Below are 53,516 nucleotides of genomic sequence, written 5' to 3'. Positions count from 1 at the left end.
TGCGTATCGGTTTTGCTTTCCCGATGGAAGAGATCAATGCGCTTCCGACCGACTGGATTGACCACTATACCAAGAACCGCCTGATGCTGTTCGACCCTGTGATGCGGTGGGCCTATGCAAATACAGGCTTTATGCGCTGGTCGGACCTGCGCGGCGATGATCCTCATGGGGTTCTGACCATGGCTGCTGCCTTTGGGTTGCGGTTTGGTCTTACGGTGGCTGTCTTTGATGAGAACCTAGAAGGCCACCGGTCTTTTGCAAGTTTCACCCGCCCAGATCGCGAATTTGAGGATCTAGAGGCGCGGCTATTGGTTGCGTTTTTGACCCGGCGCCACCTTGAAATGCTGCCGCCCACGAACCTGACCAATGCAGAGCTGGAAGCCTTGGCGATGGTGAAGGACGGCAAGCGGCTAAAGCAGATTGCCTTTGATCTAGGCGTGACCGAAGGGGCCGTGAAGCAACGGCTTAAGAACGCCAAGGTCAAGCTGGGGGCCCATACCAGCACGCAGGCGGCCACGATGGCGCGGCAATTTAAGCTGATCTAAGGGCCGATCAAACGGCGGCTGCGGCTTGGTATTTCGTTGTACCCAATACCACTCTGAGCTGTACATTCTTTTTGGTATGTGAACTGCGGTTGAGACTTCTACAGCGACTTTGCCTAAAAATGGATTCATCCTAAAGGAGAATCCACCATGGAAAACATTACCTTCAATCTTTCGACCCTGCACCTGCATGGCTCTGCTTTTTACGATTTTTTGCGCCTGCGTAAGCGGTTCTTTGTCGACACGCTGGGCTGGCATATCCCCCATGACGACTTTGTCGAGATGGACCAATACGACAACCCAAAGGCATGGTATTCGCTTGTGCTGCGAGATGGCGAAGTCATCGGCGGCGCACGGGCAATGGCGACGACGGCCACCTGGGGCAGTCATAGCTATATGCTGCGCGACGCCGTGCAGGGTAAGCTGATCGACATCCCGCCAGAGGTGCTGGGCGAAGATATCGTCAGCGCGGATATCTGGGAATGCACCCGTCTGGTGATGTCAGAAACTGTGGAAACGCAGGCAGAGCGGAGCGCCTGCCTGACGATGATCGTGCAGGGTTTGATCAATGTCGCAGCAGATCAGGGCGCGACGCAGCTGATGTCGCTGTCGCCGCTGGCGTTGATGCGGGCGCTGCGGCAGTTGGGCTTTGGGGCGCAGCGGATTGGCGCGCCTTATACCAATGACAACGATGGTCGCCGCTACGCGGTGCTGTCGATGCCGGTCACGCGCAGTGTCGCCGATGTGCCCCGCGCCACCCACCGGGCGCAGCCGCAGCCGCTGCACGCGCCATCTGTTTAACGCAATATGGCCGGGCGCGCTGTGATGCTCGCCCGGCCATACCACTGTTGCCCAAAAGGGCCTTTGTTTAGTCTTTGCCGAACACGCGGGCAAAGATCGTGTCGACGTGCTTGGTGTGATACCCAATGTCGAACTTTTCTTCGATCTGCGCAGGCGACAGGGCCGCGGTGACTTCAGCGTCGGCCAGCAGCTCTGTTTTGAAATCAGCGCCTTTTTCCCAGACCTTCATCGCGTTGCGCTGCACCAGCTTATAGCTGTCCTCGCGGCTGACGCCGGCTTGGGTCAGGGCCAGAAGCACGCGCTGCGACATCACCAGACCGCGGAACTTGTTCATGTTCGCCAGCATGGTTTCAGGATAGATCACCAGCTTTTCGATCAGGCCCGCCAGACGGTTCAGCGCGAAATCTAGGGTGACGGTGGTGTCTGGGCCGATGGTCCGCTCGACAGACGAATGCGAGATATCGCGCTCGTGCCACAGCGTGACGTTTTCCAGCGCAGGGGTGACGGACATGCGGACCAGACGGGCAAGGCCGGTCAGGTTTTCGGTCAGCACCGGGTTACGCTTGTGCGGCATCGCCGACGATCCCTTTTGACCAGGAGAGAAGAACTCCTCGGCCTCCAGCACTTCGGTGCGCTGCATGTGGCGCACTTCGGTGGCGATATTTTCCATCGAGGATGCGATCACACCCAGCGTGGCAAAGAACATCGCGTGACGATCGCGCGGGATGACCTGCGTGCTGATCGGCTCTGGCGTCAGGCCCAGTTGCTTGCAGACGTGCTCTTCGACAGCCGGATCGATGTTGGCAAAGGTGCCGACAGCGCCAGAGATTGCGCCGGTCGCGATTTCAGCGCGGGCGTTGACCAGACGGGCGCGGCCCCGGTCCATTTCGGCATAGAATCGGGCAAAGGTCAGGCCCATCGTGGTTGGTTCGGCGTGGATACCGTGGCTACGACCAATGCGGACGGTGTCCTTATGCTCATAGGCGCGCTTTTTCAGCGCGGCCAGCACGCGGTCCATATCGGCCAGCAGGATGTCGGCGGCGCGCACCAGCTGGACGTTGAACGTGGTGTCCAGCACGTCAGAGGACGTCATGCCTTGGTGCACAAAGCGTGCCTCGTCTGCGCCGATGTGTTCGGACAGGTGCGTCAGGAATGCGATGACGTCGTGCTTGGTGACGGCCTCGATCTCGTCGATGCGGGCCACGTCAAAGGTGACGTCCTTGGCTTTCCACACGGCCTCGGCGTTTTCGCGCGGGATCACGCCCAGATCTGCCATGGCGTCGCAGGCGTGCGCCTCGATCTCGTACCAGATTTTGTATTTTGTGGCCGGGTCCCAGATGGCAACCATCTCGGGACGGGAATAACGCGGGATCATGGGCAGAACCTTTCGGGATTGGCAGCGACGCTGTGGGCGTCATACTGGGACCGGGCCAGAATGAAAAGAAGCGGAGGCTGCCGTGGCGGAAACCAAATGGACACAAGGCAAGTCCCGGGATGATTTTCTGGGCGATTGGGTGCTGACGCGCCGCATTGAGGACCGCCATGCGGGGCAGGCGGGGTTGTTCGAGGGCACGGCGCAATTCGTGGCGGACGGTGACAGCGGCGCAATCTATGACGAATCGGGCCTGCTGCACATTGGCAGCGCCGCCCCGCTAAAGGCAGAGCGGCGCTATCTGTACGACTTCTCGGGCGGCATGATCACGATCCGCTTTGCCGATGGGCGCGACTTCATCCAGTTCAACCCGGCGTCAGTGCATCAGGCCGTGCACGCCTGCGATCCCGACACCTACCGCGCGCACCATGATTTCAGCCGCTGGCCACAGTGGCATGCGGTCTGGACCGTGACCGGCCCGCGCAAAGATTACACGATGTGGACGATGTGGCAGCGCCCGTAGCGGGACTCGTGTAGACTGAGTGGTGAAGGTCATGTTGGAAGCTAATTGGGCGTTTCTTTACCTATGAATGTGTGGGTTATGTCGAGCAGTCAAAATCCTACATTGCTAATTCAGTTTTAAATTGAGGTTTTGGCAGCTCTGAATGTCGACTTCGTAGGCTTTGTGGCCACTCGCTGCCCCTGCGCCATTGGCCGCTTTCGAGATCATCCAACAAACGGTCGTTTTTGGCAGGAAGGCCCGCGCTCTCATTGCACCATTGGAGCAAAAAAGGAAACTATTTGCATTTGAGGTATGCTTAACCCTACGACCAGAAATTTCGATATTATTTTATAGCTATCCACGAATAAAAATATTACGGTTTATAACTATATACCGCCACTACTTCAAAACCCGAAAGTTTTCGTAGGTTATGACGCGGAAGTTGTCTGAGACCTTGTCGCGGAACTTCGTCCATTCCTGCGGGATGGTTTCACGCATGAATGCAAGGATGGCGTCGGCGAACTGCTTTTGACTTGGGTAGTAGCGATTGTGGGTAACGTATTGATGCAAGACGGCCCAAAGCCGCTCAATGGGATTGAGATGAGGGCAGTAAGGCGGCAGCTGGATCAGATGGATACGGCAAGCTGCCCTGGCGAGGAAGGCTCTGACATCGGGCCCTTTGTGGTAGGCCGCGTTGTCCCAGATGACATGAATGATGCGCTTGTCAGGGTTGCGCACTTCGATCTTGGTCAGAAGCTGTGCTGCACTGACGCCATCAACGGTTGTGGGCTCGACAAAGGGTGCATCGAAGGTTTCAAGGTTCACAGCCCCATGAATATTCACACGACCGCGCCCTGCCGTGCTGAGAACCGCTGGATTTGATCCTACTTTCACCCAGCCAAACGCAGGCTTGGTCTGGTATTCCGGATGCACCGCATCGGCGAAGTAGACGGCTTCATCCGCTGGTAACTCACGCATCAGGCGGTCGTATAATGCGATAAAAGCGGCCTGCTTTTCCGCTGATGCCACGCGCGGCAGGGACTTGGGCTTGCGGTATTCAAAGCCCAGTCGGGCCAGAAGTTTGATGCAGCCAGAATGGGAATAGTTCAGACCGCACTCAGCTGCGACATGGGCCCTGATCTCGACCGTCGAGCGACAGAAGCGTGCTTCCAGCCAGGCGCATAAAGCAACCTCCTGTGCCTGTGTCATACGGGACTGACCGCCTTTCCAGCCGTCGAAAGCAAGCGCATCCCAACCATCTTGCAGAAAGGTTTTATGCCAGCCCCGGATGGTATCGTCGTCCAAGTAGAGAAACTTTGCGATCCGAGCACAGCTTTCCCCGTCGTCGAGCAGCAGGATCGCATTTGCCCGGCGGGCAATGCCGTGGTCCTCGCGCTGGCAACGCACGCAAGCCTCAAGCTCGAGGCGGTCTGCTGAGGAAAGAAAGCCGGGGCGGATCATAGGCATAGCTGAATCGTTCCAAACCCAGCCGTCAAGTCACCAAATTCGGCTTCCGCAGGACTCGGAGTATAGATCAATTTAAAAGGAAAAATACTGTGAATTTCAAGTTATTGGCCGTGATTGCTAGCGTTACAGCTCTTCAATCTACGACAGCGTCAGCCCAACTTAACTGTGAGCCACCTTCAATGCTTATCTGCCAGATTGGTAGGTGCTTCTGCGATGTTCCACGGGAGATAGTACTTGAAGGGGTCAATATCAGAATCATCGTGCTTGACGAAGGCTTTGCCAAGCCCGTCGAAATGGACAAAGAGCTTCAAGAGAAACTTGAAATTGCCATTAAAGAAATGCGCTAGTCGTTGCGAGTTTTTCAAATTTAATACCATTTGGTATTGAAGCACCGCCAAGATCATAACTTGTTGGCCCTTCCTAATTGCGACGGTTTTTTGACGCGTTAGGGAGGGATTACCACTTATTTTTGGTTGCTATAGACTGCATTCCAAACCGCAGGGCGCGCTAAGGTCACGGCTTCAATGATATTGGATGATCGCGAGATCAGGCAATAATATAAAGCGCATATGACACGGATTAAGCGGGCGTGGACTACGGAAGTTGAAAAGGGATTTTGGCGATGTTGCGACAGCGGCCATTCTCTCGGAAGCACAAGTCGATCAACTAAGGCTCTTACCTGAGATTCGGGCTCCCCTACAAATCGTCAAAACAGCGGTTTAGCAGACGGCATGAACCCCAAATAGATATAAAGCCAAAGTAACAAATAGCAGTTCTACCCGCCCGTGAGGCGCCAAGCGGCCCGCTTCCCTAGACGCAAAAAGGGCGCCCCGATGGGACGCCCTTCCTTGCCGTAATCCGAGGTGGATTAGCAGCTGTAGTACATCTTGTACTCGATCGGGTGCGGTGTGTGCTCGTAGGCGTAAACCTCTTCCCACTTCAGCGCCATGTAGCCTTCCAGCTGGCCTTTGGTGAACACGTCGCCAGCAAGCAGGAACTCGTGATCCTTCTCCAGCTCGTCCAGAGCCTCGCGCAGCGAGCCGCAGACGGTGGGGATTGCGGCCAGCTCTTCTGGCGGCAGATCGTAAAGGTCTTTGTCGGACGCGGGGCCCGGATCGATCTTGTTCTTGATGCCGTCAAGGCCAGCCATCAGCAGTGCTGCAAAGCACAGGTAGGGGTTGGCTGCTGGATCGGGGAAACGTGCCTCGACGCGCTTTGCCTTGGGCGATTCGGACCAAGGGATACGTACGCAGCCCGAACGGTTACGCGCAGAGAACGCACGCAGAACCGGGGCTTCGAAGCCGGGGATCAGACGCTTGTAGCTGTTCGTAGTTGGGTTGGTGATCGCGTTCAGCGCCTTAGCGTGCTTTAGGATACCGCCGATGAAGTACAGCGCTTCCTGAGACAGGTCAGCATACTTGTCGCCCGCAAACAGCGGCTTGCCGTCTTTCCAGATCGACATGTTGACGTGCATACCGGTGCCGTTGTCGCCGGACATTGGCTTTGGCATAAAGGTTGCCGACTTGCCGTAGGCTTGGGCGACGTTGTGGATGACGTACTTGTACTTCTGGATCTCATCCGCCTGCTTTGTCAGCGTGCCGAAGATCAGGCCAAGTTCGTGCTGGCACGATGCGACTTCGTGGTGGTGCTTGTCGACCTTCATGCCCATGCGCTTCATGGTGGAAAGCATCTCGCCGCGCATGTCTTGTGCGTCGTCGATTGGGTTGACGGGGAAGTAGCCGCCTTTGACGCCCGGACGGTGGCCCGTGTTGCCAACGCCAGTTTCCGAACGGAAATCGGTGTCGGTGTTCCATGCGCCGTCGATAGCATCGACCTGGAAGGACACTTTGTTCATCGAAACGCTGTAGCGCACGTCGTCGAAGACAAAGAATTCAGCTTCTGGGCCGCAATAGAACGTGTCGCCGATGCCCGATGCCTTCAGATAGGACTCAGCCTTTTCTGCAGTGCCGCGCGGGTCACGGTCGTAGGGCTCCATCGTGTCGGGCTCGACCACGGTGCAATGCACGCAGACGGTCTTTTCCGCGTAGAACGGATCGACGTAGCCGCTGGTGGTGTCCAGCACGAGTTTCATGTCGGACTGGTCGATCGACTTCCAGCCAGCAATGGAGGAGCCGTCGAACATGAAGCCTTCTTCGATGAAGTCCTCGTCCACCAGATCAGACACGAGCGTGACGTGCTGAAGTTTACCTTTTGGATCGGTGAAGCGGATGTCGACGTAGTCGGCCTCTTCATCCTTGATCAGTTTTAGAAAATCTTTGGTGCTCATCGAGAGAGGTCCTTTTCAGTCTTGATCGTGTGGAGTGTCGCGGTTCAGCGCTTACAGCGCGTCATCGCCCGTTTCGCCGGTGCGGATCCGGATCGCCTGCTCGACTGGAGAGACGAAAATCTTGCCGTCGCCGATTTTGTCGGTTTTGGCTGCCGCGATGATCGCCGCAATGGCGGCATCGACCTGATCGTCAGCGATGACGATTTCAAGTTTCACCTTTGGCAGAAAGTCGACGACGTATTCAGCGCCGCGGTAAAGTTCGGTGTGGCCCTTCTGGCGGCCGAAACCCTTCACCTCGACAACGGAGAGGCCTTGAATGCCAACCTCCTGCAAGGCTTCTTTCACTTCGTCCAGCTTGAACGGCTTGATGATGGCTTCGATCTTTTTCACAGGTTTCGCCCCCCTTGGTTGCGGTCTTGTCGCGGTCAGACCATCATAGACAGACAGGAACAATTCACGGCGCGCAAGGTGCAAGCGAAGACCGGCACAAATTAGGCGGCGCGCTGCAGAAATGTGCGGTTTGATTGTTTTTTGTGCGATATGAAAACTAAAGGTGCTGAAACTGTGACCGAACTGCTGACCGCTGCCCAAATGCGCGCCGTTGAGCGTAGCGCGATTGAGTCTGGTGCCGTGACTGGACTGGAGCTGATGGAGCGGGCCGGGCAGGGCGTCGTGGACGCGATTTTTGCGCAGTGGCCGGAGTTTGTGGGCAGCGCTGATGTAGAGCGGGGGCCAGCCCCCGCACCCCCGAGGTATTTAAGACCAGAAGAAGGGAGGACCCGGCGCGCGGTGGTGCTGTGTGGTCCGGGCAATAACGGCGGTGACGGGTTTGTCGTCGGGCGGTTGTTGCGGGAGGCCGGGTGGGCGGTAGAGGTTTTTCTGTACGGCGATGCCGAGGCGTTGCCGCCGGATGCGCGGTTGAATTATGAGCGGTGGGCGGAGGTCGGGGTGGTTACGCCGCTTGGCTTGGATGGCTTGGCGTGGTGCGATGGAGCGAGCCTGATCGTGGACGCGCTTTTTGGGACAGGGTTGACCCGTCCGCTGGAAGCGCTCGGCAAAACGTTGCGCGATGCTTGCGATTGTGTGGATGGCGGCTGCGGCTTAGGCCTTGCCGAACATCTGCCGCAATTTCCTGTCGTGGTTAGTCTCGATCTGCCTAGCGGAATTTGCGCCGATAGTGGCCGGATACTTCAATCCGCAGTACGAAGGTGGAACAGCGGAGGACAGGCATTATGCGCTGCAGCTGATCTGACGGTGACATTTCACCGCGGCAAGCTAGGGCATTACCTTGAGGATGGCCCGCAGTACTGTGGGACAGTCGTCTATGTTGATATCGGTTTGCCCGCTGCTGCACCTAGTGGGGCTGTACGGTTGGTCGCCGCGCCTCGGGAGCTGGCGAAATACGGGGGCCACAAATACGATTACGGCCACGCTCTGATTCTCTCCGGCGGGGTTGGCAAGGGCGGCGCGGCGCGGATGGCGGCGCGGGGGGCTTTGCGGATTGGTGCGGGGGCGGTGACTGTTGGGTGTCCGCCAACAGCGCTGATCGAGAATGCGGCGCAGCTGAATGCGGTGATGTTGCGCCGGGTGCCGGGCGCTGATGCGCTGAGCGAGGTGCTGACGGACAAGCGAATCAATGCGCTGTGTTTGGGTCCGGGTCTGGGGACTGGCGCGCGCGAGGCGGATTTGGTGCGTGCGGCTTTGACGGCGGGACGCGGGCTGGTGCTGGATGCAGATGCGCTGACGCTGCTGTCGCAAGATGCGGATTTGTTTGCGTTGCTCCATGACAAATGTGTGCTGACGCCGCATGGCGGCGAATTTGCCCGGCTGTTTCCCGATATTACTGAAAAGCTGGATGCGCCTGCCTTGACCGGCCCGGCCTATTCCAAGGTGGACGCTGCGCGCGCAGCGGCGCAGCGGGCGGGATGCACGGTGCTGTTCAAGGGCCCCGATACGGTGATTGCGGACCCGTCGGGGCGCTGCAGCGTCAACGCGGCGGTTTATGACCGCAGCGCGCCGTGGTTGGCAACGGCGGGGGCTGGTGATGTGCTGGCGGGGTTCATTACCGGGCTGATGGCGCGGGGATTCGCACCGATGCAGGCGGCCGAGTTTGGCGCGTGGCTACATGTCGAATGCGCGCGCGCGTTTGGTCCGGGGCTTATCGCAGAAGACCTGCCAGAGGCACTGCCCGGCGTCTTGCGCGATTTAGAGAAATAAAAAAAGGTCAAAGCCTCCAGGGCTTTGACCTTTGACGTTCATGTATCACATGAAGAGTTTAGACGGCGGCGGATGCCATCTCAATTCCGTCAGCATAGACAATGTGCTGGCGGTCGAATGTCAGGGTGTAGACTGTCATCTCGCAGGCGTCTTGCACGGCAAGGAATTCGCCGTCGACAAGGCGCTGTGCCTCTACCATGGCGGCGGGGCTGCCAAACAGCGCCTCTGCGCGCCAGTCGCGGATGTGGATCTGGGTGCCCGGTGCGACAAGCATGTCGCGGTCAGGGCGGGTGTGGCCAAGGCTGCCGGCCTTGATGCGGATCGGTGCAACACGCAGGGTTTCCGACGTGATCGACCGCAGGACGGCCATGCCGCTGTCGCGGGTGATGATGCGGGTACCTGGCGTCAGGTCCTCGACGCACATCTCTCCGTTCAGTGTCAGAATCGTCGTTTCGGCACATATCCCGGATGTCAGGGTTACGGCTGCTTTTGCGACGGTGTCGCGTGTCATTGTCCCGGTCTGCATGGCGTGTTTCCCGCTCTTGCTAATGTCTGCCTCAATCTCTGGTTTAGAACTAAGGCGTAAAAAGGGCAGAGTCCCGCCTTTTTGAGGATGACGATTTGCACTCGCATCCCTGTGTGACCTTTGATAGACACCGCGCAAAGCCGGGGGTGAATGAAATTCGCCCCTGTTTTAATGCGGGTGTGGCGGAATGGTAGACGCACCAGATTTAGGTTCTGGCGCCGCAAGGCGTGGAGGTTCGAGTCCTCTCACCCGCACCAAGATTTATAGACAGAAGGAAAACCCATGCAGGTCAAAGAGACCCAGAACGACGGCCTCAAGCGCGGATACACCATTACGGTGACGGCAGCTGAACTTGACGACAAAGTGGTCGGCAAGCTGAAAGAAGCGCAACCCGAAGTCGAGATGAAGGGTTTCCGCAAGGGCAAAGTCCCAATGGCCATGATGCGCAAGCAGTTTGGCCCGCGCCTGATGGGCGAAGCGATGCAAGAAGCCATCGACGGTGCATTGAACGAGCACATGACCACCTCTGGCGACCGTCCCGCGGCCCAGCCCGAGATGAAGATGGCCAACGAGGACTGGAAAGAGGGCGACGATGTCGTCGTCAACGTGTCCTACGAAAAGCTGCCCGACGTGCCAGAAACTGACCTGAGCAAGGTCAAGCTGGAGCGTATGGTCGTCAAAGCAGACGATTCGGCTGTTGAAGAAGCGCTGAAGAATCTGGCTGAAAGCCCGCAGGCTGTGGCCTATGAGGCAAAAGACGCAGCAGCAGAGAACAACGATCAAGTTGTGATCGACTTCGTGGGCAAAATCGACGGCGAAGCCTTTGAAGGCGGCGCAGGCGACGATTATCCGCTGGTTCTGGGCTCCAACAGCTTCATCCCCGGTTTCGAGGATCAGCTGGTCGGCACGAAAGCTGGCGAAGAAAAGGCCGTTACGGTCAGCTTCCCTGCTGAGTATCAGGCTGCCCATCTGGCCGGCAAAGAAGCCGTCTTTGATGTGACCGTTAAAGAAGTCCGCGCTGCGAATGCACCGGAAATCGACGACGAGTTGGCTAAGAAGTTCGGCGCAGAAGATCTGGACGCCCTGAAGGGCCAGATCCGTGAGCGTCTGGAAGCCGAATACAACGGTGCGTCCCGTGCAATCGCCAAGCGCAAGCTGCTGGACGAGCTGGACACGCTGGTGTCTTTCGATCTGCCAGAATCGCTGGTCGAAGCTGAAGCAAACCAGATCGCGCACCAGCTGTGGCACGAAGAGAACCCTGACGTTCAGGGCCACGATCACCCGGAAATCAACCCGACAGACGAGCACAAGACGCTCGCGCAGCGCCGGGTAAAGCTGGGCTTGCTGCTGGCTGACATCGGTCAGAACGCAGAAGTGAAGGTCAGCGATCAGGAAATGACGCAGGCGATCATGAACCAGGCACGTCAGTACCCGGGCCAAGAGCGTCAGTTCTTTGAGTTCGTGCAGCAGAACGCCCAGTTCCGCCAGCAGCTGCAGGCGCCGATGTTCGAAGATAAAGTCGTCGACCACATCTTTGAAAAGGCGACTGTCACTGAAAAGACCGTCACCAAAGAAGAGCTGCAGACCGCCGTTGAGGCGCTGGAAAGCGAAGACTAAACCAAGCCCTTCATTCACGAAGGCTTTTTGGAATGGCACCCCGGATCGGGGTGCCATTTTTCGTTTGCCCTTGTTGCCTTGGGGCGGATGCCGCATATCTAAGGGGTAGGCGGCATATTGGCCGCACAATTCGTTTAGATATTAGGGGCGATGATGTCCTTTTGGCGCATTGCAGTGCTTGGCATATTTTTTGCTGTGACACAGATGGTTGGCGCGGCTGTGGCTTGTCCAAATCCCGACATGGCCGCCGCGCGGCAGATCAGCAGTAACGGGGCCGCGCTGCGGCTGGGACAGAATCGCCGCGTCTTTGCCGGTGGCAAGGCCGGGCTGGCGGGATGCGATCACATCGCGTTGCCGCAGGTGCCTGCGGTGATGTTCAATGATGCGCCAAGCTTTAGCGCTGATCTGAGCGGGATGATCGGCCTCGCGATGGAGATTCGCGCCGAGGGTGATTGCCCGACGGGGCTGCTGGTGCGCACCGAGGATGGCCATTGGTATTTTGACGATAGCGGCCGGGGTGCGGGGCAGCCACGGTTGATTCTGCGCCATCCGGGCCGCGGTAAAATCGCGGTTTGGGTTGGCACAGTGGATGGTGCGCAATGTCGGGCGCGGCTGAATTTACAGACCTACGCCGGGTATTGATGGGCCACCCGCAAGGCGGATGGCCCGGTTTTGCTTACAGAATCATGCGGTAGAGCGCGAAGCCTTCGGGCGTATTGCCAGCGGGTTCGAGCGAGACGCTCTCAATCGTTTCAGCGTATGCGGCCGCTTTGGGGCCGGTTTCGAACATCGCCGTCGTGCCTGGCATCGGTTTGAACGACCAATTCGCGTCCGCGTTAGGGCTGATTGTGCCTTGATCGACGATATAACGCACGATGACGTCGCGGTTGGTGTCCGGGCCTTCGAACACGATGGTACTGCCGTCAGCGCCGGGGAAGCTGCCACCACCGCTGGCGCGGTAGTTGTTGGTGGCAACGATGAATTCCGCAGTGGGGTCAATGGGTTCGCCGTTGAACTTCAAGTCGATGATGCGGTTTGCATCCGGTGCGACCACGGCACCTTCACGATCAAACTTGGACGGTTGGCTCAGGTCGATCTGATAGGTGACGCCGTCGATAACGTCGAAGTTGTAGCTGGGGAATTCTGCGTTCAGCAGCGGCGCGTCTTGTGCGCCCTCCGCAATCTGGTTGAACATGCCTGCGCTCCGCTCCAGCCAGTCCTTAACCTGCGCGCCGGTGATCTTCACCGCGCGGACCGTGTTGGGATACAGATACAGGTCAGCGACGTTCTTGATCGCCACATCGCCCTTGGGCACGTCGGTGTAGTATTCCGGCCCTTGGCGCCCGCCGGCCTTGAACGGGGCAGCTGCGGAAAGGATGGGAAGCCCTTCGTTTTCAGTGCCTTGCATCATCTTCTTAATGTACCATGTCTGGGCGTTCGACACGATCTGGACGGACGGATCATCGGCGACCAGCGCAAAGTAGCTGTAAAGCGGCGCATCGGTCTGGCCGACGGCACGGCGGACGTATTCCAGCGTTTCGTCGTGTTGCTGCTGCACGGCGTCCAGCACTTTTTGATCGCTTTCAACCAAGGCGGTAATGCTGCGATCTTCGTTGCGCTGGGAAATCGGGCGCGCCTCTGAGGTATGGCTGACGATTTTCCAATCGCTGCCGTCGCGTTCCAGCATCAGGTCGATCAGGCCCATGTGGCTGCCCCAGAACCCGCCCATGACAGCGGGTTTGCCCATCAACGTACCGGCGGCGACGTCGACACCGTCAAAACCGTCATAGGACGAGGATGGGAAAACAAGGTGGCTATGGCCTGTCATCACCGCATCGATTCCTTCAATGCCAGCAAGCGGGATCGAGGCGTTTTCCATACCGTCCGTGGCGGTCGCCGCGCCGATGCCGGAGTGGGACAGGGCGATGATGATTTGCGCGCCTTGTTCCTTCATCTGCGGCACGTAAGCCTGCGCGGTGGCAACGATATCGCGGGATTGTACTTTGCCATCCAGATGCTGGCGGTCCCAGTTCATGATCTGCGGCGGCACAAAGCCGATCAGGCCGATCTTGATGGCATGCTTTTCGCCAGCGCCGTCAGTCAGTTCGCGGTCGATGATGATGTACGGGGGGATCAGCGTGTCATCGTCCAGCGGGGTCGCGCCCATGGTTTTCACGACGTTGGCGCTGACCACCGGATAATTCGCTCCGGCTAAGGATTTTGTTAGGAAATCGAGGCCATAGTTAAATTCGTGGTTGCCCAAGGTGGATGCGTCAAAGCCCAGCGTGTTCATCGCGGCGATGACCGGGTGCATGTCGCCTTCTTTCATGCCGCGTTCATAGGCGATGTAATCGCCCATCGGGTTACCTTGTAGGAAGTCGCCGTTGTCGAGCAGAAGGGAGTTTGTCGATTCGGCGCGGGTGTTTTCGATGATGGACGCTGTCCGCGCGAGGCCGACCGTGTCGACGGGCTGGTCCGAGTAGTAGTCGTAAGGAAAGACATGGACGTGCAGGTCGGTGGTTTCCATCAGGCGCAGGTGGACTTGGTTTGCTTGCGCGCGCGCAGAGAACGGGTGCAGCGCGATGAAACCGGCGGTCGAGGCCAGAAAGGAACGGCGGGACAGGGTAAAGGACATGAGGGTTCAGACTTTCGCAGGGTTTGAATAGGTCAATCCTGCGCTGTCTTTGGTAACGCTGTCACGACGCAGCGCAGCATTTTGGCGCTTTGGGCAGACATATTTTAACTAAAGGTCAAATCTTACGCGCGGGCGGGGTCCCGCGCGAGGACAGAGGCACCCGCCGTGGGCGTGAGGCGCCAGAACCAGATGGTTGACGAGACCGAGACGAGCGCCAGCATCGCAAAGACCGCTGGAAAGTGGTCGATGTCGATGGCCGCGCCGCCATAGATGCCCTGCATCGCCTCTAGCCCGAATGCGGCGAGGGTGATGCCCATGGAGGCAGAGAGCTGCTGCAGGACTGAATTAAAGCTGGTCGCGCTGCCCATTTGCGGCGGCTCTACGTCGGAATAGGCAATGGCGTTGATGGCTGTGAATTGCAGCGAGCGGCAGATGCCGCCGACAAACAGCGTGGCGATCATCAGCAAATAAGGTGTTTGCGATGTGAAGCCTGCCGGGGCCAGCAACATTAGTGCGGCCAGTGCGGCGTTCACGACCAGCACCCGGCGAAAGCCGAAGCGGCGCAGAATGGGCTGGGCGATGAACTTCATCAGCATCGCACCGATGCCGGTGGCAAAGGTCATCATGCCGGATTGAAACGCGCTAAGGCCGAAGCCGATTTGAAACATCAGCGGCAGCAGGAACGGCAGCGCGCCGCCGCCGACACGGAATAGGGTGCCCCCGATGGTGGCGACGCGGAAGGTGGGGATGCGCAGCAGGCGCAGGTCCACCAGCGGCGCGGGGGTGATGCGGGCGTGGCGCACATAGGCGAGCGTGAGGGCGGCACCTGTCCCGATCAGGGCGACCAGCAGCGGCACGGGCGCTAGGCCAAGGCCCGCGATGGTGATGCCGGACAGGAACATCGCAAGGCCGGGGCCGATCAGCCAGAAGCCGCGGGCGTCGAAGGCGGGAACCGCGACCGGGGGCAGTTTCGGGATAAAACGGGTCACAAGGCTGACGCCAAGGATTGCGATGGGGATGTTGATCCAGAAGATCCAGCGCCAGTCGGCGTAGGTCGTGATGAAACCGCCCAAGGGTGGGCCTAGCACCGGGCCGATGAGCGCCGGCACGGTGAGCCATGCCAACGCGTTGACAAGGCCAGCCTTTGGCACGGCGCGCAGTACGATCAGGCGGCCGACGGGAACCATCATCGAGCCGCCAATGCCTTGGGCAATGCGCGCCAGAATCAGGGTGCCCAGCGTCGGGGCCATCGCACAGGCGACAGAGCCCAGCGCGAAGGTGATAATCGCAAGGCGGAACACGCGGCGCACGCCAAAGCGGTCAGCGGCCCAGCCAGAGGCGGGAATGAACACGGCAAGCGCCAGCAGGTAGGACGTCAGCGCCAGTTTCAGGTGGATCGGGTCGGTGTTCAGGTCGGCAGCAATTTGCGGCAGCGACGTGGACAGCACGGTGGCGTCGATGTTTTCCATCAGTAGCGCGGTCGCGACGATCAGGGGCGTGGTCCTGCTGCGCAAAACGCTGCGCATATTGGTCAAGCGAGGGCTGGTCGTGGAGCTGGGCATCGGGACACTCTTTGGGCTTGGCCTGATGTGGTCCGATTGGGCGGTCTTGGCAAGGGTGCCGGGTCACAAGGGCGTGCCCAACGAAAAAGGCCGCCCCCGAAGGAGCGGCCTTAAACTTTAGCAGGTGAGTAACTTACTCGTCGTCGTCGTTCCCGGCAGAGCCGAGATCGTCGAACAGTTCCTGAATTTCGAATTCAGCTGCTGCTTCTTCCTCAGCGGCGAGTTCCTGAATGGACTTGCCGGCGGCCTGAAGCTCTGCCTCTTCCTTGGAGCGGGCGACGTTCAGAGTGACCGTTGCCGTGACTTCGGGGTGCAGGTTCAGCGTGACGTCGTGCAGGCCCAGATCCTTGATCGGACCCTGCAGAACGACCTGATTGCGGTCGATCTTGAAGTCGTTTTCAGCAGCGGCATCAGCCACGTCACGTGGTGTGACGGAGCCGTACAGCGAGCCAGCGTCGGAAGCAGAACGGATGATGACGAAGGTTGCGCCATCGATCTTGTCTGCTTCAGCCTGAGCGGTCGCACGCGTTTCAGCGTTGCGCGTTTCCAGGGCAGCTTTTTCAGCTTCGAAGCGGGCCAGGTTTGCAGCGTTAACGCGCAGACCTTTGCCTTGTGGCAGCAGGAAGTTACGGGCGTAACCGTCCTTGACGTTCACGACTTCGCCCATTTGGCCAAGCTTGGCCACACGTTCCAGAAGAATGATTTGCATGATGTATGCTCCTTACTTCACGGCGTAGGGCAGCAGGGCCAGGAACCGTGCGCGCTTGATCGCTTGTGCGAGCTTGCGCTGGTTCTTGGAGCCGACGGCTGTGATACGGGCGGGGACGATCTTGCCGCGCTCAGAGATGTAGCGCTGCAGTGTGCGAGTGTCTTTGTAATCGATCGCGGGGGCTTCGTCGCCCTCGAACGGATCGGACTTACGACGACGGAAAAATGGTTTCGTTGCCATGATTTATGGTCCTTTCCTGATCTAAATTAACGGCGCTCGCGACGGGTGTCGCGTTCGTCGCGCTTTTGCATCTGCACGGAAGGCAGTTCGGCGTGTGCGTCGACCTTGATGGTCAGAACGCGCATCACGTCTTCATGCAAGCGCATCAGGCGTTCCATTTCCTGCACGGCGGACGCAGGCGCGTCAGAGCGCAGAAAGGCGTAGTGGCCCTTGCGGTTTTTGTTGATCTTATAGGCCATCGTTTTGACGCCCCAGTATTCACTGTCGACCAGCTTGCCGTCGTTGTCGGCCAGCACAGTGCCAAAGTGTTCGATCAGGGCTTCTGCTTGCGTGTTGGACAAGTCCTGACGCGCAATCATCACATGCTCGTAAAGCGGCATGGCGTTCCTTTACATATTGTTCGACGCATTTCATAGGACGGGACTAAAGACTTCCGCACCCCGACCACGAGAGACTGCGCAGTGAATAACCATTGCGGAAGTGGGCCGCTTATACACAACGCCGTGGATCGCGCAACCCGCCGCTTGCGCGGGGCGATGATTGGCGTCTGCTGCGAACCGGCGGGAATTAAGGATAGAAATTAGAGCAGAAGGCTAAAACTTAGCAAAGCCTTAACGCCGCCATGTTTTCGCCTCGAAGTCGGGGCTTTCTAATAAAACTTGAACCAATAGCAAAGAGAAGGTCCAGCCATGACGGACATGCCAGATACCAGCCGCACCGTTTCAGTCGCGTCGCGCCGCGTGAAACCGGCAGAAATGGTTGTGACAGGCTTTGCACTGCAAGAGGCGTATTGGGGCTACCGCGTCACCCCCGAAGGCGCGCCGCCGCTGCGGCTTGTTATAATGCAGTCCATCGCAATGTTGGGCGGGGCTGCTTTGATTGCTGCGTCTGTTGCGTTGATGTTCGCCAGCCGGTCGACGGATTTCGTGTTCATGATCCCAGCGATCATGTTGATTTTGGCCGCAGGCACCACGTTGATGTGGTTCGCGAGCCGGGGCACCATGATCAACATCGAGGTAGATTCGATGGCGGGTGAGGTGCGTGAAGTTGTGCGCAACCGGACGGGGGGGATGTCTGTCATCTCTCGTTACGGGTTTGATTGCGTGGGCAGCGTCTTTATCCAGCGCCCTACTGCGGGCACTGCAACGCTGATGCTGCGGTATCGCAATACGGCGCGGACCTTGGCCGTTGCGTCGGGTTCGGAATCTGATCTGGCGCGTCTGCGTGACCGGATGGGCCGCGATCTGATCGTCAGCCGCGACGTTGCTTAATCAGCGGACCTAGAACCTTGTGGCGGGCGGCACTTTAACGTCGCCCGACAAAACGGCGAGGCATCGCCGAACAGGACATGTTCATTCTTGCTGGATTGCTCTGCGACGTCTGTGCCGTCATCTGTTGGTTCAAGTTAAACAACCACCGGAGAGACCAGATTATGAAGATCCTGATGACGTCCGCCGCCGCCATGACCCTGCTGGCCGCACCTGCTTTTGCTGCACCCGAGGCTTATACGCTGGACTCCAGCCACAGCCAGATCGTGTTCGACTATAACCACCTTGGTTTCTCGACCGGGATGGGCATGTTTTCGGGCTTTGAGGGCACGATCCAGTTCGATCAAGAAGATCCGGCCAATTCATCTGTTGAAGTCGCGTTCCCTGTGCGCAGCATGATGACCGGCTGGGAAGCCCGCTTCGAGCACTTCATGTCCGCTGACTTCTTTGGCGCGACCGAAGACGAAATGGTGACGTTCAAGTCCACCGCCATCGAAGTGACAGGCGACAACACCGCATTGATCACCGGCGATCTGACGCTGAACGACGTGACCAAGTCGGTCGTTCTGGATGCCAAGCTGAACCAAGCGGCCGATCACCCGATGGAAGGCAAGCCTTGGGCTGGCTTCGACGCGACCACGACGCTGCTGCGCTCTGACTACAACGTCGGCCAGTTTGCACCCTTCGTCAGCGACGAAGTGAACGTCAAAATCTCGATCGAGGCGATGAAGGCTGAATAAGCCAGATTGCTGCCTGCGGCGCGATGCGTTGCGGGCGGCAGCTAACGGCTAAGATAAAGGATGCGAGGGTGGACAAACCGCCCTCGCATTTTTTGTTTTCGAAAGGGGCGATTAGATCGCCTTTTGATTGACGCGCTTTGACAGTTCTGCGGCGCTTTCTTTGCGTTCGCTATAGCGGTCGACAAGGTATTCTTTGTTGTCGCGGGTCAGCCGTGTGAACTTCATCAACTCCTCCATCACATCGACGATCCGGTCGTAGAATGGCGACGGCTTCATGCGGTCCGCATCGTCGAATTCCAAGAATGCCTTTGGGGTGGAGGATTGGTTGGGAATTGTCAGAAGGCGCATCCAGCGGCCAAGGATGCGCAGCTGGTTGACGGTGTTGAAGCTTTGGCTGCCGCCGCTGACCTGCATGACGGCCAGCGTCTTGCCCTGCGTGGGGCGCACCCCGCCAAGGGATAGGGGAATCCAGTCGATCTGGGTTTTCATGATGCCCGTCATCGCGCCGTGGCGTTCGGGGGAACACCAGACCATGCCGTCGGACCAAGTGACCAGATCGCGCAGTTCCTGCACCTTGGGATGGCTGGCGTCCGCATCGTCCGGCAGCGGCAGGCCCGAGGGGGAATAGGTGCGGGTTTCGGCACCCAGCTGGGTCAGGATGCGCGCGGCTTCCTCTGTCACAAGGCGGCTGAATGACCGGTCCCGCAGGGATCCATAGAGCAGCAGAATGCGCGGGGCGTGGGCGCTTTGCGCAGGTGCGGTCAGGCGGTCCGGGGCGGCGGCCTCAAAATGCGCGGCGTCTAGGTTGGGCGTGTCAGTCAAGGCGGTTTCCTTCCGCGTCAATCAGGGGTGTGCCGTCCTCTTTGGTCATCGGGCCGGGGGGCAGGCGGTCGAGCAGGTCCAGCACAGCCTCGCTTGGGCGGCACAGGCGCACGCCTTTGGGCGAGCAGACGATGGGGCGGTTCACCAGAATAGGATGCTGGATCATCGCATCCAGCAGGGCGTCGTCACCGACGGCAGGGTCCAGCAGGCCCAGTTCGGCGGCAGGCGATTTGGATGTGCGCAGAGCGGTGCGCGGTGTCAGTCCCGCAGCCGCAAACAAGGCCAGCAGTTGCGGGCGGGTCCAGCCAGTATCGAGGTAGGGGATCACGGTGGGGGTTTGCCCTGCGGCAGTGATGATCGCCAGCACGTTGCGCGACGTGCCGCAGTCTGGATTGTGATGGATGACGATGGTCATGCGGCACCTTTATCTTTGGGAAACCAGTGTTGTGTTTTGTTAGCGAAGGCGACGAGGGACAGCATCACCGGCACTTCGACCAAGACGCCGACGACGGTGGCCAGCGCGGCGCCAGAGCCGAGGCCGAACAGGCTGATCGCCACGGCGACGGCCAGTTCAAAGAAGTTAGAGGTGCCGATCAGGGCGCAGGGGGCGGCGACGTTGAACGGGATACCCCAAGCGCGCGCCGCGCCATAGGCGATGAAAAAGATGCCGTAGGACTGGATCAGCAGCGGCACCGCAATCATGGCAATGACGAGGGGGCGATCGAAAATCACCTCTCCTTGAAAGGCGAATAGCAGCACGACGGTCACCAGCAGGCCGATGATCGAGAAGGGCTGCACGCGAGACTTGAAGGTGGCGACGGCGGCTTCGCCTCCGTTTGCGATCAAGCGCTGGCGCGTCAGGTATCCGGCCAGCAGGGGGAGCATGACGTAAAGGCCGACGGAGAGCAGCAGGGTGTCCCATGGCACGACAATGTTCGTCGCGCCCAGCAGAAAGGCGACGATGGGGGCAAAGGCGAAAACCATGATCACGTCATTCACGCTGACCTGCACCAGCGTATAGGTGGCGTCGCCGCGCGTCAGGTTCGACCAGACGAACACCATCGCCGTGCAAGGGGCCGCGCCCAGCAGGATGACGCCTGCCAGATAGGCCTGCGCGTCGTCCGGCGGGATCAGCCCGGCAAAGACGTAGTTAAAGAACAACACGCCCAGCGCGGCCATGGTGAAGGGTTTGATCAGCCAGTTGACCACCAGCGTAACGACCAGCCCCTTGGGTTTGTCGCCCACCTGCCGCAGCGCGCCGAAGTCGACGCCGACCATCATCGGATAGACCATCGCCCAGATCAGCACCGCGACGGGCAGGTTCACCGAGGCGATTTCCAGCGCCGCGAGGGCAGCAAAGGCGCTGGGAAAGAGGTTGCCCAGCAAAAGACCGGCCCCAATCGCCAGCGCGACCCAGACGGACAGCCAGCGTTCAAAGGTGCCAAGGCCAGCGGCGGCGGGAAGCGGTGTGTCGGTCATGTCAGGCTTTCTGATGTGCAGGGGGCGGGCATCTGCGCCTAGCAGGCGCAGGCGATTTCGTTGATGACGGGTTGGCACAGGTCGGGACGACCGCCGCAGCAATCCTCCATCAAAAAGGCGAGCAGGCCGCGCATCCCGTCCATGTCGGCGAAATAGCGGATGCTGCGCCCTTCGCGGGTGCTGCGGATCAGGCCCGCGCGGGCCAGGATGGAGAGGTTTGCGGACATCGTGTTTTGGCGCACCTTAAGGGTGTCGCTGATGTCGCCAGCAGACATGCCCGCGTCCCCTGCCTTGATCAAAAGGCGGAAGACGTCGAGGCGGGTGGCTTGGCTGAGCGCTGCGAAGGCGTCGAGGGCGTTTTCTTTATCCATATATCGAGAAGTATTGATATGATGAGTGGCGGTCAAGTTTTATGTGTGCGGCATGTGACGTGATACCCGCCGCAGTCAGACTGCGGCGGGTTTTTAGGGGTGGGCTTATTCGGCCCGGGTGGCGGTCAGGGCGATGTCGACGGTGACATCGAAGGCAAGGTTCGTCTCGTCATTCATGCTGTCGCCGATGGCGTAGGTTTGGCGGTTCAGCGTGGTGCTGCCCTGAATGGTGGCGGTGTTGCCATCCAGCGTCAGGGTGAAGGGCAGGGTGACGGGGGCGGCGGTGTCTTTTAGCGTCAGGGTGCCGTCCGCGACATAGCCGTCCGCCGTTTTGGTGATCGGCGCGGTGAAGGTGGCGGTGGGGAAGGATTCGGCGTTGAAGAAATCCGCGCCCATGGCCTGATCGGTGACAGAGCCGAGGGTTAGCGAGCCGATGGCGATGGTGACTTCGACCTGACCTGCGTCAGTGTCCGCGTCGGGATCAAAGGTGATGGCGGCGGTCCAGTCGGCAAAGCTGCCTTGCACGGGCTTGCCGAATTGCGTGACGGTGATGGCAAGGGAGCCGTCTTGAACCGTCCAGTCAGAGGCGACTTGATCCAATGCGGCGGCCTGCGGGGCGTCTTCGGCCGGGCCGTTCAGGGCGAAGGCGGTGAGGGCACCGATGGCGACGACTGCGGCGGCCAGCAGGGGGGCGGCGATGGGGGTGCGGTGGTACCCGGCGTCAGGCGCAACGGTTTTGCCAAACCACATCCGGCGGATTGTGGCGTCGCGATCGATGATGTGATGTTTCAGCGCGCCAGCGATGTGCAGCAGCAGGGCGCCGATCATCACCTTACCAAAGACCCAGTGCAGGCTGTCGAACAGATGTGCGGTGGCATCGGACTTGGACACGAAGGGTAGGGATTGGCCGAACGGCCACCAGATGGGCGCGAAACCTGTGGTGGCGGCATGGCTGATCCAGCCAGTCAGGGGGGTGATAACAAGGGCGGCGTATAGAAGCCAGTGGATCACCTCTGCCAGCAACGTCTCTGCCCGGCGTTCGGGGTGCAGGGGGCCGGGTTTGGGGTGGCTAAGTGCCCAGATGATACGGGCGAGGGCGACAAAGAAAACGGCGACGCCAAGGGTTTTGTGGATCGTGAAAAGCTGCGCCTTTTGGGCGAGCGCCTCGTTCGTGTCATAGGCCATGTCGGACGCGATGATCCCCAGCGGGATGATGGTCAGGATCAAGGCGGCGGTCAGCCAGTGCAGCACCTTCGTCACTGTACCGTAGGTGGTCGGATGGGTCATGGCGCGTCCTTTTGCGAAGTTGCCCCAACGATAGCCTGCGCTGCATTGCGGCACAATTTGCGATGACGCAGGGGCATTGTGCGGCGGCGCGGTGCAGGCTAGACCCATGCCCGACACGCAGCAAAAGGGGCAAATCCATGCGGGCATTCGTATTTCCAGGGCAAGGCGCACAGGCCATCGGTATGGGGCAGGATCTGGCAAACGCCTATCCAGCGGCGCGCGCCGTGTTTGAAGAAGTCGATGATGCGCTGGGTGAAGCGCTGTCGGCGCTGATCTTTGACGGCAATCTGGAAACGCTGACGCTGACCCGCAACGCGCAGCCTGCGCTGATGGCGGCGTCCATGGCCGCGATGCGCGCGCTAGAGGCGGAAGGCATCGCGATCACGGATGCGGATTTCGTCGCGGGCCATTCGCTGGGGGAATATAGTGCCTTGGCCGCCGCTGGTGCGCTGGGGATCGCGGATTGTGCGCGGCTGCTGCGTGTGCGCGGTGATGCGATGCAGCAGGCCGTGCCGCAGGGCGTCGGCGCGATGGCGGCGATCCTTGGCCTGGATGCGGCGACGGTGGCGCAGATTGCAGAGGATGCGGCGCAGGGCGAAGTTTGCCAATTGGCGAACGAGAATGATCCGGCGCAGAACGTGATCTCTGGCCATGTGGCGGCGGTCGAGCGGGCGGCGGTGCTGGCCAAGGCGGCGGGTGCAAAGCGGGCGTTGATGCTGCCGGTGTCTGCGCCGTTCCACTGCGCCTTGATGCAGCCTGCGGCGGATGTGATGCGCGGCGCGCTGCATGACACGCCGATGCAGGCGCCAGCGGTGCCCTTGGTCGCCAACGTGACCGCGCTGCCCGTGACGGACCCGGATACGATCCGCGCGCAGCTGGTCAGCCAAGTCGCGGGCCGAGTGCGCTGGGCGTCGTCGGTCGAGTGGATGGCGGCGCAGGGCGTCACGTCGTTTATTGAAATTGGGGCCGGTAAGGCCTTGTCGGGCATGATCCGGCGCATTGCAAAAGAGGCGGGCACGGCGAATGTCGGCACTGCCGCAGAGGCCGTGGCTGTCGCCGCCGCCATCAAAGGAGAAGCATAATGTTTGATCTGACAGGTAAGACGGCGCTGGTCACGGGCGCATCTGGCGGCATTGGCGGCGCGATTGCGACGGCGCTGCATAATGCGGGGGCCACGGTTGGTCTGTCCGGCACGCGGGTGGAGCCGCTGGAGGCCTTGGCGGCGCAGCTGGGCGACCGCGTGCATGTGCTGCCCTGCAACCTGAGCGATGCAGAGGCTGTTACCGCCCTGCCCAAGCAGGCGATCGAGGCGATGGGGTCCTTGGATATTCTGGTGAACAACGCGGGCATCACCCGCGATAACCTGTTCATGCGGATGTCGGATGATGAATGGTCCAGTGTGCTTGATGTGAACCTGACCAGCACCATGCGTCTGTGCAAAGGCGCGATCCGGGGCATGATGAAGGCGCGTTGGGGCCGGATCATCAACATCTCTTCTGTGGTTGGCGCGACGGGCAACCCCGGTCAGGCAAACTATGCGGCGTCCAAGGCGGGCATGGTCGGCATGAGCAAGTCGATTGCCTATGAGGTCGCCAGCCGCGGTATCACCGTGAACTGCGTCGCCCCCGGCTTCATCGCCACGGCGATGACGGACAAGCTGAACGACGACCAAAAGGGTGCGATTCTGGGGCAGATCCCAGCGGGCCGCATGGGCGAGGCCGAAGAGATTGCGGCTGCTGTGCTTTATCTTTCCAGCAAGGAAGCGGCCTATGTCACAGGTGCGACCTTGCATGTGAATGGCGGAATGGCCATGCTCTGACGCAAGGCCTTTGCGGGGGGCGGGAAAGCGTTTGCGCGCACCCAAATCTCTGCTATAGGCCACGCAGCATCGGACGGGCCCCTTCGGCGGCCAGTTCAACAACCGGGCATTAACCGATAATTGGTGACGGCCCATCTGGAACGTGAGGAATTGTTCATGAGCGAAGTCGAAGACCGCGTACGCAAAATCGTTGTGGAGCACCTTGGTGTTGAAGAGGACAAAGTTGTCGAGAGCGCGTCGTTCATCGACGACCTGGGCGCAGACAGCCTTGACACCGTCGAGCTGGTCATGGCCTTCGAGGAAGAGTTCGGGATCGAGATCCCTGACGACGCCGCCGAGACGATCCAGACTTTCGGCGATGCCGTGAAGTTCATCAAGGGCGCGCAGTAAGCGTATCCCTTTGCCGCTGACCTGAGGGTCGGGGGCTTTGATTTAAAGCGGCCCTTGCGTAAAGCGGGGGCCGTTTTTTGTTGTGCGGTCGCGTGGTCGCGTGTCGGGGATCGGACCAGCTGTGCTGGTCCGATCCGTTGGGGGGCTTTGCCCGCCGCCGGCTGGTTCTTGAACCAGTGGCGCACCAACCGGCGTCCCCCCAAGGTATTTTCGACCACAAGAAGGGGTGGCGGGACCGGAGCGAAAATGCGGGGTCAGCAAGCTTTGGGCGGATCACGCAGGAATGAGGCTCGCCTCTTGCCCATTTGCGCCCTGTCGCGGTATCAGGGCCGGAATTATGTGTTGAGGGGATCAATGATGCGCCGCGTCGTTATAACAGGACTTGGACTTGTCACGCCGCTGGCGGATGGAGTTGAGGAAAGCTGGTCGCGTATTCTGGACGGTCAGTCCGGGGCCGGGACGATCAAGGGTTTCGATACCGAAGGGCTTGTGACGAACTATGCCTGCGAAGTACCGCTGGGTGATGGGACGAACGGCACCTTTAACGGTGACAAGTATATGGAGCCCAAAGAGCAGCGGAAGGTTGATACCTTTATTCTGTTTGGCATGGCTGCGGCGCAGCAGGCTGTGGAGGACAGCGGCTGGATGCCGACAGAGCGCGAAGATCAAGAGCGCACCGGCGTTTTGATCGGGTCCGGTATCGGCGGTCTGAATTCCATCGCGAATACGGCTGTGATGATGGCAGAGAAGGGCCCGCGCCGCGTGTCGCCGTTCTTTGTCCCCGGCGCGTTGATTAACTTGATTTCGGGTCAGGTCAGCATTCGTTACGGTTTCCGCGGGCCGAACCATTCGGTCGTGACGGCCTGTTCCACCGGATCGCATGCGATTGGCGACGCGAGCCGTCTGATCCAGCATGGCGATGCGGATGTGATGATTGCGGGCGGCGCGGAAGCGGCGATTTGCAAGATTGGTATTGCGGGCTTTAACGCCTGCAAGGCGCTGTCGACGAAATACACCGATGATCCTGCCAAGGCGAGCCGGCCTTGGGACAAGACCCGCGACGGCTTTGTCATGGGCGAAGGTGCGGGCATTGTGGTGCTGGAAGAGTACGAGCACGCCAAGGCGCGCGGTGCAAAGATTTATGCGGAAGTCTTGGGTTACGGCCTGTCTGGCGATGCGCATCACATCACTGCGCCGCCCCCGGATCATGAGGGTGCAGAGCGGGCGATGCGGGCGGCCTGCCGCAATGCAGGCATTGAGCCAAGCCAGATCGACTATGTGAACGCGCATGGCACGTCCACGATGGCCGATACGATTGAGCTGGGTGCGGTCGAGCGTTTGGTTGGACCGGAAGCGGCAGCAAAACTGACGATGTCATCGACCAAGTCGATGACGGGACACTTGCTGGGTGCTGCTGGCGCGATCGAGGCGATCTTTGGCGTTTTGGCGATCCGCGATCAGGTCGCGCCGCCGACGATCAACCTTGAGGATCTGGACTGCGAGACGACCGTTGACCTGTGCGCAAACGGCAAGGTTGAACGTAAGATCGACGTGGTGTTGTCGAACTCCTTCGGCTTTGGCGGCACGAATGCGACGCTGGTGCTGGGGAAAGTCCGCTAATGTGGCGACATATTGCGGCGAACGGCATTACGTTTCTGATCGTGGCCCTGTTCCTTGGGGCCGGCGTGATCGTCTGGGGCACGCAGTCTTATAAGGCTGCGGGGCCTTTGGCGCAGGGCATTTGTTTGCAGGTCGCGCCGGGGTCGAACATGCGGCTGGTCAGCGCGCAGCTGGAAGATCAGGGGGCTGTCAGCTCTGGTGCGATTTTCCGGATGGGGGCTGATTATACGGATCGGTCTGGCAGCCTGAAAGCGGGTAGCTTTTTGGTGCCCGAAGGCGCGTCGATGGCCGAGATTGTTGATCTGGTGACCAGCAGCGGGCAAAGCACTTGCGGCACCGAAGTGGTGTACCGCGTGGGTGTGCGGCGCAATCTGGTGCAGGTGCGCGAGCTGGATCCGGCGACGAGCAACTATGCCGAAGTGGCAGAGTTCGATCCTGCGGTGGACGAAGCCCCGGCAGAGTATGAGGCAGTTAAGCAAGAGGCTGATACGCGCTATCGTCTGGCTGTGGCCGAGGGCGTGACGAGTTGGCAGATTGCCAATGCGCTGCGCGAGATTGATATTCTGGACGGCGAGATTGCCGAGACGCCAGCAGAGGGTAGCCTTGCGCCCGATAGCTATGAGTTCTTGCCCGGCGGTGCCCGGGCGGCGATTATTGCGCGGATGCAGGCGGCGCAGGAGCAGATTTTGGCTGACGCTTGGGCTGCGCGGGCTGACGGGCTGCCGGTGGCGACGCCAGAGGAAGCCTTGATCCTGGCGTCCTTGGTCGAAAAAGAGACCGGCGTGCCGACAGAGCGGCGTCAGGTGGCCAGTGTTTTCGTCAACCGGCTGGAGCGCGGCATGCGGTTGCAGACGGACCCGGCGGTGATTTACGGCGTCACCAAGGGCGAAGGCATTCTGGGGCGCGGATTGCGCCGCAGCGAGTTGGATGCGCCAACGCCTTGGAACACTTATGTGATTCCAGCGCTGCCGCCGACCCCGATTGCGAACCCCGGAAAGGCCAGCATCGAGGCTGCGTTGAACCCCGACACCACGGACTTTGTGTTCTTTGTGGCGGATGGCAGCGGCGGTCACGCCTTTGCTGTGACGCTGGACGAGCACAACCGCAACGTTGCGGCGTGGCGCAAGATCGAGGCGGAGCAGGCAAGCGGCAACTAAGCTAGACTGCGCGCGAAAATTGGGGCTGCACGGTTTCTTAACAGGACCGTGCAGCCCTTTTTTGTGGCTCATGCTTTGTTAGGGTTTTTGCCGCAGGCTGGTGGCGAGCTGGAAGACTGATCCCTTTGCGCCTGCCTCCCATCTGATTGGGGCTTGGGACGGACTCTACTGTCACGGAAGCTTTCGGACAGGTTTTAATCATATGACAAAACCGGATGACGCGGCGCCTTTTGGGCGGGCGGAGGCGCTTGCGCGGGTGCGCGAGCTGGCGGGGTTTTATACCGCGCTAAAGGCGACATTTCTTGAACAACTTGGACTGATCGGGGGGCCGGGCGGGCTGCCGTCCAAGGCGCATGCCGTGAAGCTGGCGGAACTACAGGCGACCCATGTTCACCTTTTGAAAGCCGAGGAACAGTTCATTGAGAAATTCGGGCAAGGCACGGACGACGCGGACATCAACCATGACGAAATCCGCGATGACATTGGGCGCAGGCTTGATCGCATCCGCGCCGCCGGAACAGAGGGCGGCGTTTTTAGCCGGGCTGAGCGACCGGGAACTGCGGGCCCTGCCGCATCTGTTTGAGTTCTGGGCGATGCCGCACCAGCTGCCGCCGCCGGGCGACTGGCGGTCTTGGGTGATCCTTGGCGGGCGGGGTGCAGGCAAGACGCGTGCGGGCGCGGAATGGGTGCGGTCGATGGTTGAGGGGCCGGTGCCGCGCGCCAAGGGGCGGGCGCGGCGTGTGGGGATCATTGGCGAGACCTATGATCAGGCGCGCGAGGTGATGGTGTTCGGGGACAGTGGCATTATGGCCTGCGCGCCCAAGGACCGGCGGCCTGAATGGATCGCGGGGCGCAAGATGCTGCGTTGGCCAAATGGCGCGGTGGCGTTCCTGTATTCGGCGTTTGACCCAGAGGCGCTGCGCGGGCCGCAGTTTGATGCGGTCTGGGCGGACGAGTTGGCGAAGTGGAAGCAGGGGCAGGCGACCTGGGACATGGTGGAGTTTTGCTTGCGTCTGGGGCGTGACCCACGGGCGTGCATCACGACGACCCCCCGCAATGTGTCGGTGCTGCGCGATATGCTGGAGCGAGGGAGCACGGTGCAGACCCATGCGACGACCTTTGCCAATGCGGCGAACCTTGCGCCGGGGTTCCTAGAGGAGGTGCAGCGGCGCTTTGCCGGGACGCGGCAAGGGCGGCAAGAGCTGGACGGGGTGCTGCTGTCGGATGCGCCGGGGGCGCTGTGGTCGAGCGGGGCGCTGGAGGACGCGCTGGTGACGGCGGTGCCCACGCTGGACCGGATCATCGTAGCGGTGGACCCGCCGACGACGGGGCACAAGGGATCGGACGCCTGCGGGATCGTGGTGGCAGGCGCGATCACACAGGGACCGCCGCAGAACTGGAAAGCCTATGTGCTAGAGGACGCAACGGTGCAGGCGGCATCCCCGCTGGAATGGGCGCGGGCGGCGGTGGCGGCCTTGCGGCGGCATAATGCGGACCGGTTGGTGGCCGAGGTCAATCAGGGCGGCGATATGGTCGAGGCGATTGTGCGGCAGGTCGACCCGCTGGTGCCGTATCGCAAGGTGACGGCGACCAAGGGCAAGGTGGCGCGGGCCGAGCCTGTGGCGGCGCTGTATGAACAGGGCCGTGTGGCGCATGTGCGGGGTCTGTCCACGCTCGAGGATCAGATGTGTCTGATGACGACGGGTGGCTTCGCGGGGTCTGGGTCACCTGACCGGGTGGATGCGCTGGTCTGGGCGCTGCACGAGCTGATGATCGGCCCGGCGCAGGGCTGGCACGCGCCGCGTATGCGCAGCCTGTAGGGCGTTGCGCCCCGCCTTTGCCGCGCGGGCGGTGGGGGCGGGGATCGTTCAGATTTGGATGTCAGAACATTTGATATCGAATGACGTGCGGCGGGACCAAGGAGGTGGCGATGTTTGAATTCTTCGGCAAGGGGGCTGGGCGCGCGGAGGCGGTGCCAGAGGTCAAAGCCTCTGCTGCTGGTCCTTTGGTGGCGATTGCCAGCCATGGCCGGGCGGCTTGGGGTGCGCGGGATACGGGCACGCTGACGCGGTCCGGGTTTCTGACGAACCCTGTGGGATTTCGCGCGGTGAAGCTGATTGCAGAGGCAGCAGCTGCGCTGCCGCTGGTCGTGCAGGACCGGGTGCAGCGGTATGACACGCATCCGGTGCAGGATCTGCTGGCGCGGCCTAACGGCGCGCAGGGCACGGCAGAGTTGCTGGAGGCGGTTTACGGGCAGCTTTTGCTGAACGGTAACGCCTATCTGGAAGGTGTGGGCGAGGGTGGTCTGCCGGTCGAGATGCATGTGCTGCGGTCGGACCGGATGCGGGTGATCCCTGGCGCGGATGGCTGGCCTGCCGCCTATGAATACACGGTCGGCGGGCGCAAGGCGCGCTTTGACGTCGCGGGGGATGTCAGCCCCGTGTGCCATATCAAGAGCTTTCATCCGCAAGACGACCACTATGGTTTCAGCCCGATGCAGGGGGCAGCGAATGCGGTCGATGTGCATAACGCGGCAAGCGCTTGGTCCAAGGCGCTGCTGGATAATGCGGCACGGCCGTCTGGCGCGATTATCTATCGCGGCGCGGATGGGCAAAGCCAGTTGAGCCACGATCAGTACACGCGTTTGGTGGATGAGATGGAGAGCCAACATCAAGGCGCGCGCAATGCGGGACGACCGATGTTGCTGGAGGGTGGTTTGGATTGGAAGCCGATGGGCTTTTCGCCCTCCGATATGGAGTTTCAGAAAACCAAAGAGGCCGCCGCGCGCGAGATCGCGATTGCCTTTGGTGTGCCGCCGATGCTGCTGGGCATCCCGGGGGACGCGACCTACGCCAATTACCAAGAGGCGAACCGGGCGTTTTACCGGCTAACGGTGCTGCCGCTTGCGACGCGGGTGACGAGCGCGATTGCAGACTGGCTGTCCGATTTCAGCGGCGAGCGGCTGGATATTCGCCCCGACCTTGACCAGATCGCGGCGCTGTCGGGCGAGCGTGACAGTCAGTGGCGGCGGGTGTCCGAGGCCAGTTTCCTAAGTGACGCGGAAAAGCGGCGGTTGCTGGGGCTGCCGGCGCAGGAGGTGGAGTGATGCGCGAGAAGATCGTCAAACTGACGGTTGCGCCGCGCAGCGATGCGCCCGTGCGGGGGGATGACCCTTGGAACACGCAGATTGGCGCACGGCTGTCGGGGATCGAGCGTTTGCTGCGGCGGCTGGAATGGCAGGTCTGGGGCCTTGCTTGCGGGGCGAGCGGTCTGCTGGTGCTGGAAATCTTGCGCCATCTGGCGCGGGTGTAAGTGTGACAGGAGGGATTGAGGATGACGCTAGAGCATAAGTTTTGCGCCCCGGAGACGGTGTTGCAGGTCACGGATGGGACCGAGATTTCGGGCTATGCGTCGCTGTTTGAACAGCGCGATCAAGGCGGCGACAGTGTGGCCAAGGGGGCCTATGCCGCGTCGCTAGCGGAGCTGAAGGCCAAGGGGCGCAGCGTCAAGATGCTGTGGCAGCATGACCCGGCCCAGCCGATTGGCGTGTGGGACGAGGTGCGCGAGGATGCACGGGGCCTGTGGGTCAAGGGGCGTATCCTGACCGATGTGGCCAAGGGCCGCGAGGCGGCGGCGCTTGTGGCGGCGGGGGCGATTGACGGGCTGTCCATCGGCTATCGCACGCTGCGGGCCACAAAGGACGACAAGGGCGGGCGTCTTTTGTCAGAATTGGAGCTGTGGGAGGTGTCGCTGGTGACCTTCCCCATGCTTCCCGATGCACGGGTTGCGGCCAAGGCCGAGGACCCGGGCGGTGCTGCGCTGCGTGATTTGGCGGCGGTGTTTACCGATGCCGCGGCGGCGCTGCGCCAAGGCTGATCGCAGCCAAACCAACCTCGAGAGGATCATGATGACGACACCCGAGAAAGAGTCTCGGACCGGGGAAGCTCTGTCTTCTCCGGCCGAGGAGCTGCGGACCGCGATCAGCGGTTTTGTGGCTGAATTTAAAGACTTTTCCACCGGCATTTCCGCCACTTTGCAAAAACAGGATGACCGAATGAACAAGCTGGATCGCAAGACGATGATGATGAACCGCCCCGCACTGGCGATGGGCGCTGAGGTCGAGGCACCGCACCAGAAAGCCTTTGCCGCTTATCTGCGCTCTGGCGAGGATGACGGTCTGCGCGGTTTGGCGCTGGAAGGCAAAGGCATGTCGACGGCGGTGTCGGGCGACGGCGGTTATCTAGTCGACCCGCAGACGTCGGACACGATCAAGTCGACGTTGTCCACGACGGCCAGCATCCGCGCGATTGCCAATGTCGTGAATGTGGATGCGACGTCTTATGATGTGCTGGTGGATCACACCGAAATGGGTGCGGGCTGGGCGACCGAGACCGCATCGCAGGACGAGACTGACACCCCCGTCATCGACCGCATCACCATCCCGCTGCACGAGCTGTCGGCGCTGCCCAAGGCAAGCCAGCGTCTGCTGGATGATAGCGCGTTCGATATCGAAGGCTGGCTGGCGCAGCGCATTGCGGACAAGTTTGCCCGTTCTGAAGCGGCTGCTTTTGTGAACGGTGACGGGGTGGATAAGCCCAAGGGCATTCTGTCCTATCCCAGCGTGGATAACGACGTCTGGACCTGGGGCAACATCGGCTATGTGCCGACGGGCGTGAATGGCGAGCTGGGCGAGACCGATGCGATGATCGACCTGGTTTATGCGCTTGGCGCTGAATACCGCGCGGGCGCTGTGTTTGTCATGAACTCTCGTACCGCGGGATCGGTGCGCAAGCTGAAGGACGCGGATGGCCGTTTCCTGTGGTCCGACGGTCTGGCATCGGGGGAGCCTGCGCGTTTGCTGGGCTATCCGGTGCTGATTGCCGAAGACATGCCCGATGCGGGTGATGGCACCACGCCGATTGCCTTTGGTGACTTTGGCGCGGGTTACACTGTCGCCGAACGCCCCGATCTGCGCGTGCTGCGCGATCCGTTCAGCGCCAAGCCGCATGTGCTGTTCTATGCCACCAAGCGCGTTGGCGGTGCCGTCAGTGACTTTGCAGCGATCAAGCTGCTGAAGTTCGCGGTCGCCTGATCGAGGATCTGCGCTGCGGGCCTGGGGAGGCAGCCGCAGCGCAGACGCCGGGTGCGCTGCGCAGGAGGAACACCCCTGCGTTGTCCAGCTGCTTACTTCCGTCAAGCAATGCGGGGTGGCAGCGCACCCGGACCACCGGTCAGACCCAGATGCCACCAAGATTTGCGGAGAATTTCCATGATGTTAGTCGAATTAAGCAGCGCGCCAGCCGCCGCGCTTCCGGTGGCAGGGTTGAAGGACCATCTGCGACTGGGGTCGGGCTTTGCCGATGACGGGTTGCAGGACGAGGTGCTGGAGGCGTTTTTGCGTGCGGCGCTGGCGTCGATCGAGGCGCGCACGGGCAAGGTGCTGCTAGAGCGCGAGTTTCGCTGGAGCGTGACCGCGTGGCGCGAGGTTGATCGCCAGCCACTGCCGCTGGCCCCGGTTAGCGCGATCGGGTCTGTGACGCAGATCGACCGCAATGGCACGGCGGTGCCCGCCTCGCCGCAGCGCTATGCGCTGGAGCCGGATATGCAGCGGCCCGCGCTGATCGCGGTGGGGGCGACGTTGCCAAGCGTGCCGCGCGGTGGCCGTGTCGATGTGACCTTGCTGGCAGGCTACGGGCCAGAGTGGTCGGACCTGCCGCCTGATCTGGCGCAGGCGGTCATGCTGCTGGCGGCGCATTTTTACGAATACCGCAGCGATGGTGCGCTGCATGGCGCAAGCATGCCGTTCACCGTGACAGGGCTGATCGAGCGTTATCGCACGGTGCGCCTGTTCATGGGGGGGCGGACATGACCTTGCCAGTGCTGAACCGCAAGCTGGTGCTAGAGGCTGCACAGCGCACGCCTGATCTGGCGGGGGGCTTTGCCACAAGCTGGCAGCCGCTGGGCACGCTGTGGGCCGAGATCAAGGCGGGCAACGGGGCGGCGCGGGGCGCAAATGCGCTGCAGCTAAGCCGGGTGCCGCTGAAGATCACGGTGCGCGCGGCGCAGGCGGGGTCCGATGCGCGGCCCATCGCCGGGCAACGGTTTCGCGAAGGCAGCCGCGTCTATGCGATTTTGGCGGTGACAGAGTAGGACAGCCGCGCGCGGTATCTGGTCTGCCACGCGGCAGAGGAGGTGGCGCGATGAGCTATGCGATGTCTTTGGCGCTGCAGGCGGCGGTCTTTGCCCGGCTGACAGCGGATGCGGCGCTGGGCGATCTGGTGGGCACGGCGGTCTTTGACGCGCTGCCACCGGGGGATGTGCCCAGCATCTATGTGGCGCTGGGCAGCGAGAAGGTGACCGATGCCTCTGACGGCAGCGGCGCGGGCGCGGTGCATGAATTCACGGTGTCGGTGGTGACGGACCGGGCGGGCTTTGCGTCAGCCAAGAAGGCGGCGGCAGCGGTGAGTGATGCGCTGCTGGGCGCGACGCTGCCGCTGAGCCGGGGTCGCGTCATTGGCTTTCGCTTTCACAAGGCCGCAGCGGCGCGGGTGGGCACAGGCGACACCCGCCGCATCGATCTGATTTTCCGGGCACGCGTGTCGGACGACTGACGCCTAACGTATTCAATCAAGGAGCAATGACATGGCAGCACAAAGTGGCAAGGACCTGTTGGTCAAAGTGGACATGACCGGCGACGGCCTGTTCGAAAGCGCGGCAGGCCTGCGGGCGACGCGGATCAGTTTCAACGCCGAAAGCGTTGATGTCACCAGCCTAGAGAGCGCGGGCGGCTGGCGTGAATTGCTGGCAGGCGCGGGGGTGAAAACAGCGAGCATCTCAGGCTCTGGCATTTTTCGCGATGCCGAGACGGACGAACGGATGCGTCAGGTGTTCTTTGACGGTGAGACGCCGAAGTTTCAGGTGATCATCCCGTCCTTTGGCACGATCGAGGGGGCGTTTCAGATTACCTCTATCGAATACGCAGGCACGTTCGATGGCGAGGCAACCTATGAGATGTCGCTGACCAGCGCTGGCCAGATCAGCTTTGTCGCGGCGCTGTAAATGGTGAACCCGCTGGCAGGAGAGGTCTGCGTGACCATCGACGGTGTGCCCCATGTCGCCAAGCTGACATTAGGCGCGCTGGCAGAGCTGGAGGCCGCGCTGGCGGCGGGATCGCTGGTCGATCTGGTCGAGCGGTTCGAGGCGGGGCGCTATCGCGGCGCCGACGTGATGGCGCTGCTGGTCGCGGGTTTGCGCGGCGGCGGCTGGCGCGGCACGGCGGCGGATTTGCTAAGCGCGGATTTGGCGGGCGGGCCGGTGGGGGCGGCGCGGGTGGCGGCAGAGCTGCTGGCGCGCGCCTTTACGCCCCCCACATGAGCGCGGGGCTGGATTGGGCCGGGTTGATGCAGGCGGGCCTGCACGGCCTGCGGCTGACGCCGGATCAGTTCTGGCGTCTGACCCCGGCAGAGCTTGCGCTGATGCTGGGGCAGCGGGTGGACCTGCGCCCGCTGGGGCGCAGTGGTTTTGACGCATTGCTGCGGGCGTTTCCGGACGGCCCGCGAAAGGAGCCGGACAGATGAATGAACTTGATCAGATAGACGGGCTGGATGCGAATGCCGCCGCGCTGGAACGCACACTGGGCGACACCGCGGGGATGGCGGCGGCCTTTGATGCGACGTTGCGGGATATGCAGGTGAGCCTGGGAGAGACGACACGGGATCTAGGCAATCTGGAACGCGGCTTTGCGGGCGGGCTGCGGCGGGCGTTTGACGGTCTCATCTTTGACGGCAAGTCCCTGTCGGACACGCTGAGCGGTGTGGCGAAATCCATGATCGACACAGCCTATGCGGCGGCGATCAATCCGGTGATGAAGCAGGCCGGCAGTTTGCTATCGGATGGGATCAACGCCGCTGTGTCGGGTGTGATGCCTTTTGCCCAAGGCGCGCCGTTTGCCCAAGGGCGGGTGATGCCCTTTGCCAAGGGGGGCGTGGTCAGTAGCCCCACGACATTCGGGATGCGCGGCGGCACCGGGTTGATGGGCGAAGCGGGGCCAGAGGCGATCATGCCGCTGGCACGCGGCGCGGATGGCCGCCTTGGCGTGCGCGGCGGGGGCGGTTCCAGCGTGAACGTCACCATGCATGTCACGACACCAGACGCGCAAAGTTTTCAACGCAGCCAAGCCCAGATCGCCGCCCAGATGGGGCGCGTACTCGGGCGCGGTCAGCGGAACAGGTAGGGGAACAGGATAATGGCATTTCACGACATACGCTTTCCGGCGAACCTAAGCTTTGGCGCGACCGGCGGGCCAGAGCGCCGCACCGAGATTGTGACGCTGGCCAATGGCTATGAGGAGCGCAACACGCCCTGGGCCCATTCGCGCCGCCGCTTTGATGCGGGGGTGGGGCTGCGGTCCTTGGACGATATCGCCCAGATGACCGCGTTCTTTGAAGCGCGCGAGGGGCAGTTGCACGGGTTTCGGTGGAAGGACTGGGGCGACTACAAATCCTGCGCCCCGTCCAAGACGCCTGCCTATGGCGATCAGCTGATTGCGATGGGGGACGATGTGACCCGCGTGATCCAACTGGTGAAGCGATACGTGAGCGGAGAGCAGACCTATGCCCGTCCGATCGCCAAACCTGTTGCCGGGACTGTGCGGATCGCTGTGGGCGGGGACGAGGTGCAAGAGGGCATCGACTTTGCCGTAGATACAGCCACGGGGCTGGTGACCTTTGCCGATGCGCCGGACGCAGGGGCAGAGGTCACGGCGGGCTTTGAGTTCGATGTGCCGGTGCGGTTCGACACCGACCGGATCGAAACGTCTGTGTCCAGCTTTCAGGCGGGGCAAGCGCCCAGCGTGCCAGTGGTCGAGGTGCGGGTATGAGCGAGGCGGGATTGTTTGCGCATTTGGGCACAGGCGCGAGCCATGTGTGCCAATGTTGGTCGATCACGCGGGATGATGGCGTGACCTTTGGCTTTACCGACCACGACCGGCCGCTTGCGTTCGATGGGATCACCTTTCTGGCGGATAGCGGGCTCAGCGCGCGGGCGCTGGCGGCAAGCTCTGGCCTGGCGGTGGATAATTCCGAGGCGGTGGGGCTGCTGCAAGCGGATGTCATCACAGCGGAGGATATTCGCGCAGGCCGCTATGACGCGGCCGAAGTGCGCAATTGGCTGGTGCGCTGGGATGACGTGAGCGCGCGGCAGTTGCGGTTTCGCGGGCAGGTGGGCGAGATTACCCATCACGCGGGGCAGTTTCAGGTGGAATTGCGCGGGCTGACGGATCTGCTGAACCAACCCACGGGGCGCACGTTTTTGCGCACCTGTGATGCGGTGCTGGGGGATGCGGCCTGCGGTGTGAATACGCAAGACGCCGCCTTTGCCGTAACGCTGGGGGTGCAGTCGCTAAGCGATCAGCGCAGCTTTGTGTTCGCAAGCGCGGGATATACCGACCGTTGGTTCGAGCAGGGGCATTTCGAGGTGCTGACGGGGGCTGCCAAGGGGCTGAAGGCTGGCATCAAGGTGGACCGGATCAAGGGGAGCCTGCGCGAGATTGTTTTGTGGCAGGCGCTGCGGGCGGATGTCGCTGTGGGCGATACAGTACGGCTGGTCGCGGGGTGTGACCGCCGGGCGGATACCTGCCGCGCGAAATTCGCCAACCTTGTGAACTTTCGCGGTTTTCCCGATATGCCGACCGACGACTGGCTGATGAGCGTGCCGCGTAGCGATGATACCGGCGACGGCGGGAGCCTTTGGCGATGAGCGCCGTTGTGGCCGAGGCCCGGCGCTGGATCGGCACGCCCTATGTGCACCAAGCCTCCAGCTTTCAGGCGGGATGCGATTGTCTGGGGCTGATCCGCGGTGTCTGGCGGCACCTGTATGGGGCAGAGCCGGAGCGGTTGCCGAACTATACCCTCGATTGGGCAGAGCCACAGGGCGAGGAAGTGCTGTGGCACGCGGCCCGGCGGCATCTGCGGCCCGCACAGGGCGATACGCTGGTGCCGGGGCAGGTGCTGCTGTTTCGCATGCGGCAGGGCGCTGTGGCCAAGCATCTGGGCATCGTGTCAGCTGCAGGGGCCGCGCCCGCCTTTATCCATGCATACACCCGCCACGGCGTGGTGGAGAGCCCGCTGCCGGACCCTTGGGTACGGCGGATCGTGGCACGTTTCGAATTTCAGGAAGGATAACACATGGCAACGCTGGTTCTTTCGGCCGCAGGCATGGCGCTGGGCGGATCGCTTGGGGGCTCTGTCATGGGGCTGTCGATGGCGACGGTGGGTCGCGCGGCGGGGGCGGTGCTGGGCCGGGTGATCGACCAGCGGATCCTTGGCGCAGGCAGCGAAGCGGTCGAGGTTGGCCGCGTGGACCGCTTTCGTTTGACCGGCACCGGCGAGGGCGGCGCGATTGCGCGTCTGCACGGGCGGATGCGGCTGGGCGGTCATGTGATCTGGGCCAGCCGCTTTGCCGAAAGCGCCGAAACCACAGGGGGCGGTAAGGGCGCGGGGGCGCAGCCTGCGACGACGACCTATAGCTATACCGTCAGCCTAGCGGTGGCGCTGTGCGAGGGAGAGATCGCGCGCGTTGGCCGTATCTGGGCGGACGGCGAAGAGGTATCGCCACTCGCGCTTAATATGCGGGTCTATACAGGGGCGCAGGATCAAGCGCCTGATCCCAAGATCGCAGCGGTCGAGGGGGCCGCCTATGCACCCGCCTATCGCGGTACGGCCTATGTCGTCTTCGAAGACCTTGCGCTGGGCCAGTTCGGCAACCGCGTCCCGCAGTTCACATTCGAGGTCATGCGCCCGGCACAGGACGGCGCGCCGCAGGATCAAAGCGATATCGCCCGTGCCGTGCGCGGCGTGGCGCTGATCCCGGGAACCGGAGAGTATTCGCTTGCCACTACGCAGGTGAACCTGTCGGCGGCCTACGGCGAGCAGGTCGCGATCAACGTGAACTCGCCCAGCGGCGAGACGGATTTCGCCACCTCTATCACTGCGCTGTCAGAGGAGCTGCCGGACTGCGGGTCTGTCAGTCTGGTCGTGTCGTGGTTTGGCAATGACCTGCGCTGCGCCGATTGCGAAGTCAGGCCGCTGGTCGAGCAGCAAGAGGTGGACGGCGACACGATGCCTTGGCGCGTGGCGGATACATCGCGCGGGCAGGCGGGCCTTGTGCCACGTCAGGGCGATCGGCCCGTCTATGGCGGCACACCGTCGGATGCCTCTGTCATCGAAAGCATTCGCGGGCTCAAGGACAAAGGCTTTGCGCCGATGTTCTATCCGTTCATTTTAATGGAGCAGATGCCGGGCAATACCCTGCCGAACCCGTGGACGGGGGATGCTGGCCAGCCCAAGCTGCCGTGGCGGGGCAGGGTGACGCTGTCGCTGGCACCGGGGCAGGCAGGCTCGCCCGACCGCAGTGCGGCGGCGCAAGCGCAGGTTGAGGCCTTTATGGGGACCGCGCAGCCCAGTGATTTCAGCATTGTGGATGGCGCGGTGCGCTATAGCGGCCCAGCTGAATGGCGCTATCGCCGTTTCATCCTGCACTACGCCAACCTGTGCAAGGCGGCGGGCGGTGTGGGGGCGTTCTGTATCGGGTCAGAGATGGTCGCCCTGACGCAAATTCGCGGGGCGGGCGACAGCTTTCCTGCGGTGATAGCACTGCGGCAGTTGGCGGGTGAAGTGCGCGCCATTCTGGGGCCGAACTGCAAGATCAGCTATGCTGCGGATTGGTCGGAATATCACGGCTATCAGCCCAGCGGCACGGCGGATAAGTATTTTCACCTTGATCCGCTGTGGGCGGACGAGAATATCGATTTCATTGGCATTGATAACTACATGCCGCTGTCCGACTGGCGCGATGGCACCGATCATGCCGATGCAGGCTTTGGCGCGATCTACAACCTTGATTACCTGACGGGGAACGTGGCGGGCGGCGAAGGCTATGATTGGTTCTATCATTCGCCAGAGGCCCGCGATGCGCAAATCCGCACGCCGATTACAGACGGCGACGGCGAGCCGTGGGTCTGGCGTTACAAGGACCTGACGGGATGGTGGCAGAATGATCACCACAACCGCATCGGCGGCCAGCGCGTGGCGGCGAAAACCGCGTGGGAGCCGGAAAGCAAGCCGTTCTGGTTCACCGAATTCGGCTGCGCCGCCATCGACAAAGGCACCAACCAGCCGAACAAGTTTCTGGACCCCAAGTCATCGGAGAGTCTGCTGCCTTTTTATTCCAACGGCAGCCGGGATGACTTTATGCAGATGCAGTATCTGCGGGCGATCTATCGCCACTTTGCCGCGCCGGGGGCGAACCCGCGATCCCGCTCTGCCACCTATAACGGGCCGATGCTGGATATGGCGCGGGCGCATGTCTGGTGCTGGGACGCAAGGCCTTATCCGTTCTTTCCGGGCAATGCGGCGCTGTGGTCGGATGGCGACAATTACATGCGCGGGCATTGGCTGAACGGGCGGGCGGTGTCGCGCACCCTTGCCGGTGTCGTGGCCGAGATTTGCGCAAACGCCGGGGTGACGGCGGTTGATGTGTCGCGCCTGTACGGCGTGGTGCGCGGCTATGCGGTGGACAACATCAGCTCTGCCCGGGCGCAATTGCAGCCTTTGCTGCTAGCTTATGGGATAGAGGTCGCGGAACGCGGCGGTGCGCTGGTGTTTACCAATCGCGACGGTCTGCCCCTGCGCAGGCTGACGCGGGACGATCTGGCGCAGGACCCGGAACATGCCTCTGACGTCGTCATGACGCGCCAGCCGCAGGCAGAGGTCGAGGGCCGCGTGCAGGTCGGCTATGTCGACCCAGAGGGCGATTACGAGGTCGCCGTGGCCGAGGCGATCCATCCAAGCCATGCCGCGACCGGCGTCACCCGCAGCGAATTTGCGCTGGGCCTGACCCGGGGCGAGGGGGCGCGGATCGCGGCCCGCTGGATCAACGAGGCCGCCGTCGCCCGCGATGGTCTGACACTGGCGCTGCCACCGTCGCAGGGCGACCTTGGGGCGGGGGATGTGATTGATCTGGACGACGGCGCGGCGTCTGGCCTCTACCGGATTGACCGGATCGAGGAGGCAGGCTTGCGGCTGGTCGATGCCACCCGCGTTGATCCCGAAATCTACGCCCCTCAGCAGCGGCTGGAGGAAGGCGCGCGTCTGTCGTCCTATACCGCGCCGACACCGATCGCAGGCTTGTTCATGGACCTGCCCCTGATCCGCGGCGATGAAAGCGAGCACGAGCCGTATTTTGCAGCGACGTCGACCCCATGGGCGGGGGGCGTTGCGCTTTATGCGGCGGCGCAGGACAGTGATTATGTCCTGCAAGACGTTTTGCGCAATCGCAGCGTGATTGGCACGCTGCAAGCGCCGCTCAACCGCGGGCGCACCGGACTATGGGATCGCCAGACGCTGACCGTCAAGCTGGTCAGCGGCGCGCTGAAGGCGGTTGATCCAGAGGCGGTTTTGGCGGGGGCAAACGTTCTGGCCATCGGGGACGGCAGCGCAGACAACTGGGAAATCGTGCAGTTTGCGCAGGCGCAGCTGACGGGCAATCTGACCTATCAACTGACGGAACTGCTGCGCGGGCAGCGCGGCAGCAGTGCCATGATGCCGGATGCGTGGCCCGCAGGATCGCGCGTTGTCATCATGAATGGCCGTCCCGCGCAGATCACGATCCCGACCGCCGCGCGGGGGCGGATGCGTCATTTCCGCTATGGCCCTGTGAAACGGGCGGTCACTGACGGCAGCTATCGTCATGTGGTGGAAACGATCAAGGGCAATGGCCTGCGCCCCTATCCGGTGGTGCATCTGCGCGCAGCCCGCAGCGCTGGCGACCTGCGCTTTGCGTGGATCAGGCAAACGCGGATCGACGGTGATCTTTGGGGGCGCGGTGACGTCCCGCTTGGCGAAGAAACGCAGACCTATGTCGTGCAAGTGCGCCAAGGCGATGCGGTCCGCCGTGAAGAAAGCGTGGATGCGCCCGGCTGGGTCTATACCGCCGCGATGCAGGCGGCTGACGGTGTGTCCGGCGGCTATGTCGTGACGGTGGCGCAGCTGTCCGCGCGCTATGGCACTGGCCCTTTTACGGGGCTTGCGGTGTCCTAATGCGCCCGGTGCATCTGACTGATCTGGATCTCGCGGCCCGCGCCGTCTTGGCGCAGCCGGCGGGCGCGCAGGATGATGCGGCCGCCCGTCTGGTCGCCGGCGCGCGGCTGGCGGACCGGTTTCGCAAACGGCTTGGGCGGCGGCACCCGGTCTGGGGCGATGGGACAGTGGCGGCGGCTGCGATGGCCTTAGCGGGGGGCAAACTTGCGCCGCCCCAGCGCCTATCGCCGCGCGTTGCAATCTGTTTTGACGGCATTGTCAGAAAGCGGCCCCTTTGATTTTCCGCAACAGACGCTATATCCTATGCGAGGAACGGCGAGGAAAGTTTGCAATGGCCTATATTCAGGCGAAACTTCATAGCATCGACCCGGTGTGGGAAAAGATCGGCGAAGAGGCGCGCAGCGCCGTTGCCGCATCCCCCAGCATGGGGTCAATGCTGCATGCTGGTATCATTCAGCACGCAGGCTTTGACGACGCCTTGGCCTACCGAATCGCGATGAAGCTCGAGTCGTCCGAAATGTCGGCGCAGAACATCCGCGATATCGCGGATGACGCTTACGCCCAGACACGCGGTTTGGTGCAAGACGCCCGCGCCGATCTGGTCGCCACGATGGAACGCGACCCCGCCTGCCACCGGCTGATGCAGCCACTACTGTTTTTCAAAGGATATCAGGCACTTCAGGCGTTTCGCTTGAGCAACTGGCTGTGGAAAGACGCACAGTTTGACCTAGCCTATTTCGTGCAGATGCGCGTGTCAGAGGTGTTTGGCGTCGACATCCACCCCGCCGCGACCATCGGCAAGGGCATCATGATCGACCACGCGCATTCCATCGTCGTGGGCGAAACTGCCGTGATCGGCGACAACGTCTCCATGCTGCATTCCGTCACGCTGGGCGGTACTGGCAAGGAAGAGGAAAAGCGTCACCCGACCATCGGGAACGGCGTTCTGATCGGCGCGGGTGCGAAGGTGCTGGGCAATATCACGATCGGCCATTGCAGCCGGATCGCTGCGGGTTCTGTCGTGCTGCACGATGTGCCGCCGATGAAAACCGTCGCTGGCGTCCCTGCTAAAATCGTGGGCGAGGCAGGCTGCGCGCAGCCCGCCCTGTCGATGAACCATATTCTGGCGGACGAAGGTCAGACGCTCATCTGATCGAAGGCCTCTAGCGCGCGGGCTCCGTACATAAACGACGGCCCGCCGCCCATATACATCGCCACCGATATCGTCTCTGCAATCTCTTCGCGGGTCACACCTGCGGCGATGGCCGCTTTGACGTGGAAGCCAATGCAATCGTCGCATTGCTTTGCGATGCCAATCGCGATGCACATCAGCTCTTTATGACGCAAACTGACGTGGCCCTCGGCAAGGGCGGCTTGCGACAAAGCGCCAAAACCTTTGGCGGTCTCTGGCGCGGCCTTGCGGAATTTACCTAGGTTGGCCGACGCCTCGGCAAGGTGATTTTTCCAATCCATGTACGAAAACGGGCTCCTGTATCGCTACAGAAGCCCGTTTCGCATGATGTCTTGCGCCGGGCGTTGATCCATATCAACGCCCGGGCCTAAGCTGGATTTAGGCCAGCATCGTCATCGGGTTTTCAAGGTTGTCCTTGATCGCATTCAGCAAGTTCGCCCCCAGCGCGCCGTCGATGACGCGGTGGTCAACGGACAGGGTGACGGACATCACTGTGCCGACGGCGAGTTCGCCATCTTTGCCAACAATCGGCTTTTTCGCGCCAGCGCCAACCGCAAGGATCGCAGAGTGCGGCGGGTTGATGATGGCGTCAAAGTTGTCGATGCCGAACATACCAAGGTTCGAAATCGCAAAGCTGCCCCCCTGATATTCATGCGGCGCAAGCTTGCGGTCGCGGGCACGGGTGGCCAGGTCCTTCATCTCGGACGACAGGGCGGACAGGGACTTCATCTCGGCGTCTTTCAGCACCGGGGTGAACAGCCCGCCCTCGATGGCGACAGCCACCGCGACGTCGGATTTGGTGAACTTCAGCGTACGATCACCGGCCCAGACGGCATTCGCCTCTGGCACCTGTTGCAGGGCCAGCGCGCAGGCCTTGATGATGAAGTCGTTGACCGACAGCTTGACGCCGCGGCCTTCCAACTGCTTGTTCAGCTGGGCGCGGAACTTCATCAGATCGTCCAGCACAATGTCGCGGCGCAGATAGAAGTGCGGCACGGATTGCTTGGCTTCGGTCAGGCGGGCTGCAATCGTTTTGCGCATCCCGTCCAGCTTGACCTCTTCAAAGGGACGCCCGTCATACATCTTGATGACTTGCTCGGTCGATGGGCCAGAGGCCATCGCCGCACCCTTCGCAGCCGCTGGCGCGTCGGCCTTGGCTGCCGGGGCCGCAGAGGCCGCAGCTTTGGGCTGGGCTGTCGCATTTTCGACGTCAGCCTTCACGATCCGGCCTTTGGGGCCCGAGCCTTGAATGCCGGACAGGTCCAGACCCTTATCCGCCGCAATGCGCCGCGCCAAAGGCGACGCAAACACGCGGTTGCCGTCTTTCACTGGGGCCTTGTCGCCCTGCGCTGCATCGCCGTCGCGGCCATAGCCCTTGGCGGGCTCTTCCGCTTTGGGTGCGTCCGCTGGGGCCGCGTTGGATGACGCCGCAGCCTTTGGCGCAGACGCCGCACCGATGTCATCAGCGCTTTCGCCGTCCATCAACAGTACGGCGATCACGGCGTTCACTTTCACGCCTTCGGTGCCTTCGGCGACCATGATCTTGCCGATCACGCCCTCGTCGACGGCCTCGAACTCCATCGTGGCCTTGTCCGTTTCGATTTCAGCCAGCAAGTCACCGGACGACACGGTGTCGCCCTCTTTGACCAGCCATTTCGCCAGTGTGCCTTCCTCCATGGTGGGGGACAGGGCGGGCATCAGAATTTCTGTAGGCATCGCTCTGGCTCCTTACCGGTAGGTGACTTTTTTGACCGCGGCGATGACTTCATCGACGGTCAGCAAGGCATGTTTTTCAAGGTTGGCAGCATAGGGCATCGGCACGTCTTTGCCGGTGCAGGTGATGACCGGCGCGTCCAGATAGTCGAACGCTTCTTGCATGATCACGCCGCTGATGTAGCCGCCGACGCTGCCCTGCGGCCAGCCTTCTTCGACGGTGACGCAGCGGTTGGTCTTGCGGACGGACGCGAGGATGGTTTCCGTATCCATCGGCCGCAGCGTACGCAGGTTGATCACCTCGGCGCTGATCCCGTCTTCTGCCAGCTTTTCAGCAGCTTGCAGGGCGTAAGTCATGCCAATGCCAAAGGATACGATGGTCACATCGTCGCCGGCACGTTCAATCTTGGCCTTGCCAAAGGGGATCGTGAAATCGTCCATGACGGGCACATCAAAGCTGCGACCATACAGGATTTCATTCTCAAGAAAGATCACCGGGTTCGGATCGCGGATCGCGGATTTCATCAGACCCTTGGCGTCTGCAGCCGAATACGGCATGCAAACTTTCAGGCCGGGGATCTGCATGAACCATGCGGCAAAATCCTGGCTGTGCTGCGCACCCACGCGGGCCGCCGCACCGTTGGGACCGCGGAACACCATGGGCGCACCCATCTGGCCGCCGGACATATACAGCGTCTTGGCGGCAGAGTTGATCAGATGGTCCATCGCCTGCATGGCGAAGTTGAAGGTCATGAATTCCACGATGGGACGTAGACCGCCAAAGGACGCACCGACCGCGATACCGGCAAAGCCGTGCTCTGTGATCGGGGTGTCGATGATGCGCTTGGCACCAAATTCGTCCAGCAAACCTTGGCTGATCTTATACGCGCCTTGGTATTCGCCGACTTCTTCACCCATCAGGAACACCGTGTCGTCGCGGCGCATTTCCTCGGCCATCGCGTCGCGCAGGGCTTCGCGAACGGTCGTGGATTTCACTTCCGTGCCTTCGGGCCAATCGGGGCTGGCGTCGGGGGCTTTGGGTTCTGGGTGCGACATCGCCGCCGCAGGTGCGGTTTCGGACGACTGTTCTTTGTCGGCGGGGACAGGGGCCGCTGCCTTGGGGGCTTCGGATTTCACGTCGTCCATCGACTCGCCGTCTTCCAGCAGGACGGCGATCACATCGTTGACCTTCACACCTTCGGTGCCCTCAGTCACGACGATCTTACCGATCACGCCTTCGTCGACAGCCTCGAATTCCATCGTGGCTTTGTCAGTTTCAATCTCGGCTAGGATGTCACCAGAGGCGACTTTGTCGCCCTCTTTGACCAGCCACTTTGCCAGCGTGCCTTCCTCCATCGTGGGGGACAGGGCGGGCATCAAAATTTCAGTTGCCATGGCTCAGGCCTCCTGCGGAGCTTCAGTTGCGTAGATATCGGTCCAAAGCTCTTCCAGCGCGGGCTCCGGGCTCTCTTTCGAGAATTCGGCGGCCTCGTTGACGATGGCTTTGATGTCCTTGTCGATGGCCTTCAGGTCATCTTCGGTGGCGTGCTTGCCGGTCAGCAGCATCTCGCGGATCTGCTCGATCGGGTCACGCTCGTCGCGCATCTTTTGCACTTCTTCGCGGGTCCGGTACTTCGCCGGGTCCGACATCGAATGGCCGCGGTAACGGTATGTTTTCACTTCAAGGATATACGGACCCTTGCCAGCGCGGCAGTGCGCCACGGCCTTTTCGCCAGCAGCCTTGACCGCCAGAACGTCCATGCCGTCAACTTCTTCGCCCGGAATGCCGTAGGCCGCGCCGCGTTCCCACAGGGATGGCGACTTGGTGGACCGCTGCACAGATGTGCCCATCGCGTACTGGTTATTCTCGATCACGAAAATCACCGGCAGATCCCAAAGTTCCGCCATGTTGTAGGTCTCATAGACCTGGCCCTGGTTCGCCGCGCCGTCGCCGAAATAGGCAAAGGTCACGCGGTCGTTGCCAAGGTATTTGTCGGCGAACGCCAGACCGGCACCTAGTGGCACCTGCGCTGCCACAATGCCGTGGCCGCCGTAAAAATGCTTTTCCTTAGAGAACATATGCATGCTCCCGCCCTTACCCTTTGAAAAGCCGCCCTCGCGGCCCGTCAATTCGGCCATGATCCCCTTGGGGTCCATGCCGCAGGCCAGCATGTGGCCGTGGTCACGGTAAGATGTGACGCGCTTGTCGCCTTCCGAGGCAGCAGCCTCTAGGCCGACGACGACCGCTTCTTGTCCGATATAAAGGTGGCAGAAGCCACCGATCAGGCCCATGCCATATAGCTGGCCCGCCTTTTCTTCAAAACGGCGGATCATCAGCATTTCGCGGTAATGACCCAGCAATTCCTCGGCAGAGACGTTCGCCCCGCGTTTTTGCGAATTGGTATCTGGCTTCTTCGGCGGCATGGTCGCTCCCTCTGCGCTAGAACAGATAGTTTAGTGTTAAACTAACTAGGGATGATAAAGCCTGAAGTGACGTAAGGCAATCCGATCACGCGGATTTATGCACGCCGCCTGTGTCCGGTGCTGGCTACGGTTATTGAATGACGATTTCGTCGGTGCGGACCATGCCCAGCACATCGCGCGCCTGCTCGTCCAGCAGGTCCAGATCAAGGAAGTCATCTGACAGGCGTTTGGTCAGATTCTCCATGCCATCCAGTTCGATCTGCAAAGCCGCCAGTTCGATTTCCAAGGCCTGCGCTTCAGCGTCCACTTCGGCACGTTTAAAGATGCCATAGTCGCCTTGAATGGCGGCAAAGGTGAAATACAGCCCCAGCATCAGGGTCAGCAGGAAATAGATTAAGGTGCCCAAACCGGGGCGGCTGCTCTCGTTCATACGTGCCTCACTCGCGCCTCTGACGGGCGCATTGCAGGCAAAATTGCATACCTAAGCGGGCGGTAAAACAGCCTTTTCGCCACGGTTGCAAATTGAATTGCAACCGTGGCACGCAAGACTCAGCCTGCGATGGACGCGGCGTGGATCGTGTCGATGGTCTTGGCAATCGCGGCGTTGAATTCATCGTCGGACTGCTGCGCCGACAAATCCTGCGTCAGCGCGCGGCTAAAGCTGGCGATGATGCCGGGGTTGATCGCAAGGCGGCGGGTCGCCTCGGTCAGATCATAGCCGCCGGACAGGGCGACGACGCGCATGACCTTGGGGTGATCGACCAGCGGCTGATAGGTGCCGGCGACTTCGGGCAGGGTCAGCTTGATCATGATCTCAGCGCCCTCTGGCACGGCATCAAGGTGGCGCAGCACGCTATCCAGCAGCATCTGTTCCGCCTCTGCCTTGTCGGAAATGCTGATCGTCACTTCGGGCTCTAGGATCGGCATCATGTCGTGCGCCAGCACCTGATTGCCGACCTCGAATTGCTGCGCGACGATGGCATCAATACCAGCGGCATTGGCGGCATGAATGACCGACCGTTCTTTGGTGCCGAACACACCAAGCGCATGGGCGCGGTCCAGCAGCGCATCCAGACCCGGCATTGGCTTCATCATCTGAACGCCATTCGCTTCGTCTTCTAAGCCTTTGTCGATCTTCAAAAAAGGCACGACGCGCTGCACGCTCCACAGGTGCTCTGCCGCAGGCTGGCCTGCGAACTGGCGGTCCATCGTATCCTCGAACAGGATCGCGCCGACGACCTGATCGCCGTTAAAGGTTGGGGCTGCGACGATCCGGGCGCGCATCGCATGGATCATGTCGAACATTTCCGCGTCAGAGCCAAAGGCGTCTGCGTTCACGCCGTAAGCGGCCAGCGCTTTCGGGGTCGAGCCGCCGCTTTGGTCCAGTGCTGCGATAAAACCGTTACCCGCGCGGACCTGCGCTGCCATGTCCTTGTTCACACTATCACTCCCGTAGAAATTGCTTAGGCAAAATGCCCCCGGCCATTGCATAGGCAGGGGGCAGCGGAGTGACAATTATGGTTGCGCTAACGCTAACCAGTGATAGCGCTAACGCGTAGGTTTAGTCCGAAAGAGCGGCAACACCCGGCAAGGTTTTGCCTTCCATCCACTCCAGAAACGCGCCGCCAGCGGTGCTAACGTAAGTGAAATCGTCCGCCGCACCTGCCGCGTTCAGCGCTGCAACCGTGTCACCGCCGCCTGCAACGGAAATCAGCTTGCCGTCCCGCGTCAGGTCAGCCGCCGCTTTGGCAGCCGCGTTGGTGGCGGCGTTGAATGGGTCGATTTCAAACGCGCCCAGCGGGCCGTTCCAGACCAGAGTCTTGGCCCGTTCCAGCGCCTGCACGATATGCGCGACAGAATCGGGGCCAGCGTCCAGAATCATCGCATCGGGCGGGCAGTCCTCGGTCTTGACGGTTTCATTCGCGGCACCTGCCTTAAATTCACGCGCCACAACCACGTCGCGGGGCAACAGAATCGCGCAGCCCTTTTCCGCAGCTTTGGCCGCGATATCACGGGCAGTTTGCGCCAGATCATGCTCGCACAGCGATTTGCCAACATCGATGCCGCTGGCCGCAAGGAACGTGTTCGCCATGCCGCCGCCGATGACCAAGACGTCGACTTTTTCGACCAGATTGGACAGCAGGTCGAGCTTGGTCGACACCTTCGCGCCGCCAACAACTGCCACGACGGGGCGTTCGGGGCTGCCAAGCGCCTTATCCAGCGCCGACAACTCCTCTGCCATCAAGCGGCCAGCGCAGGCGGGCAGCAGGTGTGCAAGGGCTTCGGTGCTGGCGTGGGCGCGGTGCGCAGCCGAAAACGCGTCGTTGACATAGACATCACCAAGGGACGCCAGACGCTGCGCAAAACCTGCGTCATTCGCCTCTTCACCGGGGTTAAAGCGCAGGTTTTCCAGCAGGGCCACATCGCCAGCCGCCAGTTTGCCAACCGCTTCGCCGTAGCCGCCGTCGATAAAGGTGACGTCCAGGCCCAGCGCGGTGGACAATGCCGGCACGATCTGCGCCAGCGACATTTCGGGCACGACCTTGCCCTTGGGACGGTCAAAGTGCGCCAGCAGGATCGGCGTGCCGCCTGCGGCCAGAATATCCTTAACCGTCGGCACGATGCGGTCGATCCGCGTGGTGTCAGTGACTTTGCCGTCTGCGACAGGCACGTTAATATCCACCCGCACCAGCACGCGTTTGCCGTTCAGGTCCATGTCATCAAGGGTCTTCCAAGCCATATTGGCCTCCATCCGCTGTTTGACGGTATTCCTGTGGCAAGGTTGCGCCCGCGTCAACCGGGCGTGACTTGGCATCGGGGCGCATCCACCATATGTCATCGTCAAGTTTTCAACAAAGAGGTGCCCCAATGGCCGATATCAAAGATCCAGAAAACACGATCATCATGACCCTGAAGGACGGCGACGTCGTCATTCAACTGCTGCCCGACGTCGCCCCCAAGCACGTTGAGCGCATGAAAGAACTGGCCCGCGCTGGCGCATATGACAACGTCGCATTCCACCGCGTGATCGACGGCTTCATGGCGCAGACCGGCGATGTCGAGCATGCGAACATGGAAAAGGACTACAACCCCGGCCGCGCTGGCACTGGCGGTTCTGATATGCCCGATCTGCCTGCAGAGTTTTCCAAAGTGCCGCACGCCCGCGGCGCACTGGGTGCGGCACGGTCCGCCAACCCAAACTCGGCCAACAGCCAGTTCTTTATCAGCTTCAAAGATAACGATTTCCTGAACGGCCAATACACCGTTTACGGTCACGTCATCGAAGGTATGGCCCATGTCGACGCCATCGCCAAAGGCGAGCCGCCCCGCAACCCCGACCGCATGATCTCGGTCAAGGTGGCTGCCGATGTTTAAGCTGGCAGCAGCGCTGACCGTTCTGGCCGCGCCTGCGATGGCGGACGGTCTGGACATCACGGTCGCGGGTCAGGCCAACGGCACGATCCACATCGATCTGTTTGAAGACACCGCACCGCTGCACGTCGCCCAGATCGAGGCGATTGCGAGTGAAGGCGGCTATGACGGCGTCGTCTTTCACCGCGTGATCGAGGGCTTCATGGCCCAGACTGGCGATGTCGAGTTCGGCAAAGTCGACGGCGATACAGCCCGCGCTGGTATGGGCGGGTCCGAATTGCCCGACATTAAAGCCGAGTTCAGCAACGAGCTGAGCTTTGACCGCGGCGTTGTCGGCATGGCCCGCAGCCAGAGCCCGGATTCGGCGAACAGCCAATTCTTTATCATGTTCGCGCCCGGCCCATTTCTGGACGGCCAATACACCATCGTCGGTCAAGTCACCGAAGGCATGGATGTGGTCGATCAGATCAAGCTGGGTGACGGCCCGAACGGGTCCGTCATAGGCGCGCCCGACGTGATGACCAAGGTTGTCGTGACCGAATAAACACTACGGTGTTTAAAAAAACGGAGCGGGCCCTGCGGGGCCCGTTTTGCTGTCTGCCATGGATGGTTCTGATGCAGGCATCTGTGCCAGAGGCGCGGGTAGGAGCCTCCGGCGGGGATATTTTTAAAACAGAGAGACGCTCAGGTCCCGCAGAAGGTGGCGGTGACGACCTCTTGCATGGTTGGCGGTTTAGCGAAGGGGGCACGGGCGGCGGTCAGCGGATCAAAGGGGTGGGTGACGGCGCGCAGTAGCGCATGAAAAGGGGCCATGTCGCCGCTGGTGGCGGCGGTGATCATCGCCTCGATCTGGTGATTGCGCGGGATGATCTGCGGATTGGCGCGTTCCATGATCTGCGCGTAATCCGGGGCGCGGCGCTGTTCCCAATCGCCGACCCACGCGGCAAAGGCGTTGCGGTCGGTAAACTGATCTTGCGCATGTGGCCCGGCCAGATTGGCAAAGGTATTGGTGAAATCAGCGCCGTCTTGCGCCATCAACGTCAGCAGGCGCTGGATCAGGTCCGCGTCGGCAGGTTGCGGGTCACTTAGTCCGATCTTTGCCCCGAAGACCTGCACCCAAGCCGCCTGATAGAGGTCCGAGAAGCGGTTGATCCGCTGCGTGAAATCCTCGATCGCGGCGTCTTGGTCCGGCATCAGCGGGATCAGCGCCGTGGCCAGTTGCGCCAGGTTCCAGACCGCTATTCCGGGCTGATTGGCATAGGCATACCGGCTACCGCGATCAATCGAGCTGAAGACTTGGGCCGGGTTATAGGCATCCATAAAGGCGCAGGGGCCGTAGTCTATCGTCTCGCCGCTGACGGCCATGTTGTCGGTGTTCATCACGCCGTGGATAAAGCCGAGGCCCATCCAGTGGGCGATCAGCTGCGCCTGCGCGGCGACAACGCCGCTGAGCAGGGCCGGAATGCCGTCTGCATCCGGGTAGTGGCGCGCGATGACGTGATCCGCCAGCGCTTGGAGCGCGGGGATGTCTTGCCGCGCGGCATGGACCTGAAAACTGCCGACGCGGATATGGCTGCGGGCCACGCGGGTCAGGATGCCGCCGGGCAAGGCGGTCTCTCGCATGACGTCTTCTCCGGTTGCGACGGCGGCGAGGGCGCGGGTGGTGGGCACGCCCATGGCGGCCATCGCCTCTGACACCAGATATTCGCGCAGCACGGGCCCTAGCCATGCGCGGCCATCGCCGCCGCGGCTGTAGGGGGTGCGGCCGGAGCCTTTGAGCTGGATGTCGCGGCGGATGCCATCGGTGCCAATGACTTCGCCCAGCAGAACGGCGCGGCCATCGCCCAGCTGCGGGTTCCAGTTGCCAAACTGGTGGCCGGCATAAAGCTGTGCCAGCGGGGCGCTGCCGTCTGGCACCACATTCCCCGACAGCACCCGCAGGGCACCGTCACTGGTGACCCAGTCCGCGTCGATCCCCAACTGCGCGGCCAGATCCGCATTGACGGCCAACATCTGCGGCGCGCGCACCGGGGTCGGGGCCTGCGCGGTAAACATCTGCGGCAGCAGGCGCGAGAAGCTGTTGTCGAAGTCTATCACAGCGGATCCGTCATCATGCGCACATCGCGGACCGGGCGAAATCCGGCGCGGGTACAGAACCGCGCGGCGGCGTCTGGGTCAGCGGGGGGCAGGATGGCGTGCATCGCCTGCATGCCCGCGCGGCCCAGATTGACGGCGACGGCGTGCAGCACTTCTGTGCCGATGCCGCGTCCCCGGACCGAGGGGCGGATGTAGCATTCCTCGAGCCAGCCGACCATGCCGCCATGGGCCATCGACCAGCCAAAAGTTACCATGACATAACCCAGCGGGCTGCTTTTCGGGCCAATGAGCCAGACCGCGCCAAGGGGCGAGCCGTCCAGCAGCGGGCCGGTCACTTGTGCGCGGTGCGCGTCGTCATAGGGCAGCGCTGCGTCCGCGTGATAGCGGGCCATCAGGTCCATGACGCGTTCGGCCTCAGTGGGACCGGCAAGGGCGATTGCGGTGCTCATAACCGGGCCAGACGGTCGGTCAGCAGGGCAAAGAAGCCGTCGGCGTCCAGATCCCCCATGAACATCGCGTTGGGCGCGCGGTCCGTGACGCGCCACCAATCGGCGACGGTCATGCCCAGGGTCAGATCAGAGCCGGTTTCCACGACCACATTGACATGGCGGCCTTTGAACAGGTCCGGTTGCAACAGGTAGGCGATCACACAAGGGTCGTGCAGCGGCGCGCCTTCAGAGCCGTATTTTTCCTTGTCGAAGCGTTCGAAAAAGTTGGTCCATTCGGCAACCATATCGCCTACGCGGGTGCCCATGGCGCGGAACGCGTCGACGCGGGCCTGTGTGGTCAGCGCTTTGTGCGTCACATCCAGCGGCATGACGACCAGCGGCACCCCAGCTAAGAAGACTTCGGCGGCCGCCTCTGGATCGACGTAGATGTTGAATTCGGCGGCGGGCGTGATGTTGCCGACTTCGAAATAGGCGCCGCCCATCAGGACGATTTCCTGCACGCGTTCAATGATATCGGGCGCTTTGCGAAAGGCCTGTGCGATGTTGGTCAGCGGGCCAAGCGGGCACAGCGTGATCGTGCCGCTGGGGGCGCTGCGCAGGGTGTCGATGATGTAATCAACGGCGTGTTCCGCCTGCAGCGGCATGACCGGGTCCGCCAGTTGCGGGCCATCAAGTCCGGTTTTGCCGTGCACATGCTCTGCCGTGACCAGTTTGCGCACCAGCGGCGCTTCGCAGCCCGCATA

The 53,516-nt window shown here is 61.6% G+C and carries 60 protein-coding genes and 1 tRNA gene (2 of these 61 running past the window's edge); 36 read left to right on the top strand and 25 right to left on the bottom strand.

The genetic code is table 11. The features are described 5' to 3' along the window. Positions 1-545, top strand: the 3' portion of a protein-coding gene (locus tag KBW81_RS09080) for a helix-turn-helix transcriptional regulator (protein ID WP_245754156.1). Its footprint begins 52 nt before the window's first position; the window shows 545 of its 597 coding nt (coding positions 53-597); its start codon lies beyond the left edge, outside the window; the stop codon is at positions 543-545. Positions 546-692: 147 nt separating this feature from the next. After that, complete coding sequence (locus KBW81_RS09075; RefSeq protein WP_090187473.1) at positions 693-1,343, top strand: acyl-homoserine-lactone synthase; 651 nt, start codon at positions 693-695, stop codon at positions 1,341-1,343. 67 nt (positions 1,344-1,410) lie between these two features. On the opposite strand, the gene purB is transcribed toward KBW81_RS09075, so the two are convergent. Then, the gene (gene purB / locus KBW81_RS09070) at positions 1,411-2,718 is read right to left on the bottom strand and encodes an adenylosuccinate lyase (protein WP_090187475.1); all 1,308 of its coding nucleotides are present in this window, start codon (positions 2,716-2,718) and stop codon (positions 1,411-1,413) included. A gap of 82 nt (positions 2,719-2,800) precedes the next feature. Between purB and KBW81_RS09065 the strand changes: the two genes are divergently transcribed. Continuing rightward, a complete protein-coding gene (locus KBW81_RS09065; RefSeq protein ID WP_254246942.1) occupies positions 2,801-3,238 on the top strand; it encodes a DUF6314 family protein in 438 nt (145 codons plus the stop codon). A gap of 378 nt (positions 3,239-3,616) precedes the next feature. Here the strand turns inward: KBW81_RS09065 and KBW81_RS09060 are convergent, their stop codons facing one another. Next, the gene (locus tag KBW81_RS09060) at positions 3,617-4,678 is read right to left on the bottom strand and encodes an IS630 family transposase (protein WP_254246941.1); all 1,062 of its coding nucleotides are present in this window, start codon (positions 4,676-4,678) and stop codon (positions 3,617-3,619) included. Positions 4,679-4,773: 95 nt separating this feature from the next. Here KBW81_RS09060 and KBW81_RS09055 point away from each other — a divergent pair, with 95 nt between their 5' ends. After that, complete coding sequence (locus KBW81_RS09055; protein WP_254246940.1) at positions 4,774-5,031, top strand: hypothetical protein; 258 nt, start codon at positions 4,774-4,776, stop codon at positions 5,029-5,031. 521 nt (positions 5,032-5,552) lie between these two features. Here the strand turns inward: KBW81_RS09055 and glnA are convergent. Together glnA and KBW81_RS09045 are read right to left on the bottom strand one after the other, a co-directional pair. Then, positions 5,553-6,971 (bottom strand): type I glutamate--ammonia ligase, encoded by a 1,419-nt coding sequence (glnA, locus tag KBW81_RS09050; protein WP_090187482.1) that lies wholly within the window; start codon positions 6,969-6,971, stop codon positions 5,553-5,555. A 51-nt stretch (positions 6,972-7,022) separates the two neighbouring features. Further along, positions 7,023-7,361 (bottom strand): P-II family nitrogen regulator, encoded by a 339-nt coding sequence (locus KBW81_RS09045; RefSeq protein ID WP_090187754.1) that lies wholly within the window; start codon positions 7,359-7,361, stop codon positions 7,023-7,025. A gap of 174 nt (positions 7,362-7,535) precedes the next feature. On the opposite strand from KBW81_RS09045, the gene KBW81_RS09040 reads away from it, so the two are divergent. Beyond that, positions 7,536-9,188: an NAD(P)H-hydrate dehydratase gene (locus KBW81_RS09040; protein WP_254246939.1), complete on the top strand. Its 1,653-nt coding sequence runs from the start codon at positions 7,536-7,538 to the stop codon at positions 9,186-9,188. 58 nt (positions 9,189-9,246) lie between these two features. Here KBW81_RS09040 and KBW81_RS09035 read toward each other — a convergent pair whose 3' ends face one another. Further along, positions 9,247-9,714, bottom strand: a complete 468-nt coding sequence (locus KBW81_RS09035; protein WP_254246938.1) for a Hint domain-containing protein — start codon at positions 9,712-9,714, stop codon at positions 9,247-9,249. Positions 9,715-9,887: 173 nt separating this feature from the next. Here KBW81_RS09035 and KBW81_RS09030 point away from each other — a divergent pair. The 3 genes from KBW81_RS09030 to KBW81_RS09020 all read left to right on the top strand — a co-directional run bounded on the left by KBW81_RS09030 (position 9,888) and on the right by KBW81_RS09020 (position 11,973). Continuing rightward, positions 9,888-9,971: transfer RNA gene (locus KBW81_RS09030), tRNA-Leu, on the top strand. 25 nt (positions 9,972-9,996) lie between these two features. Then, positions 9,997-11,331 (top strand): trigger factor, encoded by a 1,335-nt coding sequence (gene tig / locus KBW81_RS09025; RefSeq protein ID WP_090187491.1) that lies wholly within the window; start codon positions 9,997-9,999, stop codon positions 11,329-11,331. A 150-nt stretch (positions 11,332-11,481) separates the two neighbouring features. Beyond that, positions 11,482-11,973, top strand: coding sequence for a hypothetical protein (locus KBW81_RS09020; protein ID WP_254246937.1), 492 nt, complete (start codon positions 11,482-11,484; stop codon positions 11,971-11,973). Between the two features lie 34 nt (positions 11,974-12,007). Here KBW81_RS09020 and KBW81_RS09015 read toward each other — a convergent pair whose 3' ends face one another. The 5 genes from KBW81_RS09015 to rpsF all read right to left on the bottom strand — a co-directional run bounded on the left by KBW81_RS09015 (position 12,008) and on the right by rpsF (position 16,857). Then, complete coding sequence (locus tag KBW81_RS09015; protein WP_254246936.1) at positions 12,008-13,966, bottom strand: bifunctional 2',3'-cyclic-nucleotide 2'-phosphodiesterase/3'-nucleotidase; 1,959 nt, start codon at positions 13,964-13,966, stop codon at positions 12,008-12,010. 122 nt (positions 13,967-14,088) lie between these two features. Next, complete coding sequence (locus tag KBW81_RS09010; RefSeq protein WP_254246935.1) at positions 14,089-15,528, bottom strand: DHA2 family efflux MFS transporter permease subunit; 1,440 nt, start codon at positions 15,526-15,528, stop codon at positions 14,089-14,091. Between the two features lie 133 nt (positions 15,529-15,661). Then, positions 15,662-16,237 (bottom strand): 50S ribosomal protein L9, encoded by a 576-nt coding sequence (rplI, locus tag KBW81_RS09005; protein WP_090187499.1) that lies wholly within the window; start codon positions 16,235-16,237, stop codon positions 15,662-15,664. 12 nt (positions 16,238-16,249) lie between these two features. Continuing rightward, a complete protein-coding gene (gene rpsR / locus KBW81_RS09000) occupies positions 16,250-16,477 on the bottom strand; it encodes a 30S ribosomal protein S18 (protein WP_090187501.1) in 228 nt (75 codons plus the stop codon). A 26-nt stretch (positions 16,478-16,503) separates the two neighbouring features. Next, complete coding sequence (gene rpsF / locus KBW81_RS08995; RefSeq protein ID WP_090187504.1) at positions 16,504-16,857, bottom strand: 30S ribosomal protein S6; 354 nt, start codon at positions 16,855-16,857, stop codon at positions 16,504-16,506. 309 nt (positions 16,858-17,166) lie between these two features. On the opposite strand from rpsF, the gene KBW81_RS08990 reads away from it, so the two are divergent. Both KBW81_RS08990 and KBW81_RS08985 read left to right on the top strand, forming a co-directional pair. After that, complete coding sequence (locus tag KBW81_RS08990; protein WP_254246934.1) at positions 17,167-17,748, top strand: hypothetical protein; 582 nt, start codon at positions 17,167-17,169, stop codon at positions 17,746-17,748. A 161-nt stretch (positions 17,749-17,909) separates the two neighbouring features. Beyond that, a complete protein-coding gene (locus tag KBW81_RS08985; protein WP_090187508.1) occupies positions 17,910-18,485 on the top strand; it encodes a YceI family protein in 576 nt (191 codons plus the stop codon). A 111-nt stretch (positions 18,486-18,596) separates the two neighbouring features. Here KBW81_RS08985 and arsH read toward each other — a convergent pair whose 3' ends face one another. From arsH to KBW81_RS08960, 5 genes are all read right to left on the bottom strand, one after another. Beyond that, positions 18,597-19,307, bottom strand: a complete 711-nt coding sequence (arsH, locus tag KBW81_RS08980; RefSeq protein WP_302059160.1) for an arsenical resistance protein ArsH — start codon at positions 19,305-19,307, stop codon at positions 18,597-18,599. Next, a complete protein-coding gene (gene arsC, locus KBW81_RS08975; RefSeq protein ID WP_090187513.1) occupies positions 19,300-19,722 on the bottom strand; it encodes an arsenate reductase (glutaredoxin) in 423 nt (140 codons plus the stop codon). The genes arsH and arsC overlap by 8 nt, the downstream gene beginning before the upstream one ends. Then, positions 19,719-20,786, bottom strand: a complete 1,068-nt coding sequence (arsB, locus tag KBW81_RS08970; protein WP_254246933.1) for an ACR3 family arsenite efflux transporter — start codon at positions 20,784-20,786, stop codon at positions 19,719-19,721. Before arsB ends, arsC begins: the two co-directional genes overlap by 4 nt. Before the next feature lie 38 nt (positions 20,787-20,824). Continuing rightward, positions 20,825-21,157 (bottom strand): ArsR/SmtB family transcription factor, encoded by a 333-nt coding sequence (locus tag KBW81_RS08965; protein WP_254246932.1) that lies wholly within the window; start codon positions 21,155-21,157, stop codon positions 20,825-20,827. A 105-nt stretch (positions 21,158-21,262) separates the two neighbouring features. Next, complete coding sequence (locus tag KBW81_RS08960; protein WP_254246931.1) at positions 21,263-22,444, bottom strand: cytochrome b/b6 domain-containing protein; 1,182 nt, start codon at positions 22,442-22,444, stop codon at positions 21,263-21,265. A 137-nt stretch (positions 22,445-22,581) separates the two neighbouring features. Here KBW81_RS08960 and fabD point away from each other — a divergent pair, with 137 nt between their 5' ends. The 24 genes from fabD to cysE all read left to right on the top strand — a co-directional run bounded on the left by fabD (position 22,582) and on the right by cysE (position 42,679). Next, positions 22,582-23,526, top strand: coding sequence for an ACP S-malonyltransferase (gene fabD, locus KBW81_RS08955; protein ID WP_090187524.1), 945 nt, complete (start codon positions 22,582-22,584; stop codon positions 23,524-23,526). Next, the gene (fabG, locus tag KBW81_RS08950; protein WP_090187527.1) at positions 23,526-24,263 is read left to right on the top strand and encodes a 3-oxoacyl-[acyl-carrier-protein] reductase; all 738 of its coding nucleotides are present in this window, start codon (positions 23,526-23,528) and stop codon (positions 24,261-24,263) included. The genes fabD and fabG overlap by 1 nt, the downstream gene beginning before the upstream one ends. A 156-nt stretch (positions 24,264-24,419) precedes the next feature. Next, on the top strand, positions 24,420-24,653 hold the full coding sequence (locus tag KBW81_RS08945) for an acyl carrier protein (protein ID WP_090187530.1): 234 nt from the start codon (positions 24,420-24,422) through the stop codon (positions 24,651-24,653). Positions 24,654-25,010: 357 nt separating this feature from the next. Beyond that, positions 25,011-26,273: a beta-ketoacyl-ACP synthase II gene (gene fabF, locus KBW81_RS08940; RefSeq protein WP_090187759.1), complete on the top strand. Its 1,263-nt coding sequence runs from the start codon at positions 25,011-25,013 to the stop codon at positions 26,271-26,273. Next, complete coding sequence (mltG, locus tag KBW81_RS08935) at positions 26,273-27,430, top strand: endolytic transglycosylase MltG (RefSeq protein WP_254246930.1); 1,158 nt, start codon at positions 26,273-26,275, stop codon at positions 27,428-27,430. The genes fabF and mltG overlap by 1 nt, the downstream gene beginning before the upstream one ends. Positions 27,431-27,632: 202 nt before the next feature. Further along, positions 27,633-28,013, top strand: a complete 381-nt coding sequence (locus tag KBW81_RS08930; RefSeq protein WP_254246929.1) for a hypothetical protein — start codon at positions 27,633-27,635, stop codon at positions 28,011-28,013. Then, complete coding sequence (locus tag KBW81_RS08925; RefSeq protein ID WP_254249030.1) at positions 27,907-29,250, top strand: DNA-packaging protein; 1,344 nt, start codon at positions 27,907-27,909, stop codon at positions 29,248-29,250. Before KBW81_RS08930 ends, KBW81_RS08925 begins: the two co-directional genes overlap by 107 nt. A gap of 110 nt (positions 29,251-29,360) precedes the next feature. Continuing rightward, entirely contained in the window at positions 29,361-30,536 is a 1,176-nt protein-coding gene (locus KBW81_RS08920) for a phage portal protein (RefSeq protein ID WP_254246928.1), read from the top strand. Continuing rightward, positions 30,536-30,742, top strand: a complete 207-nt coding sequence (locus tag KBW81_RS08915) for a hypothetical protein (RefSeq protein ID WP_090187543.1) — start codon at positions 30,536-30,538, stop codon at positions 30,740-30,742. The genes KBW81_RS08920 and KBW81_RS08915 overlap by 1 nt, the downstream gene beginning before the upstream one ends. A gap of 21 nt (positions 30,743-30,763) precedes the next feature. Further along, positions 30,764-31,306 carry an HK97 family phage prohead protease gene (locus KBW81_RS08910; RefSeq protein WP_254246927.1) on the top strand — a complete coding sequence of 181 codons (543 nt, stop codon included), beginning with the start codon at positions 30,764-30,766 and terminating at the stop codon, positions 31,304-31,306. 31 nt (positions 31,307-31,337) lie between these two features. Next, positions 31,338-32,522 (top strand): phage major capsid protein, encoded by a 1,185-nt coding sequence (locus KBW81_RS08905; RefSeq protein ID WP_254249029.1) that lies wholly within the window; start codon positions 31,338-31,340, stop codon positions 32,520-32,522. A 177-nt stretch (positions 32,523-32,699) separates the two neighbouring features. Further along, positions 32,700-33,299 (top strand): head-tail connector protein, encoded by a 600-nt coding sequence (locus KBW81_RS08900; protein ID WP_254246926.1) that lies wholly within the window; start codon positions 32,700-32,702, stop codon positions 33,297-33,299. Then, positions 33,296-33,580, top strand: a complete 285-nt coding sequence (locus KBW81_RS08895; protein WP_254246925.1) for a head-tail adaptor protein — start codon at positions 33,296-33,298, stop codon at positions 33,578-33,580. The genes KBW81_RS08900 and KBW81_RS08895 overlap by 4 nt, the downstream gene beginning before the upstream one ends. A 50-nt stretch (positions 33,581-33,630) precedes the next feature. Continuing rightward, a complete protein-coding gene (locus KBW81_RS08890) occupies positions 33,631-34,041 on the top strand; it encodes a DUF3168 domain-containing protein (RefSeq protein ID WP_254246924.1) in 411 nt (136 codons plus the stop codon). 31 nt (positions 34,042-34,072) lie between these two features. Further along, positions 34,073-34,489: a phage major tail protein, TP901-1 family gene (locus tag KBW81_RS08885; protein ID WP_090187552.1), complete on the top strand. Its 417-nt coding sequence runs from the start codon at positions 34,073-34,075 to the stop codon at positions 34,487-34,489. Further along, a complete protein-coding gene (locus KBW81_RS08880) occupies positions 34,490-34,804 on the top strand; it encodes a gene transfer agent family protein (protein ID WP_090187553.1) in 315 nt (104 codons plus the stop codon). Then, a complete protein-coding gene (locus KBW81_RS08875; RefSeq protein WP_254246923.1) occupies positions 34,801-35,007 on the top strand; it encodes a rcc01693 family protein in 207 nt (68 codons plus the stop codon). The genes KBW81_RS08880 and KBW81_RS08875 overlap by 4 nt, the downstream gene beginning before the upstream one ends. Next, on the top strand, positions 35,004-35,663 hold the full coding sequence (locus KBW81_RS08870) for a phage tail tape measure protein (protein WP_090187559.1): 660 nt from the start codon (positions 35,004-35,006) through the stop codon (positions 35,661-35,663). The genes KBW81_RS08875 and KBW81_RS08870 overlap by 4 nt, the downstream gene beginning before the upstream one ends. A 12-nt stretch (positions 35,664-35,675) precedes the next feature. Continuing rightward, positions 35,676-36,308, top strand: a complete 633-nt coding sequence (locus KBW81_RS08865) for a DUF2460 domain-containing protein (protein WP_254246922.1) — start codon at positions 35,676-35,678, stop codon at positions 36,306-36,308. Then, positions 36,305-37,186 (top strand): DUF2163 domain-containing protein, encoded by an 882-nt coding sequence (locus KBW81_RS08860; RefSeq protein ID WP_254246921.1) that lies wholly within the window; start codon positions 36,305-36,307, stop codon positions 37,184-37,186. The genes KBW81_RS08865 and KBW81_RS08860 overlap by 4 nt, the downstream gene beginning before the upstream one ends. Further along, positions 37,183-37,611: an NlpC/P60 family protein gene (locus KBW81_RS08855; RefSeq protein ID WP_090187567.1), complete on the top strand. Its 429-nt coding sequence runs from the start codon at positions 37,183-37,185 to the stop codon at positions 37,609-37,611. Before KBW81_RS08860 ends, KBW81_RS08855 begins: the two co-directional genes overlap by 4 nt. 3 nt (positions 37,612-37,614) lie before the next feature. Beyond that, on the top strand, positions 37,615-41,526 hold the full coding sequence (locus KBW81_RS08850) for a baseplate multidomain protein megatron (protein WP_254246920.1): 3,912 nt from the start codon (positions 37,615-37,617) through the stop codon (positions 41,524-41,526). Beyond that, positions 41,526-41,804 carry a DUF7742 family protein gene (locus tag KBW81_RS08845; protein WP_254246919.1) on the top strand — a complete coding sequence of 93 codons (279 nt, stop codon included), beginning with the start codon at positions 41,526-41,528 and terminating at the stop codon, positions 41,802-41,804. The genes KBW81_RS08850 and KBW81_RS08845 overlap by 1 nt, the downstream gene beginning before the upstream one ends. A 53-nt stretch (positions 41,805-41,857) precedes the next feature. Beyond that, the gene (cysE, locus tag KBW81_RS08840) at positions 41,858-42,679 is read left to right on the top strand and encodes a serine O-acetyltransferase (protein ID WP_254246918.1); all 822 of its coding nucleotides are present in this window, start codon (positions 41,858-41,860) and stop codon (positions 42,677-42,679) included. Here cysE and KBW81_RS08835 read toward each other — a convergent pair. The 7 genes from KBW81_RS08835 to KBW81_RS08805 form a co-directional block, all read right to left on the bottom strand. Beyond that, positions 42,664-42,999 carry a carboxymuconolactone decarboxylase family protein gene (locus KBW81_RS08835; RefSeq protein WP_254246917.1) on the bottom strand — a complete coding sequence of 112 codons (336 nt, stop codon included), beginning with the start codon at positions 42,997-42,999 and terminating at the stop codon, positions 42,664-42,666. The two genes, cysE and KBW81_RS08835, sit on opposite strands and share 16 nt — an antisense overlap. Before the next feature lie 97 nt (positions 43,000-43,096). Further along, a complete protein-coding gene (locus KBW81_RS08830; RefSeq protein WP_090187577.1) occupies positions 43,097-44,434 on the bottom strand; it encodes a pyruvate dehydrogenase complex dihydrolipoamide acetyltransferase in 1,338 nt (445 codons plus the stop codon). Between the two features lie 12 nt (positions 44,435-44,446). Beyond that, a complete protein-coding gene (locus tag KBW81_RS08825) occupies positions 44,447-45,826 on the bottom strand; it encodes a pyruvate dehydrogenase complex E1 component subunit beta (RefSeq protein WP_254246916.1) in 1,380 nt (459 codons plus the stop codon). Positions 45,827-45,829: 3 nt separating this feature from the next. Next, positions 45,830-46,855 carry a pyruvate dehydrogenase (acetyl-transferring) E1 component subunit alpha gene (pdhA, locus tag KBW81_RS08820; protein WP_090187582.1) on the bottom strand — a complete coding sequence of 342 codons (1,026 nt, stop codon included), beginning with the start codon at positions 46,853-46,855 and terminating at the stop codon, positions 45,830-45,832. A 130-nt stretch (positions 46,856-46,985) separates the two neighbouring features. Then, positions 46,986-47,285 carry an FtsB family cell division protein gene (locus KBW81_RS08815; RefSeq protein WP_090187585.1) on the bottom strand — a complete coding sequence of 100 codons (300 nt, stop codon included), beginning with the start codon at positions 47,283-47,285 and terminating at the stop codon, positions 46,986-46,988. Between the two features lie 119 nt (positions 47,286-47,404). Beyond that, positions 47,405-48,283 (bottom strand): fructose bisphosphate aldolase, encoded by an 879-nt coding sequence (locus KBW81_RS08810; RefSeq protein WP_254249028.1) that lies wholly within the window; start codon positions 48,281-48,283, stop codon positions 47,405-47,407. Positions 48,284-48,416: 133 nt separating this feature from the next. Further along, a complete protein-coding gene (locus tag KBW81_RS08805) occupies positions 48,417-49,595 on the bottom strand; it encodes a phosphoglycerate kinase (protein ID WP_254246915.1) in 1,179 nt (392 codons plus the stop codon). A 128-nt stretch (positions 49,596-49,723) separates the two neighbouring features. On the opposite strand from KBW81_RS08805, the gene KBW81_RS08800 reads away from it, so the two are divergent. Next, positions 49,724-50,230 (top strand): peptidylprolyl isomerase, encoded by a 507-nt coding sequence (locus tag KBW81_RS08800; protein WP_090187589.1) that lies wholly within the window; start codon positions 49,724-49,726, stop codon positions 50,228-50,230. Then, positions 50,223-50,771 (top strand): peptidylprolyl isomerase, encoded by a 549-nt coding sequence (locus tag KBW81_RS08795; RefSeq protein WP_254246914.1) that lies wholly within the window; start codon positions 50,223-50,225, stop codon positions 50,769-50,771. Before KBW81_RS08800 ends, KBW81_RS08795 begins: the two co-directional genes overlap by 8 nt. A 140-nt stretch (positions 50,772-50,911) precedes the next feature. Here the strand turns inward: KBW81_RS08795 and KBW81_RS08790 are convergent, their stop codons facing one another. The 3 genes in view from KBW81_RS08790 to KBW81_RS08780 are tightly spaced (at most 38 nt apart) and all read right to left on the bottom strand, a layout consistent with a single transcriptional unit that may run on beyond the window. Continuing rightward, positions 50,912-52,282, bottom strand: coding sequence for a protein adenylyltransferase SelO (locus KBW81_RS08790; protein WP_254249027.1), 1,371 nt, complete (start codon positions 52,280-52,282; stop codon positions 50,912-50,914). A 38-nt stretch (positions 52,283-52,320) separates the two neighbouring features. Continuing rightward, positions 52,321-52,773 (bottom strand): GNAT family N-acetyltransferase, encoded by a 453-nt coding sequence (locus KBW81_RS08785; protein WP_090187594.1) that lies wholly within the window; start codon positions 52,771-52,773, stop codon positions 52,321-52,323. Then, a protein-coding gene (locus KBW81_RS08780; protein ID WP_254246913.1) for a nucleoside hydrolase crosses the window boundary here: on the bottom strand, positions 52,770-53,516 show its 3' portion. The gene runs 189 nt beyond the window's last position; 747 of the gene's 936 nt are visible here — the last part of the coding sequence; its start codon lies beyond the right edge, outside the window — the gene reads right to left on this strand; it ends in the stop codon at positions 52,770-52,772. The genes KBW81_RS08785 and KBW81_RS08780 overlap by 4 nt, the downstream gene beginning before the upstream one ends.

Source organism: Loktanella salsilacus, from assembly GCF_024206795.1.
Classification (GTDB): domain Bacteria; phylum Pseudomonadota; class Alphaproteobacteria; order Rhodobacterales; family Rhodobacteraceae; genus Loktanella; species Loktanella salsilacus.
Note: the sequence above shows the minus strand (reverse complement) of the source record. Positions and strands in the feature narration are given on the sequence as shown.

Excerpts from the sequence above, each read along its gene's own strand:
- KBW81_RS09075 (WP_090187473.1), top strand. The coding sequence starts at position 693 with ATGGAAAACATTACCTTCAATCTTTCGACCCTGCACCTGCATGGCTCT.
- purB (WP_090187475.1), bottom strand. The coding sequence starts at position 2,718 with ATGATCCCGCGTTATTCCCGTCCCGAGATGGTTGCCATCTGGGACCCG.
- KBW81_RS09060 (WP_254246941.1), bottom strand. The coding sequence starts at position 4,678 with ATGATCCGCCCCGGCTTTCTTTCCTCAGCAGACCGCCTCGAGCTTGAG.
- glnA (WP_090187482.1), bottom strand. The coding sequence starts at position 6,971 with ATGAGCACCAAAGATTTTCTAAAACTGATCAAGGATGAAGAGGCCGAC.
- KBW81_RS09035 (WP_254246938.1), bottom strand. The coding sequence starts at position 9,714 with ATGCAGACCGGGACAATGACACGCGACACCGTCGCAAAAGCAGCCGTA.
- tig (WP_090187491.1), top strand. The coding sequence starts at position 9,997 with ATGCAGGTCAAAGAGACCCAGAACGACGGCCTCAAGCGCGGATACACC.
- KBW81_RS09020 (WP_254246937.1), top strand. The coding sequence starts at position 11,482 with ATGATGTCCTTTTGGCGCATTGCAGTGCTTGGCATATTTTTTGCTGTG.
- KBW81_RS09015 (WP_254246936.1), bottom strand. The coding sequence starts at position 13,966 with ATGTCCTTTACCCTGTCCCGCCGTTCCTTTCTGGCCTCGACCGCCGGT.
- KBW81_RS09010 (WP_254246935.1), bottom strand. The coding sequence starts at position 15,528 with ATGCCCAGCTCCACGACCAGCCCTCGCTTGACCAATATGCGCAGCGTT.
- rplI (WP_090187499.1), bottom strand. The coding sequence starts at position 16,237 with ATGCAAATCATTCTTCTGGAACGTGTGGCCAAGCTTGGCCAAATGGGC.
- rpsR (WP_090187501.1), bottom strand. The coding sequence starts at position 16,477 with ATGGCAACGAAACCATTTTTCCGTCGTCGTAAGTCCGATCCGTTCGAG.
- rpsF (WP_090187504.1), bottom strand. The coding sequence starts at position 16,857 with ATGCCGCTTTACGAGCATGTGATGATTGCGCGTCAGGACTTGTCCAAC.
- KBW81_RS08990 (WP_254246934.1), top strand. The coding sequence starts at position 17,167 with ATGACGGACATGCCAGATACCAGCCGCACCGTTTCAGTCGCGTCGCGC.
- KBW81_RS08985 (WP_090187508.1), top strand. The coding sequence starts at position 17,910 with ATGAAGATCCTGATGACGTCCGCCGCCGCCATGACCCTGCTGGCCGCA.
- arsC (WP_090187513.1), bottom strand. The coding sequence starts at position 19,722 with ATGACCATCGTCATCCATCACAATCCAGACTGCGGCACGTCGCGCAAC.
- arsB (WP_254246933.1), bottom strand. The coding sequence starts at position 20,786 with ATGACCGACACACCGCTTCCCGCCGCCGCTGGCCTTGGCACCTTTGAA.
- KBW81_RS08965 (WP_254246932.1), bottom strand. The coding sequence starts at position 21,157 with ATGGATAAAGAAAACGCCCTCGACGCCTTCGCAGCGCTCAGCCAAGCC.
- KBW81_RS08960 (WP_254246931.1), bottom strand. The coding sequence starts at position 22,444 with ATGACCCATCCGACCACCTACGGTACAGTGACGAAGGTGCTGCACTGG.
- fabD (WP_090187524.1), top strand. The coding sequence starts at position 22,582 with ATGCGGGCATTCGTATTTCCAGGGCAAGGCGCACAGGCCATCGGTATG.
- fabG (WP_090187527.1), top strand. The coding sequence starts at position 23,526 with ATGTTTGATCTGACAGGTAAGACGGCGCTGGTCACGGGCGCATCTGGC.
- KBW81_RS08945 (WP_090187530.1), top strand. The coding sequence starts at position 24,420 with ATGAGCGAAGTCGAAGACCGCGTACGCAAAATCGTTGTGGAGCACCTT.
- fabF (WP_090187759.1), top strand. The coding sequence starts at position 25,011 with ATGCGCCGCGTCGTTATAACAGGACTTGGACTTGTCACGCCGCTGGCG.
- mltG (WP_254246930.1), top strand. The coding sequence starts at position 26,273 with ATGTGGCGACATATTGCGGCGAACGGCATTACGTTTCTGATCGTGGCC.
- KBW81_RS08930 (WP_254246929.1), top strand. The coding sequence starts at position 27,633 with ATGACAAAACCGGATGACGCGGCGCCTTTTGGGCGGGCGGAGGCGCTT.
- KBW81_RS08925 (WP_254249030.1), top strand. The coding sequence starts at position 27,907 with ATGACATTGGGCGCAGGCTTGATCGCATCCGCGCCGCCGGAACAGAGG.
- KBW81_RS08920 (WP_254246928.1), top strand. The coding sequence starts at position 29,361 with ATGTTTGAATTCTTCGGCAAGGGGGCTGGGCGCGCGGAGGCGGTGCCA.
- KBW81_RS08915 (WP_090187543.1), top strand. The coding sequence starts at position 30,536 with ATGCGCGAGAAGATCGTCAAACTGACGGTTGCGCCGCGCAGCGATGCG.
- KBW81_RS08910 (WP_254246927.1), top strand. The coding sequence starts at position 30,764 with ATGACGCTAGAGCATAAGTTTTGCGCCCCGGAGACGGTGTTGCAGGTC.
- KBW81_RS08905 (WP_254249029.1), top strand. The coding sequence starts at position 31,338 with ATGACGACACCCGAGAAAGAGTCTCGGACCGGGGAAGCTCTGTCTTCT.
- KBW81_RS08900 (WP_254246926.1), top strand. The coding sequence starts at position 32,700 with ATGATGTTAGTCGAATTAAGCAGCGCGCCAGCCGCCGCGCTTCCGGTG.
- KBW81_RS08895 (WP_254246925.1), top strand. The coding sequence starts at position 33,296 with ATGACCTTGCCAGTGCTGAACCGCAAGCTGGTGCTAGAGGCTGCACAG.
- KBW81_RS08890 (WP_254246924.1), top strand. The coding sequence starts at position 33,631 with ATGAGCTATGCGATGTCTTTGGCGCTGCAGGCGGCGGTCTTTGCCCGG.
- KBW81_RS08885 (WP_090187552.1), top strand. The coding sequence starts at position 34,073 with ATGGCAGCACAAAGTGGCAAGGACCTGTTGGTCAAAGTGGACATGACC.
- KBW81_RS08880 (WP_090187553.1), top strand. The coding sequence starts at position 34,490 with ATGGTGAACCCGCTGGCAGGAGAGGTCTGCGTGACCATCGACGGTGTG.
- KBW81_RS08875 (WP_254246923.1), top strand. The coding sequence starts at position 34,801 with ATGAGCGCGGGGCTGGATTGGGCCGGGTTGATGCAGGCGGGCCTGCAC.
- KBW81_RS08870 (WP_090187559.1), top strand. The coding sequence starts at position 35,004 with ATGAATGAACTTGATCAGATAGACGGGCTGGATGCGAATGCCGCCGCG.
- KBW81_RS08865 (WP_254246922.1), top strand. The coding sequence starts at position 35,676 with ATGGCATTTCACGACATACGCTTTCCGGCGAACCTAAGCTTTGGCGCG.
- KBW81_RS08860 (WP_254246921.1), top strand. The coding sequence starts at position 36,305 with ATGAGCGAGGCGGGATTGTTTGCGCATTTGGGCACAGGCGCGAGCCAT.
- KBW81_RS08855 (WP_090187567.1), top strand. The coding sequence starts at position 37,183 with ATGAGCGCCGTTGTGGCCGAGGCCCGGCGCTGGATCGGCACGCCCTAT.
- KBW81_RS08850 (WP_254246920.1), top strand. The coding sequence starts at position 37,615 with ATGGCAACGCTGGTTCTTTCGGCCGCAGGCATGGCGCTGGGCGGATCG.
- KBW81_RS08845 (WP_254246919.1), top strand. The coding sequence starts at position 41,526 with ATGCGCCCGGTGCATCTGACTGATCTGGATCTCGCGGCCCGCGCCGTC.
- cysE (WP_254246918.1), top strand. The coding sequence starts at position 41,858 with ATGGCCTATATTCAGGCGAAACTTCATAGCATCGACCCGGTGTGGGAA.
- KBW81_RS08835 (WP_254246917.1), bottom strand. The coding sequence starts at position 42,999 with ATGGATTGGAAAAATCACCTTGCCGAGGCGTCGGCCAACCTAGGTAAA.
- KBW81_RS08830 (WP_090187577.1), bottom strand. The coding sequence starts at position 44,434 with ATGCCTACAGAAATTCTGATGCCCGCCCTGTCCCCCACCATGGAGGAA.
- KBW81_RS08825 (WP_254246916.1), bottom strand. The coding sequence starts at position 45,826 with ATGGCAACTGAAATTTTGATGCCCGCCCTGTCCCCCACGATGGAGGAA.
- pdhA (WP_090187582.1), bottom strand. The coding sequence starts at position 46,855 with ATGCCGCCGAAGAAGCCAGATACCAATTCGCAAAAACGCGGGGCGAAC.
- KBW81_RS08815 (WP_090187585.1), bottom strand. The coding sequence starts at position 47,285 with ATGAACGAGAGCAGCCGCCCCGGTTTGGGCACCTTAATCTATTTCCTG.
- KBW81_RS08810 (WP_254249028.1), bottom strand. The coding sequence starts at position 48,283 with ATGGCAGCGCAGGTCCGCGCGGGTAACGGTTTTATCGCAGCACTGGAC.
- KBW81_RS08805 (WP_254246915.1), bottom strand. The coding sequence starts at position 49,595 with ATGGCTTGGAAGACCCTTGATGACATGGACCTGAACGGCAAACGCGTG.
- KBW81_RS08800 (WP_090187589.1), top strand. The coding sequence starts at position 49,724 with ATGGCCGATATCAAAGATCCAGAAAACACGATCATCATGACCCTGAAG.
- KBW81_RS08795 (WP_254246914.1), top strand. The coding sequence starts at position 50,223 with ATGTTTAAGCTGGCAGCAGCGCTGACCGTTCTGGCCGCGCCTGCGATG.
- KBW81_RS08790 (WP_254249027.1), bottom strand. The coding sequence starts at position 52,282 with ATGTTTACCGCGCAGGCCCCGACCCCGGTGCGCGCGCCGCAGATGTTG.
- KBW81_RS08785 (WP_090187594.1), bottom strand. The coding sequence starts at position 52,773 with ATGAGCACCGCAATCGCCCTTGCCGGTCCCACTGAGGCCGAACGCGTC.